This window comes from Bacteroides sp. AF29-11, from assembly GCF_003602895.1.
Classification (GTDB): domain Bacteria; phylum Bacteroidota; class Bacteroidia; order Bacteroidales; family Bacteroidaceae; genus Bacteroides; species Bacteroides uniformis.
On record NZ_QTLY01000010.1, the window covers coordinates 1 to 57,671 of the forward strand.

General features: G+C 46.6%; 41 protein-coding genes (1 of these 41 running past the window's edge). 17 read left to right on the forward strand and 24 right to left on the reverse strand.

Annotated elements, in window-relative coordinates; genetic code table 11:
* Window positions 1–182: 182 nt before the first annotated feature.
* From DWZ03_RS16880 to DWZ03_RS16920, 9 genes are all read right to left on the reverse strand, one after another.
* Entirely contained in the window at window positions 183–3,278 is a 3,096-nt protein-coding gene (locus tag DWZ03_RS16880) for a glycoside hydrolase family 2 TIM barrel-domain containing protein (protein ID WP_120130470.1), read from the reverse strand.
* Window positions 3,279–3,455: 177 nt separating this feature from the next.
* Window positions 3,456–5,405, reverse strand: a complete 1,950-nt coding sequence (locus tag DWZ03_RS16885) for an alpha-L-arabinofuranosidase C-terminal domain-containing protein (RefSeq protein WP_005833262.1) — start codon at window positions 5,403–5,405, stop codon at window positions 3,456–3,458.
* Window positions 5,406–5,459: 54 nt separating this feature from the next.
* On the reverse strand, window positions 5,460–7,451 hold the full coding sequence (locus tag DWZ03_RS16890) for a glycoside hydrolase family 127 protein (protein WP_005833263.1): 1,992 nt from the start codon (window positions 7,449–7,451) through the stop codon (window positions 5,460–5,462).
* Between the two features lie 49 nt (window positions 7,452–7,500).
* Entirely contained in the window at window positions 7,501–10,041 is a 2,541-nt protein-coding gene (locus DWZ03_RS16895; protein WP_120130428.1) for an alpha-L-arabinofuranosidase C-terminal domain-containing protein, read from the reverse strand.
* 203 nt (window positions 10,042–10,244) lie between these two features.
* Window positions 10,245–12,191, reverse strand: a complete 1,947-nt coding sequence (locus DWZ03_RS16900) for a glycoside hydrolase family 97 protein (protein WP_057281591.1) — start codon at window positions 12,189–12,191, stop codon at window positions 10,245–10,247.
* A 30-nt stretch (window positions 12,192–12,221) separates the two neighbouring features.
* Complete coding sequence (locus tag DWZ03_RS16905) at window positions 12,222–14,132, reverse strand: family 43 glycosylhydrolase (RefSeq protein WP_373151307.1); 1,911 nt, start codon at window positions 14,130–14,132, stop codon at window positions 12,222–12,224.
* Window positions 14,133–14,272: 140 nt separating this feature from the next.
* The gene (locus DWZ03_RS16910; protein WP_120130429.1) at window positions 14,273–15,400 is read right to left on the reverse strand and encodes a glycoside hydrolase family 88 protein; all 1,128 of its coding nucleotides are present in this window, start codon (window positions 15,398–15,400) and stop codon (window positions 14,273–14,275) included.
* 17 nt (window positions 15,401–15,417) lie between these two features.
* Window positions 15,418–16,749 carry a BNR repeat-containing protein gene (locus tag DWZ03_RS16915; RefSeq protein WP_120130471.1) on the reverse strand — a complete coding sequence of 444 codons (1,332 nt, stop codon included), beginning with the start codon at window positions 16,747–16,749 and terminating at the stop codon, window positions 15,418–15,420.
* Entirely contained in the window at window positions 16,742–17,995 is a 1,254-nt protein-coding gene (locus DWZ03_RS16920; RefSeq protein ID WP_005830116.1) for a DUF2264 domain-containing protein, read from the reverse strand. The genes DWZ03_RS16915 and DWZ03_RS16920 overlap by 8 nt, the downstream gene beginning before the upstream one ends.
* Window positions 17,996–18,500: 505 nt before the next feature.
* Here DWZ03_RS16920 and hemW point away from each other — a divergent pair.
* The 6 genes from hemW (at window position 18,501) to DWZ03_RS16950 (ending at window position 25,545) form a co-directional block, all read left to right on the forward strand.
* Window positions 18,501–19,631: a radical SAM family heme chaperone HemW gene (gene hemW / locus DWZ03_RS16925; RefSeq protein ID WP_120130430.1), complete on the forward strand. Its 1,131-nt coding sequence runs from the start codon at window positions 18,501–18,503 to the stop codon at window positions 19,629–19,631.
* A gap of 20 nt (window positions 19,632–19,651) precedes the next feature.
* Window positions 19,652–20,197 carry an RNA polymerase sigma-70 factor gene (locus tag DWZ03_RS16930; protein ID WP_057097576.1) on the forward strand — a complete coding sequence of 182 codons (546 nt, stop codon included), beginning with the start codon at window positions 19,652–19,654 and terminating at the stop codon, window positions 20,195–20,197.
* Window positions 20,198–20,483: 286 nt separating this feature from the next.
* A complete protein-coding gene (locus DWZ03_RS16935) occupies window positions 20,484–21,002 on the forward strand; it encodes a DUF4974 domain-containing protein (RefSeq protein ID WP_005830106.1) in 519 nt (172 codons plus the stop codon).
* Between the two features lie 2 nt (window positions 21,003–21,004).
* Window positions 21,005–23,743, forward strand: coding sequence for a TonB-dependent receptor domain-containing protein (locus DWZ03_RS16940; RefSeq protein ID WP_229122391.1), 2,739 nt, complete (start codon window positions 21,005–21,007; stop codon window positions 23,741–23,743).
* A 15-nt stretch (window positions 23,744–23,758) separates the two neighbouring features.
* Window positions 23,759–24,901, forward strand: coding sequence for a DUF4249 domain-containing protein (locus DWZ03_RS16945; RefSeq protein ID WP_120130431.1), 1,143 nt, complete (start codon window positions 23,759–23,761; stop codon window positions 24,899–24,901).
* A gap of 290 nt (window positions 24,902–25,191) precedes the next feature.
* Window positions 25,192–25,545 carry a hypothetical protein gene (locus DWZ03_RS16950; RefSeq protein WP_005830102.1) on the forward strand — a complete coding sequence of 118 codons (354 nt, stop codon included), beginning with the start codon at window positions 25,192–25,194 and terminating at the stop codon, window positions 25,543–25,545.
* Between the two features lie 138 nt (window positions 25,546–25,683).
* Here DWZ03_RS16950 and DWZ03_RS16955 read toward each other — a convergent pair whose 3' ends face one another.
* Window positions 25,684–26,436, reverse strand: coding sequence for a LytR/AlgR family response regulator transcription factor (locus tag DWZ03_RS16955; RefSeq protein ID WP_005833286.1), 753 nt, complete (start codon window positions 26,434–26,436; stop codon window positions 25,684–25,686).
* A 132-nt stretch (window positions 26,437–26,568) separates the two neighbouring features.
* A complete protein-coding gene (locus DWZ03_RS16960; RefSeq protein ID WP_119957951.1) occupies window positions 26,569–28,599 on the reverse strand; it encodes a histidine kinase in 2,031 nt (676 codons plus the stop codon).
* A 345-nt stretch (window positions 28,600–28,944) separates the two neighbouring features.
* Between DWZ03_RS16960 and DWZ03_RS16965 the strand changes: the two genes are divergently transcribed.
* The 7 genes from DWZ03_RS16965 (at window position 28,945) to DWZ03_RS16995 (ending at window position 37,652) form a co-directional block, all read left to right on the forward strand.
* On the forward strand, window positions 28,945–30,390 hold the full coding sequence (locus tag DWZ03_RS16965; protein ID WP_120130432.1) for a serine/threonine protein kinase: 1,446 nt from the start codon (window positions 28,945–28,947) through the stop codon (window positions 30,388–30,390).
* Window positions 30,377–31,147, forward strand: a complete 771-nt coding sequence (locus DWZ03_RS16970; RefSeq protein ID WP_005830094.1) for a BACON domain-containing protein — start codon at window positions 30,377–30,379, stop codon at window positions 31,145–31,147. Before DWZ03_RS16965 ends, DWZ03_RS16970 begins: the two co-directional genes overlap by 14 nt.
* A 72-nt stretch (window positions 31,148–31,219) precedes the next feature.
* A complete protein-coding gene (locus tag DWZ03_RS16975; RefSeq protein WP_016273066.1) occupies window positions 31,220–32,044 on the forward strand; it encodes a double zinc ribbon domain-containing protein in 825 nt (274 codons plus the stop codon).
* 12 nt (window positions 32,045–32,056) lie between these two features.
* Entirely contained in the window at window positions 32,057–33,331 is a 1,275-nt protein-coding gene (locus DWZ03_RS16980; RefSeq protein ID WP_005830090.1) for an FHA domain-containing serine/threonine-protein kinase, read from the forward strand.
* 16 nt (window positions 33,332–33,347) lie between these two features.
* Window positions 33,348–35,090, forward strand: a complete 1,743-nt coding sequence (locus tag DWZ03_RS16985; RefSeq protein ID WP_120130433.1) for an FHA domain-containing protein — start codon at window positions 33,348–33,350, stop codon at window positions 35,088–35,090.
* Between the two features lie 8 nt (window positions 35,091–35,098).
* On the forward strand, window positions 35,099–36,157 hold the full coding sequence (locus DWZ03_RS16990; RefSeq protein WP_044467752.1) for a PP2C family protein-serine/threonine phosphatase: 1,059 nt from the start codon (window positions 35,099–35,101) through the stop codon (window positions 36,155–36,157).
* A 16-nt stretch (window positions 36,158–36,173) separates the two neighbouring features.
* On the forward strand, window positions 36,174–37,652 hold the full coding sequence (locus DWZ03_RS16995) for a serine/threonine-protein kinase (RefSeq protein WP_005833302.1): 1,479 nt from the start codon (window positions 36,174–36,176) through the stop codon (window positions 37,650–37,652).
* 59 nt (window positions 37,653–37,711) lie between these two features.
* Here the strand turns inward: DWZ03_RS16995 and DWZ03_RS17000 are convergent, their stop codons facing one another.
* Window positions 37,712–38,842: a DUF2027 domain-containing protein gene (locus tag DWZ03_RS17000; protein ID WP_057087163.1), complete on the reverse strand. Its 1,131-nt coding sequence runs from the start codon at window positions 38,840–38,842 to the stop codon at window positions 37,712–37,714.
* A gap of 127 nt (window positions 38,843–38,969) precedes the next feature.
* Between DWZ03_RS17000 and DWZ03_RS17005 the strand changes: the two genes are divergently transcribed.
* Entirely contained in the window at window positions 38,970–40,199 is a 1,230-nt protein-coding gene (locus DWZ03_RS17005; protein ID WP_087331621.1) for an S-adenosylmethionine:tRNA ribosyltransferase-isomerase, read from the forward strand.
* Window positions 40,200–40,204: 5 nt separating this feature from the next.
* Window positions 40,205–40,708 (forward strand): NUDIX hydrolase, encoded by a 504-nt coding sequence (locus DWZ03_RS17010; protein ID WP_005830075.1) that lies wholly within the window; start codon window positions 40,205–40,207, stop codon window positions 40,706–40,708.
* A gap of 16 nt (window positions 40,709–40,724) precedes the next feature.
* On the opposite strand, the gene DWZ03_RS17015 is transcribed toward DWZ03_RS17010, so the two are convergent.
* The 9 genes from DWZ03_RS17015 to DWZ03_RS17055 form a co-directional block, all read right to left on the reverse strand.
* On the reverse strand, window positions 40,725–42,080 hold the full coding sequence (locus DWZ03_RS17015; protein WP_120130434.1) for an alanine/glycine:cation symporter family protein: 1,356 nt from the start codon (window positions 42,078–42,080) through the stop codon (window positions 40,725–40,727).
* A gap of 99 nt (window positions 42,081–42,179) precedes the next feature.
* Window positions 42,180–43,568: a phosphoglucosamine mutase gene (glmM, locus tag DWZ03_RS17020; protein ID WP_120130435.1), complete on the reverse strand. Its 1,389-nt coding sequence runs from the start codon at window positions 43,566–43,568 to the stop codon at window positions 42,180–42,182.
* 25 nt (window positions 43,569–43,593) lie between these two features.
* Window positions 43,594–44,205 carry a DUF4827 domain-containing protein gene (locus tag DWZ03_RS17025; RefSeq protein ID WP_005830068.1) on the reverse strand — a complete coding sequence of 204 codons (612 nt, stop codon included), beginning with the start codon at window positions 44,203–44,205 and terminating at the stop codon, window positions 43,594–43,596.
* A 103-nt stretch (window positions 44,206–44,308) separates the two neighbouring features.
* Window positions 44,309–45,346, reverse strand: a complete 1,038-nt coding sequence (locus DWZ03_RS17030; RefSeq protein ID WP_120130436.1) for a DHH family phosphoesterase — start codon at window positions 45,344–45,346, stop codon at window positions 44,309–44,311.
* 86 nt (window positions 45,347–45,432) lie between these two features.
* Window positions 45,433–47,469, reverse strand: coding sequence for a ComEC/Rec2 family competence protein (locus DWZ03_RS17035; RefSeq protein WP_120130437.1), 2,037 nt, complete (start codon window positions 47,467–47,469; stop codon window positions 45,433–45,435).
* A 58-nt stretch (window positions 47,470–47,527) separates the two neighbouring features.
* Window positions 47,528–48,178: a ribulose-phosphate 3-epimerase gene (gene rpe / locus DWZ03_RS17040; protein ID WP_117749098.1), complete on the reverse strand. Its 651-nt coding sequence runs from the start codon at window positions 48,176–48,178 to the stop codon at window positions 47,528–47,530.
* Window positions 48,179–48,443: 265 nt separating this feature from the next.
* Window positions 48,444–49,415, reverse strand: a complete 972-nt coding sequence (fmt, locus tag DWZ03_RS17045; protein ID WP_120130438.1) for a methionyl-tRNA formyltransferase — start codon at window positions 49,413–49,415, stop codon at window positions 48,444–48,446.
* A gap of 173 nt (window positions 49,416–49,588) precedes the next feature.
* Window positions 49,589–51,379, reverse strand: a complete 1,791-nt coding sequence (locus tag DWZ03_RS17050) for a chloride channel protein (RefSeq protein WP_016273078.1) — start codon at window positions 51,377–51,379, stop codon at window positions 49,589–49,591.
* Between the two features lie 8 nt (window positions 51,380–51,387).
* Window positions 51,388–51,951 (reverse strand): L-threonylcarbamoyladenylate synthase, encoded by a 564-nt coding sequence (locus DWZ03_RS17055; protein WP_005830050.1) that lies wholly within the window; start codon window positions 51,949–51,951, stop codon window positions 51,388–51,390.
* An 80-nt stretch (window positions 51,952–52,031) separates the two neighbouring features.
* Here DWZ03_RS17055 and DWZ03_RS17060 point away from each other — a divergent pair, with 80 nt between their 5' ends.
* Together DWZ03_RS17060 and DWZ03_RS17065 are read left to right on the forward strand one after the other, a co-directional pair.
* Complete coding sequence (locus tag DWZ03_RS17060) at window positions 52,032–52,466, forward strand: acyl-CoA thioesterase (protein WP_005830048.1); 435 nt, start codon at window positions 52,032–52,034, stop codon at window positions 52,464–52,466.
* Window positions 52,467–52,533: 67 nt separating this feature from the next.
* Entirely contained in the window at window positions 52,534–53,706 is a 1,173-nt protein-coding gene (locus tag DWZ03_RS17065) for a xylose operon transcription regulator XylR (protein ID WP_005830046.1), read from the forward strand.
* Between the two features lies 1 nt (window position 53,707).
* Here DWZ03_RS17065 and DWZ03_RS17070 read toward each other — a convergent pair whose 3' ends face one another.
* The 3 genes in view from DWZ03_RS17070 to DWZ03_RS17080 are tightly spaced (at most 12 nt apart) and all read right to left on the reverse strand, a layout consistent with a single transcriptional unit that may run on beyond the window.
* Window positions 53,708–55,156 (reverse strand): PA14 domain-containing protein, encoded by a 1,449-nt coding sequence (locus DWZ03_RS17070; RefSeq protein ID WP_005830044.1) that lies wholly within the window; start codon window positions 55,154–55,156, stop codon window positions 53,708–53,710.
* Window positions 55,157–55,168: 12 nt separating this feature from the next.
* Window positions 55,169–57,490 (reverse strand): glycoside hydrolase family 20 protein, encoded by a 2,322-nt coding sequence (locus DWZ03_RS17075; RefSeq protein ID WP_016273081.1) that lies wholly within the window; start codon window positions 57,488–57,490, stop codon window positions 55,169–55,171.
* Window positions 57,487–57,671 carry the 3' end of a glycoside hydrolase family 125 protein gene (locus DWZ03_RS17080; RefSeq protein WP_005833321.1) on the reverse strand. The gene runs 1,267 nt beyond the window's last position, so 185 of the gene's 1,452 nt are visible here — the last part of the coding sequence; its start codon lies beyond the right edge, outside the window; it ends in the stop codon at window positions 57,487–57,489. Before DWZ03_RS17080 ends, DWZ03_RS17075 begins: the two co-directional genes overlap by 4 nt.

Below are 57,671 nucleotides of genomic sequence, written 5' to 3' on the forward strand. Positions count from 1 at the left end.
TCGGGGTTTATCAACGACCATCTGACGGATTGCATTTGCCGAAATCAGAAACAATAAAACAAAGAAATATACAGAAGCAAGCAAAACATCAACACAAAGCGGTCACCCTCCCCCATCGGAAAGGCGACCGCTTCAGTGTTATAAAATCTGTTTCTCAGTATGTAATACACTGAGAAGAAATATTATTCTATTCCGATACTATGGCATACGGGAAAAAGGATGAACGTAAACTCATAATCAGCGTATGGCACCAGGTATTCCGGACGGGCTATACGTCCCCAACTGTCTTCGCAACCCAGACCAGCTTGCACCTTGTCGATACAGAGATTAGTCAAATCAGCTTCATCCACCTCTTGCGAGTGTCCTTGCTCTTTGCTCCAGCCTTCATCTAAAGACTCGATGGTATAGTGCAAGGCAGATGCGGAGAAGGGAGCGGCCGCCACAATCTTGATGCCATTACCAGACTGATCCAACATCTTCCACCAACGAATATCGGTCTTTGTTCCATTTTCCTGCGGACGGATGTAGGGATAGAACTGCTCAGCCACACTTTGGCGATAAATGCCTAAGTCGGCGCAATGATTACGGTCAATATAGTTTTCAACCGGACCGCGTCCATAGTATTCAACGGTTTCAAAGCTGCGCGGCATAGGCATCTGCAGACCGAAACGGAACATGTTCGATACTTTGGCATTCTTGTCGGCAGTCAGCTTCTGGGTCACCTTGACGGCACCGGCATTGTTGATGACATAAACAAGGTTCAGCTTAGCTGAAACACCCGGCATGTCGTAAGCAGATTCTACAATCACCTGATTGTTCTCCGTGCGCTGTTTGAAAGAGGTCAGTTTGATTTCCGGATTCTTCCAAGCGATATATTTGCGTTGCAGATTGGCACCGTAGTCGTTGTCAACAGGCGCACGCCAGAAGTTTGGTTTTAAAGCCTCGCCGTCTTTAATCATATCCCGGCCATTCACTTCGTACTTGGTCAGATAACCGTTGTGCTTGTTGATTTCTACGCGGAAAGCATCACCGGAGACGATGAGGTAGTTCCAATCGTTATCCTGTACTTGGGGAGCCGTCATCTCGATATTGCTCTGTTCGCAGTTCTTCAATTCCATGGAAGGAGCTTGGTAAGGATTGAGCGTCAACTGGTCTTTTGCCACTACATGTCCGGCGGAAAGCAATCCTTCACGGTTCTTCAGCTTATAGGAAACATTCAGCAACCACTCGGTGCATTGGCAAGTCTTGCCCAAGTCCAACTTGATTTTGGCTGTCTGTTGGGGAGCTACATTCAGATTATCCACACGACCGGTCCGTATCACCTTACCGCCTTTCAGTACCTCCCACTCCATATAATAGGCAGAAAGATCACGGAAGAAGTATTCATTGAACACATTGATTTCGCCGTTCTTCAAGTCGGCCGGAGTAGTCCAGATGTCCTGATAGATACGGCCTACCTCATACATGTGGGGATTGGGCACACGGTCGGGGCTGATAAGACCGTTATCGCAGAAGTTACCATCGCTGGCATCAAAACGGTTAAAGTCACCGCCGTAGGCATAAATCATCTTACCGTTTTTTCCTGTCCAACGTACAGACTGATCAACAAAATCCCAAATAAAGCCACCTTGGAATTTGGAATATTTACGCACCAAATCCCAATATTCTTTAAAACCTCCTTGCGAGTTTCCCATCGCGTGAGCATATTCGCACTGAATCAGGGGCTTTGTCATAGAATCATCCTCACTGTATTTCTTACATCCGTCATAGCCATAATACATCGGGCAATAGATGTCTGTCTTGCCAGTTTTACCGGCTTGTTCATATTGTACGGCACGGCTCGGGTCTTCAGCCTTTATCCAATCGTAGGCAGCTTCGAAATTAGCGCCATAGCCGGCTTCGTTGCCCAAAGACCAGAAAATGATGCTGGGATGATTGAAGCTACGCTGCACATTGCGCTGGTTACGCTCCATATGTGCTTTCCTATAGTCCTCACGTTTGGCAAGTGTCTCTTCCCCATAACCCATTCCGTGGGATTCGATATTGGCTTCGGCCACTACGTAAATACCATATTGGTCGCAGAGGTCGTACCAGAGATTATTGTCGGGATAGTGGCAGGTGCGCACGGCATTCAGGTTGAACTGCTTCATCACCTGAATATCCTGAATCATGCGTTCGCGAGAAATGACGTAACCACCGTCCGGATCCATCTCGTGGCGGTTGGCTCCCTTGAAGAGAACGGACTGGCCGTTGACAAGTATCTGACTTCCTTTCAGCTCTATCTTTCGGAAGCCCACCTTTACGGGAATCACTTCACTGCTGCCTTGCAAAGTGGCACGCAGGGTATACAAGTAGGGCGTTTCCGCCGTCCACTTATGAGGATTCTCCACATTTATCAAGGCAGTAGCGTTACCTTTGGCGACAGCTGTAGCCACCTGTTTTCCGGCAGCGTCCAGCAGTTCAAGACTGATATTGCCGCCACCCTTCACATCAAGCTGTACTTTCAGGGAACCGTTCTTATAAGCAGTATCCAAATCGGGAGTGACACGGATGTCCTGAATGCGCTTCTTGTCACGGGCATACAAGTAGCAATCGCGCCCTACACCGCTATAACGGAAGAAGTCCTGGTCTTCCAGATACGTCCCGTCACACCAGCGGAATACCTGAAAGGCTATCAGATTCTTTTGTCCCGGCTTCAAGTAGGGTGTCAGGTTGAATTCAGCCTCCAGTTTGCTGTCCTCACTATAACCTACGTACTTGCCGTTTACCCACAAATACATATTGGAAGTCACGGAACCGAAATGAGCAATGATGTCCTTACTCTTCCAGTCGGCAGGTATTACAATCTCACGACGGTAGGAACCTACATTGTTATTCTCCGTTGGCACCTGCGGTGGATTGTTCTTGAACTGATTGCGCCAGGCATATCCGGTATTCACGTAGATAGGGGCGCCGAAACCGTTCAGTTCCCACATACCGGGAACGGCCATATCGCTCCATCCCTTGTCGTTGAACCCCACTTTCCAGAAATCCGTGGGACGGGCATCGGCATTCTTCACCCAGAAGAATTTCCAGATACCGTTCAGAGTCATGTAATTGGAAGAATGTTCTTTTGCTCCACGAGCCGCAGCATCTGCCGACTCATAGGCAAAATAGTTGGTGTGCATCGGAGCACGGTTCACGGCATTCACTTCAGGGTTTTGCCATTCAGTGAAGGACTGTGCGCTTGCGGCAATGGCAAAAGTCGCAAGCAGTCCGGTAATGAAATGTTTCTTCATGGTAAATAGTTTATAAAAATTAGCAACGGCATACAAGCAGAACCGGTATGCCGTCACAAAGATACGCCTATCCTATAATTAAAAGGAAGAATAATCGTTCAAAAAAGGCTGAATTTAATTCTTTAAATAAGTGTTCATAACTAGTTCACATAATTAAATAGGTGACTAAATGGGAATTTATTTTGATTGAGTACTTATCCGCAAACGATAGACTCCGAACGAACGAGGCTGAAGCTCCAGGCTCAGAGAACGGGAAGCCACCTCCACCGGACGAATACGTGGAACAATAGCCTCCTGCTCCAGTGTATTCTTGGCTTTCCAGTCATCACTTTGCAAATAGGTGCAGGAACCCGAGACAAGCTGCCGCTTCTTCAATCCGCTGAACTCTATCTGTACCTTCTCCGATCTGCTGCCCGCATTGACAAGCTTCAGAATTACTTCTCCCGTAGGAGCATCCAGCACTGCCGATGCATAAAGGCTGTCCCGCCCCGTCACGGGTTTTCCGTCCATTTGCAGGTTCAGCACATCTGTTCCGGCATTCATACCGTACATCTGCTGTACGTAATAGTTGGGAGTCCGCATCATACGGAGATTGTCGAACCAAATCAAATCGGGATTCCACTGCCAGGCATCCACATGGGCAAACAACGGAGCATAGGTAGCCAGGCGCACCACATCGGCATTACGTTCCAGTCCCGTCATAAAAGCTGCTTCGGACAGTGCCGCCAAGAAATTATTGGCTTTCCCGGTGGGGTGGTCATGCGATGCATATTCACCGGCAAAGACTTTCGGTCCTTTACGGTCATAGTCATCATAGCGGGCAGCATTGGCAAAGAACCAGTCGGGAGCCATATAATAATGCTCGTCCACCAAATCCACCCCGATGCGTTTCATTTCGGGCCAGAGGTAATCGAACTTGTCCCCATCTGCACTCGGACCGGAAGAACCTACAATCTGCATATCGGGATATTCCGCACGGATGGCTTTCGTGAACACTTCCAGACGCTCGGGATAGACTTCCCCCCACTGTTCATTGCCGATGGCAATCATTTTCAGACCGAACGGTTCGGGATGTCCCATATCGGCACGCACCTTTCCCCACTTGGAGGTTGCAGCACCGTTGGCAAACTCGATGAGGTCGAGGGCATCCTGCACGTACGGGCCGAGTTCTCCAAGGGGAACCACTTCGTTGCTTTCGTATTGGCAGGACAGCCCGCAGCTCAGTACCGGCAGAGGCTCTGCACCGAGGTCTTCACTCAGCAGGAAATATTCGTAAAAGCCAAGTCCGTAACTCTGGAAATAATCCGGGAAAGCTTTATGCTTGAATGTATAGTTCCAGCGATTTTCGTTCAAAGGACGGTTCTCTACCGGACCCACGGAATTCTTCCATTGATAACGGGTGGCAAGGCTGTTGCCTTCGATGATACAACCGCCGGGAAAACGGAATACTCCGGGATTGAGGTCATAGAGGGCTTGTACCAAGTCGGCACGCAATCCATTCTCACGCTTCTTCCAAGTGTTCACCGGGAAGAGAGAGATGTGGTCCATATCTACCGTACCCTCCGTCTGCAACACAACACGCAGACGCGAGCGAACATCGGTAAAAGGAGCTTTCAGCACAGCCGTCAGCTTCTGCCATTCACTGCCTTTCACTTCCAGTTCCTTCTTCAGGAGATTCTCTCCGTTGGAATTCACCAGTTCGACGGAAAGCTTCATTGGTTTGGTATCCGGCGTACGGACATAGGCGGAGAAACGGTAATCTTCTCCTTTTTTCAGGCCGATGCCACGATAACCTTCATTATCCAGTCCGGCACGCAAAAGACAGCCGTCATTGGTAATGCGCACATAATGCGGATTGCGGTCGAAGCAGGGCCGCTCGTCCTGTACCGTCACCTCGCCAAAAGGTATCCACCCCACCAGCGGCTGCGGGAACTCAAAAGAGCGGTTCTTTACCAGTTCGGCATACAAACCACCGTCCGCACCGAAATTAATGTCTTCGAAGAAGATTCCATACATGGCAGGATTTATCCGAGCCGTCGGTTTTGATACATCAACAGTCATCACATGCTGTTGCGCCTGCATGCCAAGAACAACGAACAATGTCAATAGAAATAAAAGTCTTTTCATGGTTTTAATCTGTTTATAACGATAGCATAAGCTAAATTATGACGACATACTTACCTATTCTACATCAATCCTATTTACCGGCAACCATACATCCATCTTGCCCTCACCCCGGTGTGCCCATGCATAATAAGGTATCAGGGTCAGCGTCACATCTCTGGTTGCCAACTTTCCGGCAGCATCAAAACCAAGAGCCTGCACTTCTGTGGTAATTTCGTTGATGCCATACAGCAGTTCGGGCTTCTCCGTCACCTGGAATTTCGGATGACGGTTCAGGATGATATTCTGTATATTAAAATCATTATCGGCCCACTCGGCACAATAAACGATAGGACCACGCTCAACGGCCACCCGTCCACGGTCGGCAACCACTTTTTCATTGGCTTTCACCACACGGGGTTGCATGTCGAAATGCACCTCTACCACATCCCCTTTCTTCCACTTCCGGTCTATCCGGAGATAGCCTTTACGAAGTTCACCGGTCACCTCCTCGCCATTCACCAATACACGATAGCCCAACTTCAGGTCGTCGGCATACGAATAAAGGTCACTCGGAAGTACACTGCCGCGCACCCAACCCGGAATACGGATATTCATCGTAAACGGCAGGTTGCCCTGAGCCACCTTCACACGAATATCTCCGTTCCAGGGGTATCCGGTTTCCTGCTCCAGCACCACTTTCTTTTCATTCAACTTCAGCTCGGCACGGTTGGACAAGAAAAGGTTGACGTACACCTGATTGTCTTTCACGGCATACACATATCCCGGCAAAGAAGGAATGAACCGGCTGATGTTGCTGGGACAGCAGGCACAACCAAACCACGGCTGACGTGTAATCGTATGGTCGGCATTAAAGTGATACTTACCATCGCAAGACAACGGATTGGGATAGAAGAACTTACCTCCGTCCAATGAAACGCCGGAGATTAATCCGTTGTAAAGCGTACGTTCCAGCACGTCGAAATACTTGGAATCGCCATGCAGCAGAAAGAGGCGGTAATTCATGTAAACATTGCCGATGGCGGCACAGGTCTCATTGTAGGCAGTCAGATTCGGCAATTCATAGTTATCACCGAAAGCTTCGCCCGCATGACGCGCACCGATACCGCCGGTAATATATATCTTCTTGCCGACGATATTCTCCCATATCTTGTCGATAGCCTTGATGTAGGAGCTGTCACCCGTAATGGCAGCCACATCAGCCATACCGGAATACATGTAACCAGCACGTACGGCATGTCCCACTGCCTCTTCCTGCTCCAGTACAGGCTTGTGCGACTGCAAATAGATGTCCTTGCGTGCCGTAGTGCCGCGCGCGTCGAGGAAGAACTTGGCCTGGTCGAGATATTTCTTATCTCCTGTCACGGTATAGAGGCGTACCAATGCCATTTCGGCAATCTGATGTCCGGGAATCACACGCTTCTGTCCGGGGCCTTCACCGATATTCTTGCATACGCAGTCGGCATAACGGATAGCTATATCCAGGAAGTTCCGCTTGCCTGTAGCTTGATAATAAGCCACAGCCCCTTCCACCATGTGACCCAGATTATAGAACTCGTGGCTCAAATTCTCCACCTCCGACCAGCGTTCCGGCCCCGCCCAATCGTGCGGATGCTTGGGGTTCATGGTACGTGCGGTGTAAAGATACCCGTCCGGTTCTTGGGCGGCGGCCACTATGACCAATACGCTGTCGATATATTCTTCCAGTTTCTTGTCCGGGTAAGTCTGCAAGGAGTAACTTGCACCTTCAATCGTCTTATAGACATCCGTATCGTCAAAGGAGAAGCCTCCCACCTTATACTCATCACTGGGATGAGTAGCTTTCACAAAGTTTTCATAACGTCCCGTTTCCTCACACTTACTGAAAGCCAACGGGATGGTTACCTCGCGGCTTGCCTTCAAGCGTTGTCCCCAGAAACTGTCCGTCACCTTCACTGAAGTGAAAGGAACCGGGTCGATGGGATAACCGGAATGCAAAGTCTGTTGCTTTTGTGCCGACACACTGCCGGTCATGGCTGCAACAAGTGCCAAAGTCAATAATAGTTTCATATCTTTTAAGTTTTTAAGTTCCCACGCACGGAATTACACGGATTTATCCTTATTTCCCCTTATTCTCATGGATACGTATCACCGTAAACGAATAGGCAGGCAAGGTATAAGGAAACTCCGTACCGCCGATGTCGAAGGTGGAAGTCACGGAACGTGCCTGCTTGTCTTTCGGGTCACCCGTCAGGAGCGTCTTCACTGCCGAGGGATTCTGCAAGTCGATGCCCTTCAGCTTCACTGTAGAGGAAACCTCTACCGGAAGCAGGTTCACCAGCTTTACGATATGGTCACCCGTGGCCTCATCCTTTACCACCGAAATGCCGACGCGCTTGCGGACAGCCTCTTGCCCATTATTCAGTGTGACGTGCGAGGTGATGTACTGCGTACCCGCATTCTGTCCGTACATCTGCTGTGTGTAGTAGCCCACGGTAGGCTTCACCTCTGTGTTATTGAAATAAATCAAGTCGGGATTCCACTGCGTATGGCCTTCCTTCGCCAGCAACGGGGCGTACGAGGTCATCTCCACCACATCGGCATTACGTTCCACCGAAGTCAGATAGAGAGCTTCTGCCAACGCTGTCTCTATGTTGTTGGGACGTCCGGGCAGGTGGGCGGCATATTCGCCCAGATAGACCTTGGACTTGGTACGGTCATAACGGTCGTAGTAGTCCTGGTTGTGAATCATCCAGCCCGGATCCACGTAATAGTGTTCGTCCACCATGGGCACGCCCAGTTCCGTGGCAAGGCGCCAGCCCTCCGCATAGTCCGTGCCTTCGTAGAAGGGACCTACAGTGCCGACAACCGTAATTTCGGGATGCTTCTCCCTGACAGCCTTGTATATCATGGCAAAGCGCTCCTCAAACACTTCGGTAATCATATCCTCGTTGCCGATGCCGATATACTTCAGATTGAAAGGCTTGGGATGGCCTGCCTCGGCACGCTTTCTGCCCCACACGGTGCGGTGCGCATCGCCGTTGGCATACTCTATCAGGTCGAGCACATCCTGGATATAGGCAGGCATCTCTTCCATCGGGATGCCACCCTGCTGGCCGTAGCGCATCAGTTCCTTGTTGGCCCCTTGCGGACAATTGTCGGCATAGTGCGTGTGTGTACCCGAATTCTGGCACGGCACGCCCGCTGCCAATACCGGCAAAGGTTCGGCACCTATATCTTCGCAGAAGCGAAAGTACTCGAAGTAGCCCAGTCCGCGTGTCTGATGATACCCCCACAGATTGCGCAACGGCTTACGCGCTTCGAGCGGTCCGATAGAGCCTTTCCAGTCATAGATATTATCAATGCCGTCGCCATGAGCCACGCAGCCGCCGGGGAAGCGGACGAAGCGTGGATGCAGGTCGGCAAGCGTCTGCGCCAGGTCGGCACGCAAGCCGTTCTTATGGCCCTTGAATGTATTTTGCGGAAAAAGGGAAATCATATCGAGATGCAGTGTCCCCACCGTCTGCGGCTGGAGCGAGAGGACGGCGGCACGCACGTCGGCATTCGCCGTCAGCACCGTCTGCTGTTTCTTCCACTCTTTGGAGGACACATTGACGGAAGAGCGGGCAATCTCACGGCCCGTCTGGTCGAGCAGGCAAACAACCACCTTGCCTCCCTTGCTGCCCGGTGCCACGCGGGCGAAGAGAGAGAAATCGTACTTCTCCCCTTTCTTCAAGCTGATGCCGTCGAAACCGTCGTTCTGCAATGTCACTCCGGGACGCGCCTCCAATACGGCATAATGAGGGTTATTGGGATGAATGGGGTCGGCAGCGGCAATGGTAACGGCAGCCGAAGTATTCCCCTCTTTCACCGCCCAGGCATATGTGCCGTCCCAACCTTGGTGTGAACCGTCCTTAGACGAATATTCGAAGTCGCGGTTCTGTACCAGCTCGGCATACAGTCCTCCATCCGCAGCATAGTTGATGTCTTCGAAGAAAATACCTATCAGATGCTTGCTGATGGGTTTTGCACATTCCGTCTCCACTTCGATAGTCGCCTCCACCGGTTTCAGTCCGGCAAAACGTACGGGGTCTTGCTCGGTACGTTCGGCATGGAGTGCCTGGCGGTACTTCTTATGCTCTGCAAAGGAGATGACACGCTGCACCGTGGCATACGGTACACGCTGCATCCAACCCTGCTGTACGGTACCGTTCAGCAGAACCTCCTTCCGCACGTTAGGATAGACCTCCGCCGGCCGGTATTCGGCAAGGCGAGAACGGTCAAAGTATTTCTGCGCTTTCCATTGCAGCAAGTCGGGAGACTCGACGTATGCAAGGGAGTTTCCGCTTTCCGTCAGTTCCCAGATACAGTGCCAACGGTCGTCGGCACGGGTCTGCATCAAGTGCGGTTTCAGCATCCGCTTCATTTGCCCCCAGGGGCCGAAGTCCGAGTTGACAAAAGAGTTGCCGTCTGCCACGCTGAACCATCGGTTGCCATTGGGACTCCAGGCTAGTTTCAGACCGCCACTGCCGTCGGCATGGGAGTAGGAAAAGAGATAGACTGAATCGGGTTCATTCGCCACTCCATTCGTTATAGCCTGCAAAGGAACGGTCAGTGTCAAGAACAGACACAAGGACAATAATTTCAAGAATCCATTCATGGTATTAAGTCGGTATTAATCATTTACATTTAGTTCGATAGTCACAATCAGCCGTATTCTGAATGCCATTCAGTCGTATAGTGAATGCCATTCAGTATACGACTGAATCAGGACAATTATAGACCTCTGATAATCAAAGATTTGCAAAAGGAGTAATCCGTTATGATATATCATTACAAAACAAGGGTTGCTCCATGCCTTCTTTATTCCACGATTACCGCCCCTCCCTGCGGCTGAACCGTGAGTTGCAGAGAGCCGTCAGCCTTTATCCTCTGTAGCTTTAATTGAGGCTGCATCTTCTTGTCATCACTATACAGAGACACCTCTTGTCCTGCCAGCATAGGAAGGTCAAGTTTCAGTTTCAACGGTTCCACCGTTGCATTGGCAGCGGCTATGTACCACGTGTTTCCATGACGGCGGGCAAGAACAATATATCTCCCCGGATAGCCGTCAATGAAACGGGTCTCGTCCCAAGTAGTGGGCACTTGTTTCATAAAGTCGAGGCAGATTTGCGGAGCATCCGTCAGGTTATTAGGTGCCAAGGCGAAGTTCTGGATAGGATTTTGAAACAGCACTGCCGTTGCCAGCTGAAAGATGTCCGTGGTGCGGCGAATAGTTCCACCATCGTTGCTGCGGTTCAAACGCTTGTTCAGGAACACACCGCCAAACTCCATGCATCCCACAGCATTGCGGATGAAAGGGTGCAGCGTGGCATTGAACGCCTCGTTATCACAGAAATGCTGACTAAATACCAGATTCTCGGAAGCCAGCACCGCCTCGCTGCCTACGTAATTGGGATACATCCGTTCCCAGCCGCGAGGCAAGGTACAGCCGTGGAAGATAACCATCAGACCGTGGTCGTCGGCATCGCTCAGAATCTCCTCGTACAAACGCAGGGTCTCCTGCTTGTCACCGCCGAAGAAGTCTACTTTGATACCCTTCACACCCTGGCTTTGCAACCAGCGCATCTCTTGCTTGCGGGCAATGGAGTTATCCATCCGGTTGACGGGACTCTGCTCTATATCGTTCCAGTAACCACTGGAGCTATACCACAAAAATACCTCCACACCCTTGCTACGGGCATACTTGATAAACTGTTCCATGCGGTCGCGACCGATGTTGTTGTCCCACCAGTTGTCAATCAATACATATTCGTATCCCATGGCGGCTGCCAAGTCAACATAGCGCACCTGGTCGTCGTAGTTGATGCTGCCGTCCTGCCAGAGAATCCAGCTCCATGTGCCACGGCCCGGCTTGTAATCATGGGTGGTGGTATAGCGTGGTTCCACTACATCCCAGGGGACGGTGGTTTCCACAATCGGCTTCAAGGTTTCCCCCACCGTCACAGTACGCCACGGCGTGGAGCCCGGCAGGGAAAAGGCAGGTGCCACCGTTCCATTGCCGTTGTTCTCTTCCGGCATGGGGAAAGCAATGCGATACACGCCGTTATCCCAATCACTCAAACGCGAGCCACAATAACGGCTGTCCACTCCGGTTTCACTGAGCAGTACCCAGCCGTCATCCCCCACCTTGAACAAGCAGGGAAATGTATATCCATGTCCATAACCCGAACGTTCGTTCATCGGGGTATCTGCCTTATATTCTTCTTCGTAACTGGGTTTGGTACGCTTCCACCCTATCATGGCGTCGCTCTGCGGACAAAGGAAAGTGGTGGTCTGCGACGGGAAGCGGAAGCCGGTCCGTTCGCTGTTCACCGTGACGCTTCCTTTTCCCTGCTCCCTCGGCAGGGTGTAACGGAAAGCCACGTCATTGTTGCTGACGCGGAAAGTTATCTGCACATTCTTCCCCTCACCGTTGACGAATGAACAAAGCAATTCGTTTGCCCGGTAATGGATGTGCGAAGCTTTGATTCGGGATTGTTCATAAACCGTATCAAGAGCTGTGACTTTATGTTCCTTCAACTGCAATCCTCTATAGAAATCACCCACATTTGTCTCCATCCCCAAGGGAGAAGATTCCAGCATTTGCTTTCCATTGTAGGTGACGGCGTAAGACACTTCGCCGTTGGCTGACGGGCAGGATACCGTAAGCTGCAATTTTCCATCCGGACCATTGACAGATACACTCTGTGCTGCCAGCGGACCTGAGAGGGCAAACAACCAAACCAGTAATTTCAATCTATTCTTCATGGTATTAAATTATTATGTTATATCATTAAATTAAAAGGTAGGCACCACCGGCCTGATGGTTCCGTCTTCATTGAACTCCATCCGGTCTATGCAGACTTCACGATGAACGCCGGGGCCATCTTTCAAGTACCATTTATTAATACGGTGGTAAACGATTCTCCACTCATCTGTACCGGGAATCTGCAATACAGCGTTGTGTGCCGGACCGTAAATTTCCTTTTCCGGATTCTGAATCAGCACAACGGGTTGCTTGGCAACTTCGATAGGACCGAGCGGCGACTTGGATGTACCGTATGCCACATGGTAATTGGGCGAACCGGTATCGTCTACCGACCACATGAAATAGTAGAGCCCGTTGCGATAAAAGACATAAGCTGCTTCGCGGAAAGCATAGTCCTGCAAGGTGCCTCCCGCCGGTGTCATCACCGTAACGGTATTTTCCTTGATGGACACCATATCGTCGTTCAGCTCGGCACCTGCCATGTAGCCGTTGCCCCAGTAAAGATAGGATTTGCCCGAAACAGGGTCTGTAAACACATCCACATCAATCTGTTGCCCGCCACCGACGGGTGAGGCAGTAACGACAGGGCGTCCCAAATCGGTGAAAGGGCCGGCAGGAGAATCGCTCGTAGCCACTCCAATCTGCTTGCCGCCGCCATTCTTGGGGTTTCCACTGTAATAGAAGAAGTATTTATACTTACCGTCCACTTTTTTCTCTTCAATGCAAGGCGCCCAAGCATTGCCATCTGCCCAGGGCACTTGCTCCGACTTCAAGTCCAGCATGACGCCTTCATCCTGCCAGGTCTTCAAATCCGTGGAGGAGAATACGGTGAAATACCAGCCTCCCCAACCCGGCTGTCCGTCCGTAGTAGAATAGATGTAATACTTTTGGGTCTGATGGGAATAAAGGATTTCCGGGTCGGCATGGAAACCCGGCAATACGGGATTGTTGGGCAATGCGCCCAGTTCTGTCGGCTTGCCCCATTCATCGGTAATGCGCAACAGCTCATGCCGGGTAATGGGGATAATGGTCCCATGACGGGGATGGAAGTTCATCTTCACCTCGCTGTCTATCACCTTAAAATTCTTCAAGTCAGTGGTTTCCGTAAACTGATAGCTTCCTTTCATATAGACGTCGTACATCAGGATATACTTATCCTGCCCTATCAGTTTGAAAGTGCCCGCACCCTCTACGGCTTCCTTAGTCTGTTGCTTGTAATCGGGTTCTTCCGTCCATGCCCCGGAGGTCAAGGAACGGGTGGTGGCCACCTTTATGCCGTTTCCATGCCCTTCCGTCTTATAGAAAAGGTGGAAAACACCATCCTTATAGACAATGTCTCCATCGATGCACGATTTCCCGTTCTCCGGCAGAAACAATGGCTTGGGCTCTCCCTCCAAATCCGTAAACTCCGCATTGGCATAAGCATAATATATGACATCGGCTCCATCGCCATGCAGCATAGACCAATACACCATGTACTTTCCCACCTCCGGGTCGTAGATAGTCTGCGGAGCCCATACACGCTTCAAATCCTCCTGACCTGAATAGCGCTTCTGTATATTGATAACGGAGTGAGACCAGTTGACCAAGTCGGTAGATTTCAGCAAAACCATGGCACGGTTGGAACTCCATCCATTGGCTGAAACCATATCTGTCACTACCATATAGAAAGTCTTGCCATCCTCGCAACGAAGGATATGCGGGTCGCGGACTCCCCCGGTGGAGCTGATGACTTTCGAGTCGATTACCGGTTCATTATCATTCAATGCCCAGTAGGTATAACCGTCCATGCTTACAGCATAGCGCACAGCTTCTTCATCGCCACTATTCCCAGTGAAATAAGTGAACAAATAAGCTACATAATCTTTTTCGGGAAAGGATTTTTGCCAGGAATATCCCGGAAGTGCAAACAACGACAATAACATTGCCGCCAAAAGCATCCGGAAAGTGTTTTTCATCCGTACAATCATAATCTTTTTATATTAAACCTTTTAACGGGTGTAAAATTAACACTATATACATTATAATACAAAGAAAGTGTATATGTTGTGTAACATATACACTTATTTAATCTCTCCAATCAGTCGGCATTCAAAAAACGCACCATCTCACAAGCTGCCAGCAGAAATGCCCCTACCCCAAAGTTAGCAGTAGAGTTGGCATCAACCACTTGTCCGGGAATGGCTTTCTCGCCAATCGGCTGTACATACCCTATGCGGCCATCGGGCTGCAAGGCTACAGTAGTCAGATAATTCCACGCCTTCATCACTACGGGTTGATAAGCAGCCTTGTCCAGCAAGCCGTTGTTCATCCCCCATAATAGACCATAGGTAAAGAAAGCCGTACCGCTGGTTTCAGGACCGGGAGCATGCTCAGGGTCGAGCATACTGCGTGTCCAGTAGCCTTCCGGCTGCTGGCAGGCAGCCACGGATTTGGCCATCGTCTGGAAGCGGTCTATGTACTCTTGGCGGTATTGGTCTGTTTCGGGCAGGTCTTTCAGTACCTTTGCCAAGGCAGCCAGCACCCAACCGTCGCCACGCGCCCAGAAGTCTTTCTTACCATTCACACTTTTGTGTTTTGGATAAATATATTTGCCGTCGCGATAGTATAGGCCTTCCTCCGAATCGTACATGATACTGTTGGCATAGGTCCAGTATTCATGCAGTTTCTCCAGATATAACGGATTGCCGGTCAGCTTGTACATCTTTGTCATAACGGGCATTACCATGTAAAGTCCGTCCGCCCACCACCAATAATCGTTCTTGTCCGTACTCATCTGGTATTCCATCACTTCGCGCGCACGGGCTATCTTCCCGGAATCCGGCTTCACGGTATACAAATCCGCATAAGTCTGGAAACAAATCTGATAATCACCGAAAAGCACATAATCATCACTCTCCCCATAGCTGTACTTCCACTCTTCCTTGTTGTCACTCTTCGCGCCTTTCCATTCATTATGTTCTGCCCACGCCTCGGAATAGGCATAGCATTCCGGATTACCGGTCAGGAAGAACACCTCCATGTTTCCCGTATGATAGGCGGCGTTGTCCCAGAAAGAGCGCCCATGTTGCGGATGGGTCTCCTGCCAATAGTTGTTCACCCGATTGATAATCTCAATCACTTCTTCCGGTTTCGGCTGCTGAGCGGTGCATGAGGACACTCCCCAGCAAAAAGCCAAACCCAATAAAAATAAGCATGTCGTTTTCATATATTAATACTGTTCTTTTATCTTATCACTTCCAATACATATACCGGTTGCGGTGCAAACTCCACAACCCGCTCTCCGTCCCCTTGCTTGGCATGCTGCACAAACAGATGCAGCTGCTTCCTGCTCTTCCACAATTCCGTGTCATGAGACGGTTCCCAGGCATCGACAGCGAAGTCGGTCAAATCGCTGATGCTCCACTTACTATTTGCCACATCCGTAGCGTGCGCCAAAGAGACTTTGCTCCCCCGTTCTTCATCCCTAAATACATAAAATATCTCCCCGCCATCTACTACGATGCGCGGACGGGCCATCGGAATCATCTTCGTGCCTCCACCTTTCAGGGAAAACGGAGTGGTACGCCCGGAGACCTGGCGGCTGTGCCACATCTGCCCGTCATGCCAGACAATCCGGTATTGCGGGACGTCGCTGTCCGGGTCGCGCCAATAGGAAGCAATGTAGGGATGACCGCCTGCATCGGCACTCATGCTGGTCTGGTTTATCAGTTCCGAATTCTGAGGAATGCGGCAGGCATACTCTGCATTACCCAGACGGATGGGCAAATCATATTTCTTGCCATTTGCCTTATACCATGTTACGCCATTGTCAAAGGAACGGGCGTAGCATAGGTCATGGTTGGTTTCCACATGCCAAGTCTCGCGCCAGACCCACGACAGATGGATGGTTCCAAGCTCATCTACATATAGCTGCCAGTAAGCATTGCGCTTGTTCTCGCCATCAATCAGTACATCCTGCACACGGCTCCATTTCTTCTCCTTCAAGGAATAGCGGTTCATCACCAGGTTGCCCCGGCCGGAAGAACCGGAACGGTATGCAAACAGCAGGTCGCCTCCGGACAGCAGATAAAACTCCGGATAGGTTACATTGCCTTCATCCACGCCCGTCATGGGCTCCTTCTCACCCAATTCCAGCGAATGGGGTGCAATGCTGCGACAGTAGTTCAAGGGCTGTCCGTGATGGTCGAAGGCTACATGAATATACCCGTCACCGTCCAGCATCATGCTGATGACGTTATGGGCATCCTTCACATTCCCTTTATACTGTGTGCGGTGCAGTGTCCACTGTCCGGCATGGAGGTTCCGTTTTCCAAGAGTCAGAAACCCTTCCGCATCATAGTAACTGATGTATTGCTCGTCACCTTGCGTCACCAGCGAATTATTACGGAATACGGCAGTGTTGACGGAAGTCTGGCTGTATCCTTTCCCCACTTCCACCAGATGCGTTTCGGGAAGGACACCGGCAGCACCCTGTGCACAGAGTGCCACCGGAAATCCACCAATCCCCCAAACAATTAATATAAATACTATAAAAAATGAATCAGTCTTACTCATAATAGGCATGGTCTTTGGGGAATTCTTCACCACCCCACGCCTTTTTCGAGGTCCATGCCTGCGGAGCATCTGTCCAGAACGGATGGTCGGCGGGCAAGCCCAGGGGCAAGAATGCCAGGGAAGCCATGTAAAGGCTGCCGTTGTTAGTATACCAGTCGGAGATATGAGGCTGGGAACCATTGAATCCCAATGTCAGAAAACCTTTCTCGTTGAAGTTCCGGTTGTCACCGAACATACGGTTGATGACAGCTGTCATGGCAGCACGTACCTGTCCGTTCGACAATTCCTTGGGCAACCATCCACGCCATGCCAACAAAGCCAATGGTTGGAGGGTACCGGTGCGGTAGGTAATGGAACGCCCGAATACGGGGAAGGCCCCCTCGGGAGAGATGAAACGTTCCAGAATCATGCCGAAACGCTGCATGCGCTTCTGGGCACGCTGGAAATTGCAATCCGGCGCATTCCATATCTTATTTTTTCCACTGTTCGTAAAGACTTCCAGACACTCCACATACATGGGATGGAGTACGAAGCTGTTGTAATAGTCAAAGGCAAATCCCGGTCCGTCGCTATAGAAGCCGTCACCTACATACCACTCTTCCACCTTGCGCAGAGCGGAGACAATACGGTAAGCATCACTCTTGGCACCAGCCTTGCGCAGGAAACATTCTACCGTAGACGAGAACAGCAGCCAGTTGGTATAAGGAGGGTCCACACGGCGCAACTGGGTAAACTCTTCAATGTAACGCCGTTTAGTCAAACTATCCAGAGGCACCCACAAAGCATCGTATCCTCGCAGGAAGCTTTCAGCAACATAAGCGGCATCGACCAGCGGCTGTCCCTCTTTCCGCCAAAGTAGGTAATCCTGACTTTCCGGGTCTACCGCCTGCGCATAACTTTTCAATGCCCATTCGCGGAGCTGCCTGCGCTGCTTGCCTTCGGCAGTGTCATCGTCCGGCAAAGAGAGCCAGGGCGCCAACCCCGCCATCAGACGGCCGAAACATTCCATATAGGTCACCCGTTTGTCGCGTCCATCCCAAGTGGGACTAAGCTCCACCTGCATATTTTCCTGGAGCTTCCCTTCACTCATATTGCTCAGTACCGGAGCAGCCATTTGATACAACACCCCGGCCCAAAGTTCGCGGTCTGTCACTTCCTTCTCTTTTTTCTTCTTGGCAGCCATTTCCTGAGCGGGCAGCAATAAAACTGCCACTAGCAGCAGCCATAAGTAGTTACTTTTTCTCATGATATTATTTAAGTTTGTTTTTCAATACTGCAAAATTACCCCATTCCCGGTAATTTCGGGGGCACTATTGTTTCAAAAAGGGGTAAATATCGGTCATTAGTACCCCAAAAGCTCAGAAATCACGAGAAAAAGCCTAAGATTAAGCCGTGCTACGACGGAAGTGAATAAAGTATTTGCCGCTATATTTGTTTCTTCATGAACTGCACCAGTACAAGGGCAATGCAATAAGCTATAATCTGTTCAAACCAAAAGTCAAGTCCTTCAAACATATTACTCATTATTTTAATAGACACCCATTCCTTTTTCTGATAACAAAGGAAAGGAGTTTATTCGGAACAATGAATTTCCATACGACTCAAAAAATGTTCTATTTTTCCGGATTACAGATAAAACTGAGAATATCCACCAAGACACTGACTACTTCCATATTACATTAAATGTCCCGAAAACCGATATATTCTCCTGCCAAAAGACTATTTTTGCAACAAATATCCATAAGCATACCATGGCAGGCATCTATATTCATATACCTTTTTGCAAGACACGCTGCATCTATTGCGATTTCTATTCCACCACCCGCAGCGAATTGAAGCAGCAATACATCCGTGCCTTGTGCACTGAACTGAAAACCCGCAAGGGTTATCTGAAGGAAGAACCGATAGAGACCATCTACTTTGGCGGAGGAACTCCCTCACAACTCGCCCACGAAGATTTCGAGCAGATATTCCGGACTATCAAAGAGGTGTATGGAACAGAACATGCCGAAGAAATTACCCTCGAGGCCAATCCCGACGACCTGACGGAAGAATATGTGTCCATGATGCGCACCCTCCCCTTCAACCGCATAAGCATGGGGATACAGACATTCGACGCCCCCACCCTGAAACTGTTGAACCGCCGGCACAATGCCGCGCAAGCCATCGCAGCCATACACCGCCTCCGCCAAGCCGGCTTCCGGAATATCAGCATCGACCTCATCTATGGACTACCGGATGAAACAGACCAACGGTGGGAACGCGACCTGCAACAAGCCGTCGGCCTTGATGTGGAGCATATCTCCGCTTATCATCTGACTTACGAAAAAGGCACCCACATCTACGAAATGCTGCAGAGCCATCGTATCAGCGAAGTAGATGAAGAGAGTAGCGTGCGCTTCTTCTCGGCGCTCATGGACACCCTGGGAGCCGCGGGGTATGAGCATTACGAAATATCCAACTTCTGCAAGCCCGGCATGTACTCACGCCACAACACTGCTTACTGGAAAGGCATTCCGTATTTGGGCTGCGGCCCTTCAGCCCACTCCTTCAATGCGAAGACAAGGGAATGGAACACAGCTTCTCTGGAAGGATACATAAAGTCCATTGAAGAGGGACACCGTTCCTCCGAAACAGAAATTCTGGATAAAGTGACCCGTTACAATGAATACATTATGACTTCCCTGCGTACCATGTGGGGAATCTCCCTGACATATACGGAAGAATCCTTCGGCACAGAGTTGTGCCAATATTGCACGAAAATGGCAGCCCCCTACCTCCAAAGCCACAAACTGGAGATGCAGGCAGACCGCCTGCGCCTGACCCGGGAAGGCATCTTTGTTTCGGACGGCATAATAAGCGACCTGATGTTCATTGATTAACAACAAAACCGGGAGACTGCATGACCGAACAAGAAGTCAGACGCTATCTGCGCCAAATGAAGGAAGAAGACTCGGAACGGGCTTTTCACAGTTTCTACAATCTGTGCTACGACCGCTTGTTCCGTATTGCCTGCTATTTCGTGAAGCACGAAGAGTGGGCGCAAGAAATTGTGCTCGACGTCTTCATGAAGCTTTGGGAACAACGCGCCCGGTTGCCGGAAGTGAACAACATAGAGGATTACTGCTTTATCCTTACCAAAAACGCCTCCCTCAATTACCTGGAAAAAGAGAACCGACACCCTACACTCTCGTCCGAACAGCTTCCCGAACTTTCCGGCCAGGCCGATTCTCCCGAAGACACTCTTATCAGCGAAGAACTGTTTGCCCGATATGTCAAGGCGCTCGACCGCCTGCCGGAGCGTTGCCGTGAAGTATTCATCCGCCTGCGCGAAGAGAAACAAAGCTATGCACAAGTGGCGGAGGAGCTGAACATCAGCACAAAGACAGTAGACGCGCAACTGCAAAAAGCACTCACAAGACTCAAGGAAGCATTGCTGACGGAGTGAACTCTGCTTCATCTTCCTCGCAAGAAGCCCCGTATGCATGTATGAGATGCACATCTCAAGCTGCATGAGATGTACATTTCGCACAACATGAGATGCACATCTCATGCAGACTTTCCCTATTGATTGAAACAGAGAAGCAAGGAAGTCATACGTAGGCAGGACGGACTTTCACGGACAAAGAGCTTTAGATTAACATTATTTCAGGATATAGGCATAGGGAATTCCTGAAAAGGAGCTGTCTTTACATGCAGAAAAGGAGTCATAGGCTCTTAATAAATTGCCAAAAATGAAAGTGAATAACGAGAATTTCGACAAGGTACTGAACAAACTGGTTGCTTCTACCCGTTCCCCACGAGGACGCTTTACGGCAGAGAACAGCTGGAGGCTGCTGGAAAGCCGTTTGCTAAAGCGCCGCAGCATGAAGCGGTTCTGGATGCGTACAGCCAGTGCCGCAGCCGTAGTCCTGCTCTGTGTAACGAGCTGGGCAGCCTATCAGTTCTTATACGTAGCACCACAACGGGAAGCCATTCCCACAGAAGCCATACATACTACCGAGGAAACCCAAGTAATCCATAGCGTACTGACATTCGATCAGCAACCCTTGCAGGAAATCGTCCGTCAACTTTCCGAAACGTTCCGTACCGATATACGTATCGAAGGAGACAGCCTGAAGAACTATCATATGACAGCTACCTTCCGCGAAGGGGAGAGTCTTACAGAAATCCTCGACCTACTGAAGGACGCCGGCAACTTTACCTATAAAAAAGAAAACAACACTATTATCCTTACTACTAAACTTAACTGACAATGACCAGCTCTACTATCTGTTCGCACCACCGCATCAGAACCGTACTTCTGATGTGTGTGGTTCTTTTAAGCGTCTCACTCCATGCACAGGCACAAAACAAGGAAACACGTATAAACCTGAATATCCGTAACGCAACTTTAGAGAGTTTCGTGAAGCAACTGGAAAATGCAACCGGATTCTCCTTCATCTATGGGGAAGAAGTAAAGCTCACGCACCGCATCACACTGGAGATGAAACAAAAGAACATCAGTGAGATATTGCAACGTGCCTTTGAAAACGAACCCATCACGTTCGAAATATCCGGAAAGCACATTCTACTCCATAAGCGGCCCGTGCCGCAGAAACCCGTTAGCCGTAAGTTCACCATCAGCGGATACGTGACCGACGGAGCGTCTTCCGAGACGCTGATTGGTGCCAATATCCTTGAGAGTCGTCGTTCCACAGGTACTGCCACCAATCCTTTCGGTTTCTATTCCCTCACCCTGCCGGAAGGGGAAACGGAACTGGTTTTCTCCTACCTGGGCTACGAAAGCCGGCATAGCCGGTTCGAACTGACGAAAGACACCTTGCTCAACGTCAGGCTGGACAGCAATAACCAACTGGCAGAGGTCGTGGTGCTCTCGGACAAGCGGGAGGCCGGCATAGAAAGCACAGCCATGGGAGCGCATGAGATACCGATGACACAAATCAGGCATACCCCGTCCATATTGGGAGAAGCCGACCTGCTGAAGACCATTCAGCTGATGCCGGGTGTGCAAGCCGGTATGGAAGGTTTTGCAGGCATGTATGTGCGAGGGGGAGGTCCCGACCAAAACCTGGTTATGCTGGACGGGATTCCAGTTTACAACGCAGACCACCTGCTGGGAGTATTCTCCATCTTTACGCCCGAAGCGGTAAAGAACACCACATTCTTCAAAAGTTCTTTTCCTGCCCGCTACGGCGGGCGTCTTTCGTCTATAGTAGATGTACGGACCAACGACGGGGACATGCATAAATACCACGGCGCATTCAGTATAGGCCTGCTGACGGACAAACTGCATATCGAAGGTCCTATCTGGAAAGAACGGACCTCCTTCAGTTTCAGCGCACGAGCCATCCCCACCCTATTCTTCAAAAATCTCATTGTAGACAAAGACGACACCTATTCCGACAAATACAACTACTATTTTTACGACGTCAATGCAAAGGTCAACCATAAGTTCAGCGACCGTAGCCGCATCTTCCTCAGTTTCTACAAGGGGAAGGACCACTATCATTATGACAGTTACTACCACGGTGACAATTACGACAACAGCATTAAGAATTATTCCAAGGACAACAGCCATCTGAATTGGGGAAACACCATCGCCTACGGCCGCTGGAACTATGTATTCAACAGCAAGCTGTTTTGCAACACCACCGTCTCATACAACAAATATGAGATGGGGCTGGACGGAAACATGGAAGATACCTATACTGTCGCCAATAAAGTACAAGACAGATACTATTACTCCTCCAAGTTCAACTCCGGTATCCGTGACTGGAGTGCGCGTATGGACTTTGACTACACCCCCATGCCGCAGCACCACATCAAGTTCGGTGCAGAGTACATCCACCATACGTTCCGTCCGGGAATAGCTACCTCGAAAATACAAGATATAGATAATGGCGCCCTCCAGGAAGATACGGTTTACAATACCAGCAACAGCCATGCCATGCGCGGACAAGAAATCTCCCTTTACGCCGAAGACAATTTCAATGTAAACGCCAGGCTCAGTCTGAATGCAGGTGTACGCACATCGCTGTTCCACACACAAGGGAAAAGCTACTATTCGCTGCAGCCCCGCCTTTCCGCCCGCTATGACCTCGGACAAGGATATTCTGCCAAAGCATCCTATACGTGCATGGCACAGTATGTGCATCTGTTGTCCTCCACTCCGCTGTCTATGCCTACCGACCTCTGGGTACCCATTACCAAAGACATCAGTCCGATGTATGCCAACCAGTTCTCCATAGGAGGCTACTATTCCGGACTGCCGGGTTGGGAGTTCTCCGTCGAGGGATATTATAAACAGATGAAACACATACTTGAATATCAAGACGGTGTATCCTTCTTCGGCACCTCTACCAACTGGGAAGAAAAAGTGGAAATGGGCGAAGGCCGCTCCTTCGGTCTGGAACTGATGGCACAGAAAACATTGGGCAAGACTACCGGCTGGCTGGCATATACCCTATCCAAGACCGATCACCGTTTTAAGAGCGGAACCATCAACCAAGGCCGATGGTTCCCCTACAAATATGACCGCCGCCACAGCATCAGCCTCAATCTCAGCCATAAGTTCAGTGACCGCATTGATGCAGGAGCTTCCTGGATATTCAATACCGGTGGATGTATCACTATCCCCGAAAAGGCAACAATCATCATCCGGCCCGATGGCTCTATTGAGGAAACCGGTTACATCTCCCGGCGTAACAATTACCGCCTTCCCGCCAGCCATCGTTTGAATCTCGGCGTCAACTTCAACAAGAAGACCAAACATGGTATGCGTACCTGGAATATCAGTATCTACAATGCATACAATGCCATGAATCCGAACATCGTTTACAGCAAATACAAAAATGGATACAACGTATACTACGATGATTTCTACGAAAGTATTTATCATGGAAATACCGGGCAGAAGAAAGCTCAAACTGTCATCAAGAAAATAACAATACTGCCTTGTATTCCTTCTGTTACCTATACTTATAGATTTTAAAAACAAATCCGGCATATGAAAACAAAAATGAAATTACACCTTATTATATACATAACTATTGTAGGCTTCCTAACAGCCTGCGAAAACGAGATTCCTTACAATCCCGGACAACAAGATCCGCAAATCATCATGAACGCCTTGCTCGAAACCGGACAAGCTGAGAATGATGTCTATCTCCATTTAGGCGAGGGCTATAGTATTGAGCATTTGAACGAAGCAACTCTTTCCCTCTACATCAATGGCAAAATAGCAGAAACTCCGAAAGCGGTTTCCCCGGAAGAAATTTATGGGCATCTGGAAGGAGAACTTGATAAGGACATTTATGAATCATTACTGAAAAGTATACGTTTCAAGAAATATCGTCTGACCAGCACACTGCATCCCGGCGACAACATACGTCTGGAAGCCACTGCCGAAAACGGGAAATACCATGCCAGTGCCGAGGTCACCGTGCCACAACCGATAGAGAGCCTGCACGTGGACACTTGCCTGGCCTACCTGCGCGAGTACAGCGGACAAACCCTTTACCGCCAATACAAAATTACATTGCAAGACCGCCCCAACGAGAAGAACTACTACCGGCTGGACATTTGGAATGACCGTAGTTACTATTGCAAATGGAAAGAATACCTGGAAGATGAAAACGGCAGCCTCATCAAAGTGGAAGACGAGGACGGCTCTTGGCATTGGGCCTTCATACCCAGAGACACCACCATCCTTGCTCCCCGGCAGAACGAAATCATTAACCGGGAAGATGTTATACTGACTGACGGCCATCCCGGAAACTATGATGATGAAGAAAATGAATTGTTTCCCACCATCAATAACAAATACAATATATTCAATGATAACACTTTCCGTGATTCGTATGCCACATTAAAAGTATATACCCCTCTCTACCAAGAATATTATCCGGTAGAGGGACACTACTACGACCATATATCCCGCAAACAAACCATCACCGTACGGCTGCTTAGCATCACTGAAGCCGAATACCGCTACCTGAAAGCCTTAAACTGCCTGGATGATGGGGATTACGACGATGCTTTAATGGAACCTATCAGTCTGCCTTGCAACGTCATAGGTGGATTAGGCTTTGTGGGAGTCTGCTCTGAAAGCAGAGTAATCATAGAATTGCCCGAAACTGTTTGGCAATAACATTTTGACTAATAAAAATCCTTTTATCCATTACAATAAACTGAATTTTATTTAACCTACATTACATTCGTATTACAAAAAGCATCCAAATAAAGCATTTTCACACTACAAAATTGATTTAAGTCAAGAAATGAAGGTATAAACTACACTTTTTACGTATTCATTTTTGTGTTATAAAACATATACCTATATTTGCATAGGTAAAAAGAAAAAGCTAAGCGCTTAGAGAGTTTTCAATAGGTATTAGATTGAGATTAGTTTTTAGGAATAACAATTAAAAAGTAGGTATTATGAAACGTTTAGGATTAACATTAGTGGCAGCAGTCTGCCTGACTGCTACAACATTTGCAGCAGGAAACCAACCTACAACTGCAAAATGGGAAGGTAACATCAACATAACAAAGTTGAGCAAGTATTTGAATCTGGATTCCAACCAGCATGAAGAAGTGGCAAACATCTGCGAATATTTTACAGAACAGATGGAACGCGCTACAAATTCCAAGAAGAATCAGGAGAAGTTACTCCGTAATGCAGTTTATGGTAATCTGAAGTTGATGAAAAAGACTCTGAATGAAAAGCAGTATGCTGATTATGCCAGAGTATTGAACGTCACACTGCAGAACAAAGGTATCGAAGTGAAATAAACTTCGCTTCTGATAAATACGAAAATAGTATTTGATAAATAAAAAGGCATTGGACTTTAGAGGTTCAATGCCTTTTCTTTACGTCAACGCCACCAAAACCTGCGGCGTCAACTCCCTAACCAAATAATTCTTATCACTTTACAAGCAGAATCTGTCTTGCAGCTCTTTCTTATACTTTCTGGAAACCAGCAGTTCCGTCACTTTGTCAAATGGTGGATAAAGCATGCATTTGCTATCCTTTATAATCATCAGATAATCAATATTGATAATATACGATTGATGTATCTGCACGAAACTGGATGAATATTGAGTAATCTGCTCAGCAGTCATTCCGCGACGCAACACCAACGGCGGCTGGTTGTTTAGTATCACCTCCCATTGTTTGCGCTCGGAACAATAGCGAAAAAAGCCGATTTCAGCCGGACGCAACGCACGCATATCATTAGTTGGCGTAAATACGATAAATGTCTGTCCGGTATGCAACGGTGCACCAATGGGATATGACATTCTCTGCCCAGCCTCTGCCTGCTCTACAAAACGCGCAAGAATATCCCGCAACTCCTGCTCTTCAAAAGGTTTCAGCAGATAGTCGAACGCAGCCTCCCGGATAGCCTGAATCATGTACTTATCATAAGCCGTATAGAAAACAATCCGCATATTCCACGAAACACTGTCACGTATTTCCTGCAGTAATTCCATTCCAGTCATGTCCGGCAGTTCCACATCCAAGAACAACAAATCCGGCTGTACCTTGGCAATGAGTTTTTTCCCTTGTTTACCATTACGGGCAGTTCCTTTCAAAAAGAAGCGTGCATCCTTTCCCAATTCAAAACTCAGATTCTCAAGAGCCACCTCATCGTCGTCAACTATTGCAACCTTATATTTATCCATGTTCCTTTTATGTTTTTCTTCTCGCGAATATATACATAATCCTACTCCCATACAAAGCAATAGAAGGCCATTTACGGACTATTTATCCGTAAACATGCCTATCCTTGCAAAAAATAAGATTAAACGGTTCTTTTAAATTCCGTAATCGTAGTTGTCAGGCAACCAGAAAGTCACCTCACAGCCCATCTCACCACTCTGTAGAGAGACATTGTGTACTGAAACATCAATGGCCTCCTTGTTCTTATTGTTGAGAATCTGAATGGTCTGCATAATGACTTTCATTCCCGTCCCCGTGCCCCGGTTCCGACTGTCCGGACGATAACCGCCACCATTATCCGTTATCTTTATACAGATACCGTTTCCCCGGCGACAGACCGAAACCCAAAGATTACGTTCACCTTCCTTCTCGCGCAACGCATGCTTCACTGCATTTTCAACCGGAATTTGAATCATCATAGACGGAATCCTTATTTGCTCCGGCTGCACATCCTTTTCTATCTTCAGTTCCGAATGAAAATCCGGACCTAAAGAACGGCGTTCCAGATTAATATATGTTTTCACAAAATCCAGCTCCTCTGCCAAGGTTACACACAGTTGTTCCGCCAATTCCAGATTGCGACGCATCAGTTTTACCAGCGACGAAAGCTCTTGCTTTTCTTCCACATTCCGCTCCGCCATCTCCCGGTTCAGCACATTGAAGATGAAATGAGGGGACAAGCGGTTACGGATATTCTCCAGACGAAGTGTAGAGACTGTGCGATGATTCCGTGCAAGCAACAAAGCACGTTTCTTTTTGCTGTACAGATAAAGGAAAACCGCCGTCAATATAGATACAACAGCTACAGCAAACACGACAAACTGTGTCTGCCTCAGCACCAGCACCTCGTTTTTCTGCTCTTGAAGCAAAACCCGATGTGCCATCAAGGTAGAATCCTGCTGATAACGCAAAGTCAAGTCTGCCGTACGCATCCGGACACGCTCATTCCTGATAGAATCATCAAGCTGGTTGTTCCTCTGCAGATAGTGATAAGCCCTCTTGTAGTTGCCGGTTTCCTCGTAAAACTGCTGAAGGTATTTATTACGGATATGTACCATATCAGGGTCGATGCCCGGAGGGACTACACTCTCGGACAATAAACGACGTGCCTCTTGAAAGTCTTTCTGAAGCAGAGCCAATTCTATTTTCTGCGTATCGATATAATATAGTGCAGTACTTACCCCCATTTCCTCAAAAAAAAGTTGGCATTCATTTATATATTTAACAGCCAAATCAACCATATTCAGTTGAAGATAACAGTCTCCTAAATTCAACCTCCCCAGATTAAGTTCAAAACTCATATCAGCATATCCTTCGACTAAATCAATAACCTTTTGGAAATATTTTATCGCTGTCTGGTAATCCTCCCTATAATAGTAAGAAGTCCCTCTATTATTCAAATAAATATATTTTTCATAAGGTAGCATACTGTCATAGCTTTCTCCTGCTAGATTATAATAGTAATCACACTGTTCAAAATCACGCATGGTAACATATACTTGTGCCAAACCATAATAAATGGGAGGTTTCTTGGTAGAAGCTATATGCAAAGAGTCGCACATCAATAAAGCTCTCCTATACCAAGCTGCCCCTATATCCAATTTTCCTAAACGGTTATTCGCATCAGCAAGATTCATCAAAATATCCGGCACCACTTCAATCCTAGTCCCTCTCATCCGTAATTCATAAGCCTTCCGGAAACAAATTTCGGCAGAATCCATATTCCCAACACGTGCAAAGATATTTCCCTTCATATTGAAACATTCAGACTCCAAATCTGCCATTTGAGAAGAACTATGCTGCCTTTCTATAAAGTCATGTATCTGCTGGATTACGATTTGTGCCGAATCAAGCTGTGAAGTAATCAAATATGTTTTCAGTGTCATTGCCAGATAATTATACTTGACCAAGCTATCCTTTGCCTCTTCCATCTTTTGAAAAGCCTTCAACCTTACCTTTCGGGGCACAATGGCCACAGAATCTCCATTTATATGGGAAAAATCCTCAAAAGCTCTCATTTCTGTGTATACGTCCTCTTTATCTCCGGGCGCACAAGCTCCTAGAAGCACAAACCCTAATATCCAATAAATATAAAATCGAATTCGCTTATCCATCCTCTCTCCCATGTTTCTCGTAATTAGATTATTTATTCAATACATCTGCAAACTTAAAATATTTTTGCGAAATACCGTCAAGCATAAGGCGTATTTCTCAACCACAAAAGAGCATACGCTACCGCTTTATTAAAACGAAACAAAAAATCACATCATAGTACAATATTTAGCTACATAAGCCATTAAAACAACATTTTAGTACATTTCAAACTTTTTCTCATTTTCTTATTTACATTTTTATTAATTACTTTGTGGATAAAGAATTGCGAATATACTCAATCAAACAAAATAATACAATCACACAAAGAAAGGCTGTTTCCAAAAGAAAACAGTTCTTTTACATAATTTATAAGTTCTATGTTAGACAGTGGACAAATCATAGCAGATAGATACGAGCTACTCAAACAACTAGGAAGAGGAGGATTTTCTGAAGTTTGGCTGGCACAAGACAAACTTACGGATGTTAAGGTCGCCATAAAAATATATGCTCCGGGGATGGGGCTTGACGATGCGGGGATATCCCTTTTCACACAAGAGTTCTCCCTCGTATTTGATATGAATCATACCAATTTACTGCATCCTACTTATTATGACTGCTGGGAACGGATGCCATACCTGATTTTGCCTTTTTGCAAAAATGGTTCGGCCTTCCAATACCTTACTGACAACAACCGGATAACAGAAACGGAAAGCTGGCATTTGCTCCATGATGTTGCAGAGGGACTGGCTTATCTTCATGCAAAAACTCCCCCGGTTATCCATCAGGATATAAAACCCGATAATATTCTGATTAATGATGAGAATAGGTATATGATTACGGATTTCGGAATCAGCGCACGGATTAGAAGTACATTACGCAGGAACCAAGGCCAAGAATCCAGTGGAGGAACTTTGGCCTATATGGGACCAGAACGTTTTGGTCCATCTCCCGCCCCTATTATGGCCAGTGACATTTGGTCATTGGGAGCAACAATGTATGAGCTTCTAACCGGTATGCCGCCCTATGGTGATCATGGAGGCGTATTGCAAAAAAACGGTGCAGACATTCCACTTATCAACGAAGACTTTTCTCAAGAATTAAAGGATATCATTTACAAGTGCCTTGCCTTAAATCCATGGGACAGACCCACAGCCAGACAAATTGCAGACTACACTTCCCAACATATCAATGGAAGTCCCGTCCCCTTTAGTCTGTCAAACAACAGCCATGATACTTTGCAAGAGGAAGAGGACAAAACCCATGAGGATTCCATTAGCGCACACTCTTCTGACATAAATAAGATGTCACTCTATCAAGACAAAGGGAAACGCAAAAAAGTTATAGTCGTAGCAGCAATCACAGCTATATTCGCAACAATTGTCATCATCTTTTCGCTAATAAGCGGCAAAGAACCAATAGTGGAATCCATACCGGAACCGACTCCAACGATTGATTACGACAAAATGTGTCTGTCAATCATTCAAGAAGGCGAAAACTCTAAAATACAAGGAGATGTTTTCCGATTTGACATTGACACTTTAAAGCAAAACAATGATTCCGTATTTGAGGATTTTTACATAAATGCCATTGGCAAATACCGACAAATAAATTATTACAAAGATTCCATCTCCGCAAAAATATACTTAAATGCAACAGAACTGAAACAGCAAGTAGAGGCCATACTGGATTCTGCCTATCATGTTTTTAAAGAAAAGGCAAATATCATGAAAGACCTTGACCAAGCCGTAGCAGCCCAGACTTTTGAAGACCGTGCAAAAAAAATAGAACCATATATAAACATAGACAACAATGAAAATGAATAAACTTATCAGACTGATTGTTTTAGCGTTCGCTCTCTCTATGCCAATAAGTATATGGGGGCAATGCGCCTCCATCTATCAAAAGGGAGAGACATACATGAAAAGAGGAAGATACAGAGACGCTATTAAAAGTTTTAAAGCAGCCATGAAATGCGACAGCAATCTGGAGCAAGCATGCAAAAATAAAATCAAAGAGTGTGAGGAAAAAATAAATCCCGCTCCCAAGCCAGCGCCTCCTGCCGAAATCACCAGACTTACCATAGACAGAAAAAGCCTGGAATTTGGGTGTGAGACAAAGACTGCAGAAAGTATAAAAATAGAAAGTCTTCCAGAACAATGGACTGCAATATCAGATGCAGACTGGTGTCAAGTGACTCCCGGTGAGAAGAAACTCTCCATAAGCTGCCAGACCAATTGGCTGACTACCGAACGTAAAGCCACCATTACAATCAGTAATGAAAAGATGAAAGCTACGGTCAGTGTTACCCAAGGTGGCCAAGAAGAATTCATTAATATCGCATTAGATAAATTGGAATTCGGCTCCAAAGGAGAAATTAAGGAACTGCAAGTAGACTCCAATGCCGAATGGGAAGTTGCAGATATTCCTGAATGGTGTGAAGCTATAGCAAAAGACCGTGGCAAACTCATTCTAAAAGTGGGAAAAACCAAGAAGGCCAGAGAAGGAACTCTCATAGTTAAAAGCAAAGGAGGAAAAATATCTTCAATTATTCTCTCCCAGAAAAAGGGAGGTCTATTCTAAATTCATGGTAAACCGACAATGGTGAGAAACTCTGATTTATACAAAGTAATTCCATTATTAAAGTAAAATCTTATGAGATGTATGAATTGCGGTTGGGACAACCTTTCCAACACAACAGTATGCCTAAAATGCGGGCAACCTTTGCGAATGCCGGAGAATTATGCCAATAGTCAGGACATTTTTATTTCAAAAGAAGGCCATGGAGAAGCTATACCCAAACCGACAGTATTGAATGTCAGCTCCAATGAAGAAAAATGCAGAAAAACTGTGGTGTTTTCCACAACAAATGAAGAAGAGAATCATTCTACTGTTGTACAGCCAATTATAGAATGTCCCAATTGCAATTACCCGGTAGTAGGAGATTTCACAAGTTGCCCTTGCTGCGGAACTCCATTAAAAAGAGCAAACATATCAACAAACAATGAATACAAAACAATAAGAGTAGAAGAGGAAGTACCTTCCGTTTCTGAAGAGAAAATGCTCTGTCATGAATGTGGAAGTAAGATAGCAATAACCTGCTCTTTTTGCCCGAACTGCGGTGTCCGCGTACATCGGCCAACCATACGCCGACAAATAAAGAACATCACAGAGACAGAACCGGAAACCAAACCTCACTGTTCATTAACAATTATACCGGAAGAAGAAGAGAACATTCTTCCGGAAAGATTTGAATATGAAGGGAACTCCATCATCTTGAACCGGGAAAATACAGAAATGTCTAATCGTACAATCACCTCAAAGGAACAAGCTGAAATAGTTTTCGATGATGGTCATTGGTATCTGCTTGACCGAAGTATGCTTCAAACGACCTATATCCAGGTAAACAGAAAAATAGAAATCATACCGGATGATATCATTGTACTAGGTGACCGAAGATTCAAGTTTGAATGTGACTAAATATAACCTCTTGTGAATAACCGGACTGTCGACAGATGTGATTATAATGTAGGGGAATATATCAATAACCGTTATAGGGTTTCCCAAACATTAGGCGAAGGTTCATTCGGTAAAGTATATCGGGTTACGGACAGCGCAAGCAAAGATTATGCGCTTAAACTACTGAGATTATGGGAAGTTCCTCCTGAAATACGTAAACCATTAATGGAACGTTTCGAGATGGAATTCAAAACTGGGCAAATTGATTGTGACTATTTAGTGCGTTCATTGGACTACGGTACAGTTGGAGGCAACCCTTATATTGTAATGGAATACTGTTCCGGAGGAGATTTAACACCTTATTTAGGTTCTGGAAGCAGTAAGATTCCTCTAATTTGCCAACAAATTCTAATAGGTTTACATGCTTTGCATACCAGAGGCAAGGTTCACCGTGACCTAAAGCCGGAGAATGTCCTTTTCAAGAGTAACGGAATCGCTGCGTTGACAGATTTCGGTATAGCAGGGGATAGAAACAAACGTATGACTGAACGCAATATTTTTGGTAAACCCAACCAAATCTTCGGGACTTATGCATATATGCCGCCAGAACAAGTGAACCGCATGCGAGGTGAGGCCACTGTCCTACCCACTACGGACATTTTTTCTTTTGGAGTATTAGCCTTTCAATTATTAACTGGCAGTTTGCCCTTTGGCGAATTGAGCAGTCATAATGAATTGGCACTATACCAGAAACGTGGGAAAAATGGAGATTGGAACCGGCAGAAATTGACACAGTTGAAACATAGAGAGCAGTGGCAGCAACTCTTTGCAGGATGTCTTAATCCAGATTTCAAAAAACGTTTCCAGTCTGTGCAAGAGGTGTTGGAACACCTGCCAGCAATAAGCCAAGTCCCTATGGAAAGAGGATATTGTCCACCGCAAACAGTCAATGGTTTCTGTATACGTATTATGCAAGGTGAAGAGTACGGAAAAATATATCAATTAAGTGAACTTATAAAATATGGCAATAGAATCCTTACTATCGGGAGAGAACGCGACAATCTGCTACATATAACAGAACAGCAAAGTGCCTATATATCACGCCATCATTGCACAATAGAAACAAATCCCGCCACTGATAAATGGATTATTCGAGACGGGCAATGGCAGAAGGAGTTAAAGTTGTGGCAGGAGTCTAGTAATGGGACTTATGTCAATTCCACCCAAGTCACCAAACAAGGGCATATACTGAAAATTGGAGATATCATCTCCATTGGAGATGTAAAAATGAGATTTGAAAACTATTAATTATATATCAAGTAGTATGGATACACAAAATTACAAACGTACCTTAGCCGGCTCAGTAGGGGCTGGTATGGGGGCATTAATGGGTGCTTCTGGTAGAACTTACTTTATTTTGGAGCACAAGACCTCTTCAAAGTATCATCAAGCGGGAGAATCCCAAAAAATCATTGTCGACCAAGTAGAATTAGGTAGAGACGCTTCCTGCCAAGTACGCTTTGATGAAAGTTTCGAAACAGTTAGCCGCAAACATGCTGCAATTGTACGCGACGGTGAAAACTGGAAACTTATCCACCTTTCACACTCCAATCCGACATTGGTCAACGGACATCCTATAAATGGGTCCTACTATTTACAAACAGGAGATGAAATACAATTATCCGTTGGCGGACCACGCTTGGGATTCATTGTTCCACAAGGTCGCCAAGCATTAACTTCCAGCATTGGATTGACTGAGAGAATGAGCCTTTTCCGCAAACAAGCCTTACGCCCCTACAAGACCGCATTAACAATCATGGGAATTGTTTTCGTACTGGCGGTGGCAGGATTGGCTGCCTGGAACTACAGTTTAGGTGTAAAAAATGATTTGTTGGCACAGAAGACAGAAGAACAAGAACTTCAACTGAAAGGATACCAAAACCAATTGGATTCACTGGGAACCGAAAGGGCATCTCTAGAAGCACAGCAACGGGAGTTAGAGGCCAAATTACGAAACAGTGACGGTAACGCAGAGGCCTTAAAAGCACAGTTGGACAACGTTAATGGTCAATTAAAGAATGTCAATGCAAGTTTCTATAAGGTCAAATCAGACTTGGACAATCTCTCAAACAGCATAAGCACTAAAAGCATTGAGAATTCAAGCAATGCCATTAACGCAAATATACAAGAAGGCACCAGACTCTCCAAAGACCAATATTATGAAGACCCTGATATAGCAGATGAACAAGACAGTAATGCTTCAGGAGATTTGAAAGATTATTATGATTATATCTATACAATTAAAGTCGACCGTATTGAAATCGAATATAATGGAACAAAGTTTGATCCGGGCATACAAGTTTCAGATATAATCTGCGGAACTGGCTTCATGCTATCAAACGGAATGTTTGTAACAGACAGACAGAATGTCGAGCCATGGATATACTCCAACACAGAGTGGAAAGACCCATGGCGTAAACTATTGGCTGTATACAAAGGAGCAGGATGTAATATCATTATCCATTACCGCGCATACAGTACCAAAGGAACTGGAAAGCCTCTGACATTTACCAGTAGCGATTTTGCCAAAGACGGACGAAATGATGTACAAGTGACCGAAATAGAAGTAGATAAATCCATCAGGGTACAACTAAGGGAACATGGGATAAAATTGACCTATACACGTAGGAAATATATCAGTGTCAGCATTGTTACCCCTGCTGCCAACAGTTGGGCATACATTAGAGGAAAAGGCGTTTATGGTGAGGGATTGCCTTACGACATTACCGCCGCAGACAACATGAGTGGAGGTACAGAAGTTCAAATGGTGGGCTATGCAGGTTATGCTGATATTCATAATCTTACTCCGGCTCATTTCAATGACCATACCAATATAGCCGACACAAAATATGAGACTACCATATTACAGAATCGTGTGGCAGAGCCCGGTTATTATGGTTCTCCAGCATTCCTTCTAGAAAATGGTTCTTACAAAGTAGTGGGTTTCATGGTAGGAAGCATAGAGGGTAAGGATCGTTTAGTTCCAATCAGAAATTTAATACATTAAAATTAAACATGTCCGAGATAAGCATTAAATTAGCGGCAGGTACCAATGTTGGTTTAGTCAGGAAAAACAACGAAGACAATTTTGTTGTCAATCGTGATTTATGCCAATCAGAGTGGATTATCCCCCAATCGATAGAGCCCATTTCTTTAGGACGGTATGGCAGCATATTGGTAGTGGCCGACGGAATGGGCGGCACCAATGCCGGAGAAGTTGCTTCTGCCATAGCCATTGAGACGGTGCAAAATGCATTCACCCCCGAGAATTTAGGAGATATCGTTACGCAGGAAGGCATTGTTACCTCAGAAGAAGCCGTTGAAGAATTTCTGAGCAGAACTGTCAAAACCGCTGATTTAAATATTGTCAATGCAAGTAAAGAAGATAGTAGTACCCAGGGAATGGGTACTACTATTGTCATTGCTTGGATATTGAACGATAAAGCCTATATCTGTTGGTGTGGCGACAGTCGTTGTTATGTATTCAATGGCAATTCAGGTTTTTGCCGTTTATCTAAAGACCATTCCTATGTACAAGATTTAGTAGATCAGGGAAAACTAGATCCTGAAAATGCGTTTGACCATCCTTACAGTAATATCATTACCCGCTGTTTGGGAGACCCGACCAATCGTTCCAATCCCGATTTCCGTTCCTATAATTTAAAGGATGGCGATACTCTCCTACTGTGTAGTGATGGGTTATGTGGTTTATGCCACGACGAAGAGATAATGCAAATTATAGAAGAGAACCAGGATGATTTAATGACATGCAAGGATAGGTTGATAGAAGCTGCTCTTGAAGCAGGTGGATATGACAATATTACGATTGTGTTATGCCACATCATGCTACAGGATACCGAGCCCAAAGTAAAGTTGAATAATACAGTGTTCAGCAAACCCAACCACCACAAAATCCGGAAAATTCTTCTGTTACTCCTGGTACTGGCTTTAGCGGCAGGCTTCTATTTATATAGAAATCCACAGCAATATGCAAAATGGAAAACGATACTATATCAGGCAGATACGGTTCTAGTTACAGAGACAGACACTACTAACACTACCCTAACAGATTGATTACTATTGTGAAACTATGCAACTGAAAAATGGTGATATATTTGCTGAACACTATCAGCTGAAGAAACTATTAGGAGTCGGAAGCTTTGGTGAAGTCTGGCTTGCCCGAAATATATTGGCAGATGTAGACGTTGCCATAAAGTTGTACGGACTGTTGGATGACAACGGCATAAAAGATTTCCGGGAAGAATTCAAACTTGCCTACAAATTACACCATCCCAATCTACTGCACCTTAATCATTTTGATGTTTTTGGACAGTGCCCTTTTTTGGTAATGCCTTACTGTCCCAAAGGGTCCTCAGCGAGCTTGAAAGGCAAAATGTCTGAAAAGCAAATCTGGCGCTTCATACGCGATGTATCATGCGGATTGATGTTTCTTCATAATCAGAATCCTCCTATCATTCATCAAGATATAAAACCCGATAATATTTTGATAGGGGATGATGACAAATTCATCATCTCAGATTTTGGCATCAGCCGTAAACTGGAGCATACTTTTCGTAAAAGTATCAACAAAGTAGAAAGTTCCGGAACACTTGCCTATATGGGACCAGAACGTTTTGCAGAGAAACCACTGATTGTGGCTACCAGCGATATATGGTCTTTAGGGATGAGTGTTTATGAATTATCCACTGGTCTTGTATTATGGGAAGGTATGGGAGGTTGTGTCCAACTGAATGGTGCACATATTCCAGCATTAGATGAGAAATATTCTTCCCAACTGTCCCAGTTTGTTCACGCATGCCTTGCCCTCAACACTTGGGACCGCCCCACAGCCCAACAAGCCTATGAGTTTGCTTGCTCCATACTAAAACAAACAAAGACAGACTCTCCTTCAGTACAGCTGAAGCCTATTGCTCCACTTTTTCCTAAAACAACATCACCACGCCTTAAAGAAAAGTTCTGTCCTTCGAACATGCATAAACGCATAGCAGGATGGACCGGCCTTGGTATAGTATTGATTCTATTGCTTGTCAAAGGAGGTTCCATATACTTTAGACACCTTGAAGAAGAGCGCAAGTACGCTGCATGCCGTACAGAAGAAGACTACAGAGATTTTCTAAAAGAATACCCCTCCTCATCTCATGCAAACTTTATAAAACAATTTTTGGGAAACAAGGTAAATCCAATCTCCCCAATAAATAGAGAAGAAAACATCGTTATGGACTCGGTAAAAACGGATACTGCAAAACTTGAACAGTTCCAAGAGGAACCTAAAAAACAGATTGTCCACCCGCATCCACAACCTTCTTCACAGCCAGTTCTTCCCATTACTGATATAAGAGAAGTCAGAAGAGAAAATGAAGAACGCCTCTTCTATAGTTGCCAGTCGGTAGCAGATTACGAAGAATATTTGCGAAAATATCCCAAAGGCAGGTTTGTACACAAAGCCAAAAGAGCAATCCAGCAAATAGAATCAGAAATGATGCAGTCCAATCCTTCCACTCAAGAAATACACATAAGGAAAAATACAAGAGTCAATGTCAGACTATAAATAATGAATAGGGCATTCCAATGTTTGAACTGCCCTATTCACTATTCAAATACTTGATTTTATTTAATCGTCACCATCGTCGCCCCAAATCCATACTCCTGGAACGAAGCATCCTGATGGCGGCAGTCAGGATATTTACGTTTCAGCTCGTCCAGCAAGGCTTTACGCAGCACTCCATCTCCCTTGCCGTGAATAAAGACGATGCGTTGTTCGCGCTTTTTTTTGTATTGTTCCATCACTTCACGAAACTTATCCAGCTGGTAATTCAATATTTCGCTGTTGCTCATACCGCAGGTGTCATCCAGCAACTCGCCGATATGCAGGTCAATCTCGACAATCCCATTCTTGCCACCACGCTTGATGACCGTCTGCGGTTTGGACGGAGTATCTGCCGTTTTTTTCTGTATCAAAGCCTCCTTCAGTTCCTCTGCCGAAACATACACCTGCTTGACAGGCTGGTCATTCCGGACAATATCATACACCAAGGCCGGTGTTTCAAAGAAAACCGTCTGCTGGAATGTATGCAGTTTATAGAACTTTACCATATCTATGCGGACTTCCACACTGACAGCCGGTTTCATTGTGAACGCACGGTTATCTTTGAATGCCACCAGCTGTACCATCACACGTTCACGGTCGTTCAACTCGGACTTTTCGAACTCCTCCAGCAGAAGTTTCGTATTCGGCTCTATCAAACCATGCGAACGGGCTGTCCAGGACTTTCCTTCGGCACTCGAATAGGTATAATACATATAATAATTACTATCGTTCACCAAATATGTCTCGAAAGGTGTAGTGCTGACAGCCTTGATATCCTCCGGAACAAAAGCCAGAAAAACATTCAAGATATCTCCACCTTTCATCTCGGGCTGACGATAAACAGATATCTGCGGTTTCTCCAAACGGACCGATTGAGGCTCTGAAACCTGAGACTCCATAGCAGACGGCCTTGCCGCAGTAGCGGCCGTGCGCAATTGTTGCTCTTCTTCCCGCTTCTTCTTGGCAGCCGCTTTGGCTGCCGGAGTGGGGATATTATAATCATCGGTCTCTATCACCACACATTCGTTTATGGGCATCGGTATGTCAAAACCGTCGGCATCTTCCACCAACACGATGTTTTTCCCTTGAAATCCTGTCACAACACCGCCCCCAACTTCGCTGAGGAAACGAACTTTATCTCCTATCTTCATAGTAACTTATCTTTTAGTTTGTCTTTTCCTACTTTCTTCCTGCAAAGTTAGGAATTATTTCCCTTATTCTTCAAATCTTCCCAAATATCCGTACCTTTGCAGCCGATATTATAAAGAGAAAGCCATCATGAAAGAAGACCCCAGACATATCAGAATCAGCGAATTCAACTACCCGTTGCCGGACGAACGCATTGCAAAGTTCCCATTGTCCGTACGTGACCAGTCCAAACTGTTATTGTATCGCCACGGAGAAGTTTCAGAAGACAGATTCACTTCACTGCCGGAGTATCTGCCATCGGGAAGCCTGATGATATTCAACAATACCAAAGTCATCCAAGCACGCCTGCATTTCCGGAAAGAAACGGGCGCACTGATTGAAGTATTCTGCCTGGAACCCATACAGCCGAACGACTACGCCCTCAACTTCCAGCAAACCGAGCATGCCGCCTGGCTCTGCATGGTCGGCAACCTGAAAAAATGGAAGGAAGGCATGCTGAGACGTGAGATGACCGTGAAAGGCAAGCCACTCACCCTAACCGCCGAACGGGGCGAATGCCACGGAACCAGCCATTGGATAAATTTCCGCTGGAATAATCCGGAAGTGACTTTTGCCGACATTCTCGAGGTCTTCGGTGAATTGCCCATCCCCCCCTACTTGAACCGGGAGACCCAGGAAAGTGACAAGGAGACTTACCAGACTGTCTACTCCAAAATCAAAGGTTCGGTGGCTGCCCCTACAGCGGGACTGCATTTCACCCCACGCGTATTGGACGCATTGCGCAATAAAGGAGTAGAATTGGAAGAGCTGACACTCCATGTGGGAGCCGGAACCTTCAAACCGGTGAAAAGTGAAGAAATAGAAGGGCACGAAATGCATACGGAATACATCTCTGTCTCGCGCAACACATTGGAAAAACTCATAGTACACGGCGGCAAGGCAGTGGCCGTAGGAACAACTTCAGTGCGCACATTGGAAAGCCTTTATCACATCGGAGTCACTTTACTGAATAATCCAGAAGCCACAGAGGAAGACTTGCACGTCCACCAATGGCAACCTTATGAAATGTCTGCCAAGGCCACCGCCACCTCTGCAGTAGAAGCCCTGCAAGCCATTGCTGCCTATCTGGACAGACATAGCATGGAGGCTATGCATACCAGCACTCAAATCATTATCGCTCCGGGATATGAATACAAAATCGTGAAGGCTATGGTGACTAATTTCCACCAACCGCAAAGTACCTTGCTGCTGCTCGTATCAGCTTTCGTACACGGTGATTGGCCGAAGATTTACAACTATGCACTGGCACATGATTTCCGCTTCCTGAGCTATGGAGATTCATCATTATTAATACCCTAAGCACAATGAACCACGATAACAATCAAGAGATGTTCCCCCTTGTCGACGAACAAGGCAACATCACAGGTGCCGCCACCCGTGGCGAATGCCATAACGGTAGCAAACTGCTTCATCCGGTAATCCATCTTCATGTATTCAATTCCAAAGGTGAGTTGTATCTACAGAAACGTCCCGAATGGAAAGACATACAACCGGGGAAGTGGGACACCTCCGTAGGCGGACACGTCGATTTAGGTGAAAGTGTAGAGATGGCGCTAAAACGCGAAGTACGCGAAGAGCTCGGCATTACCGACTTTATTCCCGAAACCGTCATGCATTACGTCTTCGAGTCTGCCCGCGAAAAGGAACTGGTCTTCGTACACAAAACTGTCTACGACGGTGAAATACATCCCAGTGACGAGCTGGACGGAGGACGTTTTTGGAGCCCCGATGAAATCAAGGCAAATATCGGCAAAGGTGTATTCACCCCGAATTTTGAAGGAGAGATAGGAAAGGTCATCAACTTGTAGTGGAAGCTGCTTTCTATCAGTTCGCAAAATATTCCTTCATCTTTCTCCTGACCCGTGGAGCAAGTAACAGCAGTGACGTCATCGTAGGCAATGCCATCAAGGCAAAAGCCAAATCCATGATGGCAACCACTGCTCCCAACGGAATCATGGCAGCCACAACAATCATCACCAAATAGAAGTAGTTATAATACTTGGCATTCTCCGCACCAAACAAGAAGTTGGTGCACTTCAGTCCATAATACGAATAAGAGAACATGGTAGAAAAGGCAAAGAAAAAGACCATCACCATCAACAGATAATGCCCATAGCCGGGAAGGAGCTGCTCAAAAGAATTCAAAGCAATATAAAGGCCTTTTATGCCTCCTTCCGACGCATAGTTTCCAGCTATAAGAATAGGGAAGGCCGTCAATGTACAAACAAGCCCCGAGTCGATGGCCGGTCCAATCATGGCTACCAGCCCCTCACGAATGGGATTGTCATTACGGGAGGCGCCATGCATCATAGAGGCCGTACCTACGCCTGCTTCATTGACGTAGGCAGCACGGCGGGCACCAGTCAGTGCAGTTCCCAAAATTCCACCGATACCGGCTTCCAGGCTGAAGGCAGACTGGAAAATGGAAGCCAACACTCCCGGCAACTTATCAAAATTCAAACAAAGAACAACGAAGACAAGCAGCATATAGCAAGTAACCATCACCGGCACTATTTTAGCCGAGATAACCGAAATGCGCCGGATGCCACCGATAATGACCGCCCCTACCACCAGGCTGATGACAACACCCATCACAAAACGCAGGCCGAGTGTATTCTCTATTCCTGCCGGAGTAGTAAATACCGTAGTGACAGACTCGACCAACTGATTGGCTTGCATTACACACAACGTACCTATCAACCCCACCACCGCAAAGAAATAAGCAAACGGTTTCCAGCGTTCGCCCAACCCATGAAGAATGATATACATCGTCCCCCCTTGCGGTTCTCCGGCAGAATCGTGCCCTTTGTACATAATGGCAAGAGCCCCTTCAAAGAATTTGGTGGACATACCCACAACGGCACTTACCCACATCCAAAAAATGGCTCCAGGACCTCCTACCGTAATAGCGATAGCCACCCCCGCAATATTCCCCATACCCACTGTTGACGCTATGGCGCTCATCAAGGCCTGGAAAGAACTGATTTGTCCTTCGCCCGCCACTTCCGATTTATAGCGCAAGGCCTTTATCGAATATCCGATGCGGCAGAGGGACACAGCTCCGGAATAAAAGAACAAGAAAAGTCCTCCCCCTATCAGAAGGATAAATAAGGGATACCCGCAGACAAAGTCACTGACAGTGGTTATTGCTGAGCCTATAGAATCTAAAATACCATTCATAGTAGTAGTTTGATGGAGGAGTTCATGGGAAGGTTTAAAAAAAGTCCCACTTCTCTTTCACGGGAAAGTGGGACATTCATTATAACATTTCGTTCGGCCTTATTTAGCCAGGTCTTCAATCACCTTCATAATCTGCTGGCCGATTTCCTCGGCAGCCTCCGGTGTGGCAGCCTCACTATAGACACGGATAATCGGTTCCGTATTGCTCTTACGCAGATGAACCCATTTGTCGGGGAAGTCAATCTTCACACCGTCTATATCATTGATTTCTTCATTCTTATACAGCTCCTTCACCTTGGCAAGAATAGCATCTACATCTGTTTCAGGAGTCAAGTCTACACGATTCTTTGCCATGAAGTATGCAGGATAGGATGCACGGAGTTCGCTCACCTTCTTACCTTCGTGTGCCAGATGGCTCAAGAACAAGGCAATACCTACCAAGGCATCACGTCCATAGTGGCTGGCCGGATAAATTACCCCACCGTTTCCTTCGCCACCGATAACGGCACCTACTTCCTTCATTTTGGTAGTTACATTCACTTCACCTACGGCAGAAGCGTAATATTCTTGCCCATACTTGCGAGTTACATCGCGCAAGGCACGGGTCGAACTCAAATTGGATACCGTATTGCCCGGAGTATGTTTCAATACGTAGTCGGCAACAGTAACCAGTGTATATTCTTCACCGTACATCTTGCCGTCTTCGCAAATCATTGCCAGGCGGTCTACATCAGGGTCTACAACAAATGCAACATCTGCCTTCCCCCCTTTCATCAGGTTCATGATGTCACCCAAGTTCTTTTCCAAAGGCTCGGGATTATGCTGGAAGTTACCGGTCGGTTCGCAATAGAGCTTCTCTACGTGCTGAACGCCAAGTTGTTCAAGTAGTTGCGGCAGAATAATACCACCTACAGAGTTTACACAATCGATGGCTACACGGAAGTTTGCCTTTCGGATAGCTTCCACATCTACGAGGTCAAGTGCCAATACGCTGTCGATGTGTTTCTGGTTGTAGCTTAAATCCTGACGGTACGAGCCAAGTTGGTCCACTTCGGCATAGTCGAATTCTTCGGCGGCGGCAATGTGGAGTACTTCCTGGCCTTCGGCAGCGTTCAGAAATTCGCCCTTTTCATTCAGCAGTTTCAACGCATTCCACTGCTTGGGATTGTGTGAGGCAGTCAGAATAATACCTCCACTGGCACCTTCCATGGTTACAGCCAGCTCGGTAGTCGGAGTAGAAGCCAAATCAATATCCACTACATCCCAGCCCATACCCATCAAGGTACCGACTACTACGTTCTTGACCATCTCGCCAGAGATGCGGGCATCACGCCCTACCACGATTTTGTTACTTTTTACAGTACACGTCTTACGAATCAGGGTAGCATAAGCTGAAGTGAACTTCACAATGTCGAGCGGATTCAATCCCTCGCCAGCACCACCGCCAATTGTTCCGCGGATTCCAGAAATAGATTTGATTAGAGTCATAGGTTAATGATTTAAAATTTATCGGTTAGTTCCAAATTTGGAGTTTATGTAAATCGTAATAATAAGGATGAACGTCCCGCATAGCATCCGACTGTCCCATCTTGGAAGGAACAATCAGCTTCACATGTGCTCCGTTACGAATATAATTCAACGCAACCAGCCAGCCAGCAGGTACAGACGAACCATGATATATAAGCATATAGCCTTGAGTGAAAAGTCCGGCAATAGACGAAGAAGTAACAGAATATCTAAACTCATCCACAACAGTCGGACTATTCATATTGGTTATATACGATTTCACCCCTCCAACAGCTATCAACCCTTGTTCTTCAAAGCGCACCAAAATCAAATCATTCGGTTTAACTGTATCTGCAGGATTCGTCGAACCTTTATCCACAATCTGCATATACACCCCGCTTGCCAGCTGCACATACTCATTCCTGCTTACATCCGTTGTCGAATCTTGCGCATAGAATTCACTTTGAGAAATAACGACAATGCTACTGTCTTTGATAAATGCTTTGATGGCATCTTTTTCTTCCTCAAGCATTTCGGCATAAGTTTTAGAATTATCGCATGCCTGGAAGGCTAAACAAACTGCAAGTAAGGCAAAAAAGAATAAAGTAAGTTTCTTCATTTCTGTTATTTAGTAATTTCGTACAAAAGTATCTGATTTCCTTGAAAGTTGAAAGCTGCGGATAGAAAGTTCGTAACTTTTAACCTTTACAACTGAACTTTTTTTATCCTTTGGCATTCAGCAGCAGTTTGTATTTCTCCAAAGCCTGCTCAAAGACCTTGCGGGCCTCATCCATCGTTCCATAAAATTCACCGCCGGAAGCATTCAAATGACCGCCGCCGCCAAAGAACTCGGCAGCCAGCTGATTGCAAGGGAATGTACCGACCGAACGTAAAGAAATCTTTATCATCGGCTTCTCCGTATCTTCACGCAGGAAGCAAGAGAAAATTACCCCTTTGATGCTTAAAGGAATGTTCACAAACCCCTCACTATCTCCACGTACATAGTCAAATTGGCCTTGTTCGGCTTTAGTCAGGGAAATTAAGGCTGCATGATAGTTTGGATAAACCTTCATTTGTGACAGCACATACCCCATTAGGCGCAAACGGCTTTCTGAATAAGTATTGAACACCTTGCGGTAAATCTCGTCCTTGTCAATACCTTTCGACAACAGTTCGCTGATGATGAAATAGATTTCCCGATTATTGGAATTATAAGTGAACCCGCCGGTATCCGTCATCATACCCGTATAGATGCACTCTGCTCCTTCCCTTGAAATGTCACTGAAATAGCCCATACGGCAAATCAGGCGGAAAACCAGTTCCGAAGTGGAAGATATCTCCGGATGGGAAATGATAATCTTGCAGAAATCCTCCGGATGGAGATGATGGTCTATCAGTATTTTTCTTGCCGGGGATGCAAGAACAGCGTCACCCATGGCATCTATACGATGGATAGCATTAAAGTCCAGACAACAAATGACATCCGCCTCGGCAAGCAGCTTGTCGGCAAACTCCTTGTAGCGGTCGTACAGAAGGATGTCCTTGCTCCCGGGCATCCATTTCAAGAAGTCGGGAAAGGCGTTCGGCACAATAACATTCGCCGTCTTTCCCTGCGAGCTGAAGAAGTGCCACAAGCCCAGAGAAGAGCCGATGGCGTCCCCGTCGGGACCCACATGCGAAACTATTACTATCTTGTCTGCACGGTCAAACCATTTGGTGAAATGGTCTATCTTGGATTGTTCTATTACTTTGGTCAACATATTTTTATTTACTATTTGACGATTGACTATTTACTATTTGGCGTTTATAACAAATTGAAGGGGCAAAAGTACGAAAAGTTTGTGATTTATAACAATATGCGGTAAGAACCTTTTTGAGAAAGAAGAAGATAGGGAATACCTAAGCGAACGCAATCATTGGCAATCTTATTCTGATAATAGTCTGAAAGAGAAGCGTCAAGCACCACCATGCCCATGGAAAAGAGCGAAGTAAGTTCCTCTATCCCACCTTGATACCCCTTGGAGACATACAGATAATCAACTGAAAGGGGACGGGAAGAGTTCTTGTTTCTCCAACGGTTGTCGGAAAGAAGACAGATGCGCTTACCGGCGTAAGAGACAATCTGGTTGCGCATGGATAAGCCGGAAGTGGTATAATCTCCGGCAACCAGTCGGGGAGTCTCCAGACGCAGGCGGTTCCAATGCGGAGAAAGGGCACGGCACAAACGCGGCATATCCGGCAAGCTATCGGTACATGCCAACCAAGAATGACGGTTGTCTGCCATACAATGGACAACGGGACAGCCTCTCACGCTATAAAAAGCAATCCCCTGCCGGGGAGCATTGGACATGATGGAAAGGGAATGCCAGGAAACCACTGCCAACAATGCCAGCAACGCAAAGCAGACTCTACGTACCGTAAGGCGTAGAAAGCCATAATATGCCATCCCCAAGAACAGATAGACGAGCAAAACACCCCATATATCCAGCCAAATATCATCGACAGCAGCGCCGGGAAGATGCTCTATCCAGCGGAGCACTTCATTCTGGACATGTACCAATGCCTCTACTACCCTTGCAAACAGATGTTGTACAAAAGGCAGCGGCGTAAGCATCAACAGAAAGACAGCAGAATACAGAACGAGTGACACCATGGGAATTACCCAAAGATTAGTCAACAGAAAATGAGTGGAAAAACGGGAGAAATAGAAAATGACCAAAGGGGCCGTACCCAGCTGAGCCGCCATGGACACTGTCATAAGTCCCCACAAATATCGCAGGAAACGATTGTCAACCTTCCAAAGGGCATATAACTTAGGCTGTACAAGTACAATAGCTGCAACCGCCGAGAATGACAACTGAAAACCGACATCAAACAACCAGACCGGCTTGCACAGCAGCATCAGGAAAGCAGTTGCCGCCAGCGTATTCAGAGTCAGCGGCTTTTCCGGCTGCAAACCGGCAAACGCCAACAAAGAGAACATGACGACCGACCGCACCACCGAGGAAGACAATCCCGTGAAAAAAGCAAAACTCACCAAGAAAAGGACCAGAAGCAAAAGCAACAAAGGTTTTAACCGCCGCCATCGCCTCCACAAAGGACGAAGCACAAACAAGAGCAAAGCATACAGAAAACCTATGTGCAACCCCGAAAGTGCCAGTACATGGCTGGCTCCCGAAACGGAGTAGGTCTCCACAATATCATCACTCAGTTCCTCTTTATCCCCCACTGTCAACGCAGCAAGTACCGCCAATTCATCAGTTTCAAAACCCAAACTCCGGTATAAGCCAACCACTTTCTCCCTATAATCCAGTGCCACCTGGCTGACAGTGCGAGAGGCATCATGCCCCGTCTTCCGCCAATGTCCGTCAGCCACGTAAGCCGTGCCGCTATAGCCTTTCCGCCTCAGGTAGCGGGCATAGTCAAACTCGTCGGGATTACCATTGTTTGCCGGAGGAACAAGCCGGGTAGATACCAGCAACTCATCACCACGGCGCAAAGTGGCCGTAGCAGAATCTTTCGGAAAATAAGCCAGAAAAAGATGATTTCGGGGGCAACCCGTAACTGTATCCTTCTCTACCTCTCCCAGCAGGGCAACCCTGCACAATATGCTGCGCTCCCTCTCTTCGGGATGCTCGCGGATACAAACCCTATAAACAGCAGTTTTGCCCGAAAAGGGAAATACCGTCTTTCCCTGCTGCCAACTCATCAAGCAGCCCCCCGTACCACCCAAGAAAAGGTATACCGCCGCTCCATACACCCATCCGGTATGCTTGTATCTACCTATAATAAAAAGAAAAAGCAGAAAACCTGCCACATACTCCCATGCAGAAAGCACGTGTGGAAACGCATCTCCACACAAAATACCAACTACCAACGGCATCAACAGTCGAAGGAAAGGATGCCGTTGCCAGCTGTCGATTATCAATCCAGAAGACGGATTACAGATTCCTTAATGCACGGATGGCCTCCTTCGGATCGGGAGCCGAGAAAACGGCATTGCCTGCTACCAGTACATCTGCTCCAGCTTCTACCAGACGCGAACCGGTATCCAAGTTTACGCCACCGTCCACTTCTATCAAGGCCTGCGAACCGGTAACCGTAATCAATTCACGCAACTCGCGCACTTTATCAAGAGAATGCTCTATGAACTTTTGTCCGCCGAAGCCAGGATTTACGCTCATTATCAGCACCATGTATACATCATTAATAATATCCTTCAACAAGGACACGGGAGTTGCCGGATTAATCGTTACCGCCGGCTGCATCCCTGCTTCGCGGATTTGCTGCACCACGCGGTGCAGATGCGGACAAGCCTCGTAATGCACATTCATGACATGTGCTCCCAGAGCCTTCACCTCCGGAATAAACTTCTCCGGCTGTACAATCATCAGATGCACATCCAAAGGCTTCTGCGACAGTTTTGCCACATACTTCAGTACCGGGAATCCGAAAGAAATATTAGGGACAAACACACCGTCCATGATGTCGATATGTACCCACTCCGCCTCACTTTCGTTAATCATTTCAATGTCTCGTGCCAGATAACCAAAATCGGCAGAGAGAATAGAAGGGGATATGATTGGTTTCATAATGTTATGTTCTAAAGTTTACGAACTTTGTTATGTACAAATATAAAGAAAAGATTTAATTCAGCCTAACATTGGAAGTCAAAACTCTCACTGCAAACTTACTGCATACCTTTTGCAGCGTCACTGCAAACGTGTTGCAGTGCTACTGCAAAGCAGTTGCAGTCACACTGCATATTAGTTGCAGCAACACTGCAAAGCGGTTTGCAGTGACGCTGCAAAACGAGTGCAGTAGTTTTGCAGTAGGAAGTTATTGAATGACAATCAGTTATTTCATCACGTATCCTTCCGTCAACCGGAAGCCGCGTAGCAGTTCATCCGTTTTCAGTTTCTTCTTGCCCGGAAGCTGGAGGGAGCGGATGCCGACAAAGCCATCTTCGGCAGCAACGCGGATATAGGTCTTCCCGTCTGTCTGCAAGGTTCCGGGAGCCAGCTGATGGGATTCCCCTATTTTCTCCGTCTCGAAGATTTTTACCACAACAGATTCTCCACCGGGTTGGACCAGCTCCGTCCAAGCGGCAGGATAGGGAGAAAGGCCGCGTACAAAATCGTAAATACGCTTCACCGGGCGGTTCCAGTCAATACGACAAGTATCTTTGAAGATTTTCGGTGCCGGACGCAGTTCACCCACGACGGCCATTTCTTCTTGAGGAATACTTTTCACTGTACCGGCAAGAATGGCATCTACGGTTTCTACCACCAGGCGACCACCCAACAGCATCAGTTTGTCGTGAACGATACCCACGTCGTCCGTATCGGCAATGGGTACCCGTACCTGCTGAATAACCTCACCGGTATCAATCTCATGTTTCAGAAAGAAAGTGGTGATGCCCGTTTCCGTATCACCATTAATCACTGCCCAGTTGATGGGGGCTGCGCCGCGATACTGCGGAAGCAGGGAAGCATGCAGGTTGAAGGTGCCCAATCGCGGCATGTTCCATACCACCTCCGGCAACATACGGAAGGCAACGACTATCTGCAAATCGGCCTTCCATGCACGCAACACCTCCACAAAAGCCTCATCCTTCAGCTTCTCCGGCTGAAGAAGCGGAAGATTATGTTCCAGTGCATACTGTTTCACCGGAGAGAATTGGAGCTTATGCCCCCGTCCGGCAGGCTTGTCCGGCATCGTAATGACACCCACCACATTGTAACCTCCTTCTACCAGGCAACGAAGAGCCTCCACCGCGAAGTCGGGAGTACCCATATATACAATCCTCAAATTCTTCTTTTCCACCATTTCATTTACAATTTACCATTTACAATGTACCATTTGCGAGGCAGCTCATTTGCCCATTTACAATTTACCATTTACAATGTACGAAGCATCTTCTTTGCGATTTACAATGCCCCATCACCCCGAACGGCAAATAGTAACTTGTAAATAGTAAAATAGTAAATACCAAAAAGTCCTCAGTCTTCTGAAAAATGTACCAATACTTCACGGTACGAGTTGAATATCTTCGACTTGGACACGAAGCCCAAGTATTTGTTTTCCGCATCCACCACCGGCAGATTCCACGCCTTCGTATCATCAAAGGTGCGCATCACCTGCTCCATACTGTCCGTATCATACAGACGTGCCGGAGCCGAAGTCATCAGTTTTCCCACCGTGAAGCGATGATATAACTCCTGGCGGAACATAATGTTCCGGATATCGTCCAACAAGACAATGCCAATCAACACCCCTTCCTTATCCGTCACGGGAAAAACATTGCGATGCGAGGCGGAAATAGCCTTTACCAGTTCACCCAAATCCATTTCGGGATGCACGGTCACAAAATCCTTTTCCACCACATTCTCCATTTTCATCAGGGTAAGGATAGCCTTGTCCTTATGGTGCGTCAACAGTTCTCCTTTCTTGGCCAAACGCATGGAGTAGATACTATGAGGCTCGAACATGATGATGGTAAGATAGGAACTGACGGAAACAATCATCAGTGGCAGGAACAAGTCGTATCCTCCCGTAAGCTCGGCTATGAGGAACACGCCGGTCAGCGGAGCGTGCATGACCCCACTCATGACCCCCGCCATTCCCATCAAGGCAAAGTTCTTCTCGGGCAGATAAGCCGTCATCTCTATTTCATTGCTGAAATGTGAAAAGACAAAACCGGCAATACAACCCAGATACAACGAAGGTGCGAAGATACCGCCGCAACCGCCACCGCCATTCGTGGCACTCGAAGCAAAGACCTTAAACAGAATAATCAGTATGAGGTATATCAGCAACAGGTTGCCGTGCCCGTAGAAGAAGGAATTATTCATCACCGTGTCCCATTCGGCATTGCTCATCCCATTCAGCAACAACTCTATCGTATCGTAACCTTCGCCATACAACGGAGGAAAAAGGAATATCAAGATACTCAGCATGGCACCACCCATTATCAGTTTCTTATATGGAGTTCTCAACCTTCCGAACACGCCTTCCACAGAGTTCATGGCCCGGGTAAAATAAAGGGAAACCAATCCACAGAAGATACCCAGCATAATGACATACGGAATACGCTCCAATTCGAAAGCTTGGTCCAGATGGAATTTGAACATGGCATCCGTACCCGTCACGATATAGGAAACAGTTGCAGCCGTCACCGCAGATATCAGCAACGGCAACAAGGAGGACATTGTCAAATCTATCATCAGTACCTCCAGCGTAAATACCAGACCGGCAATCGGCGCCTTGAAAATGCCTGCAACCGCACCGGCAGCACCACATCCCACCAATAGCATCAGCGTACGATGCTCCATCTTGAAGATGGTTCCCAGATTGGAACCGATAGCCGAACCCGTCAGCACAATAGGCGCCTCCGCCCCGACCGAACCACCGAAACCGATGGTAATGGAACTGGCTATGATGGACGACCAAGTGTTATGCCGTTTGATGCGTCCCTGCCGCCGCGAGATGGCGTATAGGATTTTGGTAACACCATGACTGATGTCGTCCTTCACCACGTAGCGGACAAACAATCCGGTCAGGAAGATACCCACTACCGGATAGACCAGATAAAGGTAGTTGGCTTCCGTCGCATTGAAATTATCCGTCAGGAAGTTCTGTATCCAGTGTATGATGACTTTCAGTATCAGTGCGGCGAATGCCGTAAAGATACCTACAAGAAAACTGAGAATCAGTATGAACCGCTTTTCCTTGATATTCTTTTCGCGCCATATGATGAAGCGCTGCAACAAACTCCTCTTGTCCTCTGCCATTTTTCCTTTTATTCGCGAATAATCTTAATGACTCCGCCCTTGCCCAACTTGATGATACTGGACGGTTTCGGGCGTCCCGTTTCCTCCTGGCGGTATCCTACTATATAATCCACCGCAGACTTGATGTCTTCACTTATTTCACTGAAGTTACCGGGAGACGGTTGCCCGCTGACATTGGCAGAAGTAGAGACTATCGCCTTGCGGAACTGCTGACAAAGCCGTTTTGAAAATGCCTCACTGGTGACACGGATACCTACACTACCATCTTCGGCAAGCAAGTTAGGAGCCAGATTACGCGCTCCGGAATAAATTATGGTAAGGGGCTTGTCAGCCAGTTCTATCAAATCCCAGGCAACCTCCGGAACATCCTGCACATAGAAATCCACCTTTACCGGAGAATCTACCAATACCAGCATCGCCTTACTGTCAGAGCGTTGCTTGATTTCATATACACGGCGCACCGCTTCTTCATTGGTAGCGTCACAACCTATACCCCAAATCGTATCTGTCGGATACAGAATTACCCCGCCCTCGCTCATTACCTGGCAGGCTTTTTTGATGTCTTCTATCATTTCTTGATATATAAGTTCACGGATTAACACGCAAAAATAGTATTTTTGCAGCGATTATAAACAAAGTTTAAGAGAAAACAATGGAAGAAATTCAATTTAACCACACCCTGCCCATACAACTACGCTTCAATGACGTCGACAAATTCGGCCATGTAAACAACACTGTTTACTTCTCTTTTTATGATTTAGGAAAAACGGAATATTTCGCTTCCGTATGCCCGGATGTAGATTGGGAAAAGGATGGTATCGTTGTCGTCCATATTGAAGCAAACTTCCTCGCACAGATTTATGGTTCGGACCATATCGCCGTGCAAACTGCCGTCACTGAGATAGGAACCAAAAGCTTCCACCTCGCCCAACGGGTCATTGATACGGAAACCCAAGAAGTAAAATGCGTATGTACCTCCGTCATGGTAGCCTTCGACCTCGCCAAACACGAGTCCAAGCCACTGGAAGAAAAATGGATTGAAGCAATCTGCAAATATGAGGGAAAAGATTTGAAGAAAAAGAAATAAAATCCTATATTTGTCAATTAAGCTAACATTTGTATAAGTAACAATCAGTTACATTTAGTCAACTGCTATGATTCGATTGATATTATTGACCGATTTTACAGAGTCCTTTTCGTACAATCTGCTAAAGGGGGTATTGGCCTATTCCAAAAGCCATGAGCCATGGGTAGTATGCCGTATGCCACCCTCCTACAAAAACAGTCATGGTATAGAAGGAGTCTTGAAATGGGCAAAGACATGGCATGCAGATGCAATCATCGGCAGATTTGACAATGATGACAACGTGGAGCTATTCCGTGAAAACGGAATTATCGCATTGGCCCAGGATTATAAATCAAGGTTCAGCAATATTCCAAACATCACCGGCGATTACCGCAAGACCGGCAGAATGGCAGCAGAGTTTTTTCTGAGTAAAGGCTTTCAGAACTTCGCATTCTATGGTTATCGCGATACGGTATGGTCACAAGAACGTTGCGAGGGTTTCTATGAATGTATAGCAGCCCAAGGGTTTGGAAACAATTTCTATTCTTATCAGGACCAATCCCTTGATGACTTATGGTTTTATGAAGCACCGCCCCTGCTCAACTGGTTAAAGTCATTGCCACAACCTACGGCACTCATGGCTTGCGATGACAATCAAGGTAACCGCATTACGGAAATCTGTAAAGTCAACAACATCAGAGTGCCCGACAAGATAGCAATATTAGGAGTCGACAATGATGAGATTATATGCAATCTTTCAGACCCTCCCCTATCCAGTATCAGCCAAAACATTGTAAGAGGCGGATTTGAGGCAGCTGCCCTCATAGAACATCTATTGAATGATGAGGAGGCCACTTATCAGGACGTAGTGCTCCAACCAGTTAATATAATCAACCGGCTTTCGACCGACTTCTATTCTACCACCGATGCCCATATCCAAACCGCTCTGAAATATATCCATCAGAATATAGCAGCTGATATCACTGTATCGGATATAGTGAAACAAGTACCATTATCACGCCGTTTATTGGAGATTCGCTTCAAGCAAGTCACCCAGCAATCCATCCACAAATACATCTTCAACCTTAGGATGGAACGCTTTGCCCAATTGCTGTTGGCCAGTGATGCTCCGATTGCAGATGTGGCGGAACAAGTCGGAATAAACAATCTGAAGAACTTGTCCCGCCAATTCAAAGCTTTGAAGAAAGTCTCTCCCAATGAATATCGGAAAGAGTACCAGACAAAGAGTTACCAGCGCTGATTTAATCCGGTACAAACAACATGGTATCAGGTAACACGGTTTCCAGAACATTCCGTCCCGAATACCCGACTTCCAATTCCTGGCCCATGTAATCTTCGAAATACAGCAGATGCAACTCGTGGTACCCTGCTTCGAGAGCGACTTTCCCTTCGGCACGGCGTCCGCTGTGTCCACCGTCGTTATCAACAATCAATTTACCGTCTATGTATAGTTTAGAACCATCATCGGAAAAAGTATAGAAACGGTATACTCCCCTTTCTGGAATTTTCACCAACGTACGGAAATCATAAGCAAAATGATCAGGGACGGCTACTTCTTCAATCGAGAAGTTCTTCATCACCCCTTCCTTCACTTTATTGCAGGCGGCAATATCGGCAACACGTTTACATTTGCCTTCATAATAGGTATATGCCACGCCCTGCTTCTTGGGAGAAGTTCCCGTAGCCGGCAAATAAGCCATACTCTGCTCCTCATCCGAATTCAGACCTGAAGGGTAATAGTAGGCAGCCTCCCTTCCCGAAGGAGTGGAAATCCATGTGTCAAATTTGAATTGGTCTTCGTACAGTTCAATGATACGGGCTCCTCTCGTCAACTCTCCATACGCATCCGCACCGGTCACCCGTCCGTATCCCAATGCAATACCTTTATCTATTCCTATAAAATCGTTATCATGGTCATGTCCTACAAATACTCCCATTACATCCCTCATGTCAAGGAAGGAAGCAAACATACCAGAATTGATATTAGCAGAGGCAACTCCACCTTCTTTGTCATTGCCATAAGTTTTCCCGTCACCTCTGATTTCGTTGTATTCAATCAGCGGAATATGGAAAAAGGCCAAAGCAGGAACGGGATTACCACCGTTCTTCTCTGCAAAGTGTTTACTTTGCTTTCTGTACCATTCTATTTGGTCGAAATGAATCCAGTCGTAAGCACCATAGATTTTATTAGGCTGATAGTCGTTGGAATCCATGCAATAGAGCAATGCCTCTACCTGGTCCTTCTTCTCCGGACTATAAATAGAAATCACACAATTACCACATCCCATAATATCTTCAGGGCCTTTTGCCCCCACATAGTAGGGAGACTTCAAGAGGAAATCATAGATTTCATTGCGCGTCAAGTATTCTGCATCATGGTTTCCCATCATCACCACAAAAGGCATCTTGGCTTCATTGAAAATATCCACTACACTTTTCCATCCATCCATAGCAGGGTCATCGGTCACCACATCCCCACTCAGTATAGCAATGTCCGGATGTTCGGCTGCCAGGACAGCACGGATAGTAGCTGCCGTTTCGGCACACTTTGCAGAACCCGGCATCCAGTGCAAATCTGTAAACTGTGCTACTACAAACCTGCCATCCTTAAAAAAGAATTGCTTCTGCGCAAAAGCCGTTACCGGCATACAGCCCAACAGTACAACTAAAAGAACAACTATTTTCTTCATAATTTCTTGAGATTAATATATTTCTATTTCATCTATTGCCAACTCACTCTGCAACCCTTCATGAAAATATCCTTTCGGGCACAAGCCACCACTCAATAATTCCAAGCGGACAAATGTAGCTTCCGTTTCGGCAAATGAAAGAGATGCCGGAAAACGGGTGCCTTCCGTCAAGCTAAAATCATAAGTCAGCCGTTTAGTGCCCACCGGAATAAAAGTCTGACCATCCATTGAAACAGAGACACCCATCGCTCTTGCCGGCCATATCTCATTTACCGGCCGCCATAAAGAAGAAAAGGCCACTTCCTTGACTTTTTGAGGTTTCTTCAGTTCCACTACAATCTGTACAGTATCCTGGTAGAAGCTAATCCAGCGACGCATGTCGCGGGCATAGCCACGTCGTCCATCAGTCAGCCCGAAGCCTTTATTCAAGTGTTCCCATCCTGCTTTAGGATTACAAGTATAGTCACATCCGGTTGCCTTGTTTACAGCAAAACTCTTGCGGGTCACTTTCCCTAGCGGCTTACCGCTTCTGTAAACTGCCGAATAAATAGTTGCATCCTCGTCCAACGGTATCGGAGTCTCATAAAGGGAAGATGAAGTGTTGACCGTTGAATCATTTACCGCATAGTAAATATCGGCATCCGGACAGAAGGTGTTCAAAGTCACCTCATAAGTCTGCTGCGACTTGTTCCACGCACCAGCCTGATTGACTTCATAGAAGTTACGGCAAGCATTCACTCCGCAATAATCCAATCGTTCAAACTCCTTATCCAGCCTACGGGCAAACGACTCGAAGTCCTTATGTTCCGGCTGTGTCCATTGCACCTCTGACATAGCCAGCAAACGAGGGAAAGCCATATATTCAAAATATTCGGGAGTCTGTATGTACTCTCCCCAGATATTGGCTTGTACACCTATTATATAAGCTTGTTCTTCCGGAGTCAGTTCAGCAGGAAGCGGGTTATAATTGTACACCGTATCCAACGGAAGAAAACCGCCGATAGCCAACGGGGCAAATTCCGGACTTTCCTGGTAGTAATCCAAATAACACTTTTTGCCGGGTGTCATAATGACTTTATGCCGTTGGCGAGCCGCTTCGATACCTCCTTTCTCGCCACGCCATGACATGACGGTAGCATTAGGGGCAAGCCCTCCTTCCAGAATCTCATCCCACCCGATGATGTCACGCCCTTTACTGTTCACAAATTGCTCAATCCGATGGATAAACCAACTTTGCAGAGCTTCTTCGTTGGGCAGACCTTCCCACTTCATCAAATGCTGGCAATGGGCACACTTCTTCCATGCTTTCTTGGGACACTCATCTCCACCAATGTGGATATAATGGCTGGGGAAGAGTTCCATAACTTCGGTCAGCACATTTTGTAAGAATTCAAATGTATGCTCTTTGGGACAATAGACCTCATCAAAAACATCAAAATAATCACGCACCACATAAGTCTTTCCCAGTCCGCAAGAAAGTTCCGGATAGGAAGCCAGTGCTGCGGATGCATGTCCCGGCATTTCAATTTCGGGAATGACCGTAATGAAACGGTCGGATGCATACTTCACAATTTCCTTTATTTCTTCCTGCGTATAATAGCCTCTCTTTTCTTTTCCATCGTAACGCCGTGGAAAATAATAATCAGAGTGTCCTATCTGAGTCTGTTTACGATAAGAACCTATTTCAGTCAGTTTCGGGTATTTCTTTATTTCTATTCTCCATCCTTGGTCATCTGTCAGATGAAAATGGAATTTATTCAATTTATAGAATGCCATCAAATCAAGAAACTTCAGCACTTCCTCTTTTGGCAGAAAATTACGCCCTACATCCATCATAGCCCCACGATGAGGGAAACGGGGAGCATCCGTAATGCTGACAGCAGGAATCCTAATCTTTCCTTCGTATTTCCGGTCACCATCATAAATGGCTGCCGGCATGAGCTGCAGCAAAGACTGGACACCATAAAAAAATCCGGCGGCAGTTTCATTGGAAGATATATTTATCCTATCGGAAGAAACCTCCAATGTATAGGCCTCATTGGGCAAGGAATTATCTATAGATAAGCAAATATCGGCCTTTCCCGTTTCCGAAATATCCTTCAGCGTTACAGAAGTGTTTTTCAACGCATCCTCCAAATAATGAAAAACTTTCATCGCGGCTTCCCCGGAAGGGACAGCCACTGTTTTTTTCCCTTGCAAGACATACACTCCCTGCATTGGAGCAAGTTCATTCGGCATGGGTATAATACCATAGTTTGCCTCTACATCATCAGCCACTCTCCCACAAGAGAGAAAAATGAATGACATAGCCAGTAACCAATATCTTATCTTCATAGTATTTGGGATAATAAGTTGGGATATTCCTTGATTGTATTCAGTATCAGTTCACCGAACAAAGTATTTGTCCAGGCAAACCAGGAACGAGTAAAGTCCGCGGCATCCTCCGAATGGAAAGACTCATGCATAAAGCCCGTCCCTCCATCCGTATCACGAAGTTGCTTCAGACAAGCACGTA

Excerpts from the sequence above, each read along its gene's own strand:
- DWZ03_RS16880 (WP_120130470.1), bottom strand. The coding sequence starts at position 3,278 with ATGAAGAAACATTTCATTACCGGACTGCTTGCGACTTTTGCCATTGCC.
- DWZ03_RS16885 (WP_005833262.1), bottom strand. The coding sequence starts at position 5,405 with ATGAAAAGACTTTTATTTCTATTGACATTGTTCGTTGTTCTTGGCATG.
- DWZ03_RS16890 (WP_005833263.1), bottom strand. The coding sequence starts at position 7,451 with ATGAAACTATTATTGACTTTGGCACTTGTTGCAGCCATGACCGGCAGT.
- DWZ03_RS16895 (WP_120130428.1), bottom strand. The coding sequence starts at position 10,041 with ATGAATGGATTCTTGAAATTATTGTCCTTGTGTCTGTTCTTGACACTG.
- DWZ03_RS16900 (WP_057281591.1), bottom strand. The coding sequence starts at position 12,191 with ATGAAGAATAGATTGAAATTACTGGTTTGGTTGTTTGCCCTCTCAGGT.
- DWZ03_RS16905 (WP_373151307.1), bottom strand. The coding sequence starts at position 14,132 with ATGCTTTTGGCGGCAATGTTATTGTCGTTGTTTGCACTTCCGGGATAT.
- DWZ03_RS16910 (WP_120130429.1), bottom strand. The coding sequence starts at position 15,400 with ATGAAAACGACATGCTTATTTTTATTGGGTTTGGCTTTTTGCTGGGGA.
- DWZ03_RS16915 (WP_120130471.1), bottom strand. The coding sequence starts at position 16,749 with ATGAGTAAGACTGATTCATTTTTTATAGTATTTATATTAATTGTTTGG.
- DWZ03_RS16920 (WP_005830116.1), bottom strand. The coding sequence starts at position 17,995 with ATGAGAAAAAGTAACTACTTATGGCTGCTGCTAGTGGCAGTTTTATTG.
- hemW (WP_120130430.1), top strand. The coding sequence starts at position 18,501 with ATGGCAGGCATCTATATTCATATACCTTTTTGCAAGACACGCTGCATC.
- DWZ03_RS16930 (WP_057097576.1), top strand. The coding sequence starts at position 19,652 with ATGACCGAACAAGAAGTCAGACGCTATCTGCGCCAAATGAAGGAAGAA.
- DWZ03_RS16935 (WP_005830106.1), top strand. The coding sequence starts at position 20,484 with ATGAAAGTGAATAACGAGAATTTCGACAAGGTACTGAACAAACTGGTT.
- DWZ03_RS16940 (WP_229122391.1), top strand. The coding sequence starts at position 21,005 with ATGACCAGCTCTACTATCTGTTCGCACCACCGCATCAGAACCGTACTT.
- DWZ03_RS16945 (WP_120130431.1), top strand. The coding sequence starts at position 23,759 with ATGAAAACAAAAATGAAATTACACCTTATTATATACATAACTATTGTA.
- DWZ03_RS16950 (WP_005830102.1), top strand. The coding sequence starts at position 25,192 with ATGAAACGTTTAGGATTAACATTAGTGGCAGCAGTCTGCCTGACTGCT.
- DWZ03_RS16955 (WP_005833286.1), bottom strand. The coding sequence starts at position 26,436 with ATGGATAAATATAAGGTTGCAATAGTTGACGACGATGAGGTGGCTCTT.
- DWZ03_RS16960 (WP_119957951.1), bottom strand. The coding sequence starts at position 28,599 with ATGGGAGAGAGGATGGATAAGCGAATTCGATTTTATATTTATTGGATA.
- DWZ03_RS16965 (WP_120130432.1), top strand. The coding sequence starts at position 28,945 with ATGTTAGACAGTGGACAAATCATAGCAGATAGATACGAGCTACTCAAA.
- DWZ03_RS16970 (WP_005830094.1), top strand. The coding sequence starts at position 30,377 with ATGAAAATGAATAAACTTATCAGACTGATTGTTTTAGCGTTCGCTCTC.
- DWZ03_RS16975 (WP_016273066.1), top strand. The coding sequence starts at position 31,220 with ATGAGATGTATGAATTGCGGTTGGGACAACCTTTCCAACACAACAGTA.
- DWZ03_RS16985 (WP_120130433.1), top strand. The coding sequence starts at position 33,348 with ATGGATACACAAAATTACAAACGTACCTTAGCCGGCTCAGTAGGGGCT.
- DWZ03_RS16990 (WP_044467752.1), top strand. The coding sequence starts at position 35,099 with ATGTCCGAGATAAGCATTAAATTAGCGGCAGGTACCAATGTTGGTTTA.
- DWZ03_RS16995 (WP_005833302.1), top strand. The coding sequence starts at position 36,174 with ATGCAACTGAAAAATGGTGATATATTTGCTGAACACTATCAGCTGAAG.
- DWZ03_RS17000 (WP_057087163.1), bottom strand. The coding sequence starts at position 38,842 with ATGAAGATAGGAGATAAAGTTCGTTTCCTCAGCGAAGTTGGGGGCGGT.
- DWZ03_RS17005 (WP_087331621.1), top strand. The coding sequence starts at position 38,970 with ATGAAAGAAGACCCCAGACATATCAGAATCAGCGAATTCAACTACCCG.
- DWZ03_RS17010 (WP_005830075.1), top strand. The coding sequence starts at position 40,205 with ATGAACCACGATAACAATCAAGAGATGTTCCCCCTTGTCGACGAACAA.
- DWZ03_RS17015 (WP_120130434.1), bottom strand. The coding sequence starts at position 42,080 with ATGAATGGTATTTTAGATTCTATAGGCTCAGCAATAACCACTGTCAGT.
- glmM (WP_120130435.1), bottom strand. The coding sequence starts at position 43,568 with ATGACTCTAATCAAATCTATTTCTGGAATCCGCGGAACAATTGGCGGT.
- DWZ03_RS17025 (WP_005830068.1), bottom strand. The coding sequence starts at position 44,205 with ATGAAGAAACTTACTTTATTCTTTTTTGCCTTACTTGCAGTTTGTTTA.
- DWZ03_RS17030 (WP_120130436.1), bottom strand. The coding sequence starts at position 45,346 with ATGTTGACCAAAGTAATAGAACAATCCAAGATAGACCATTTCACCAAA.
- DWZ03_RS17035 (WP_120130437.1), bottom strand. The coding sequence starts at position 47,469 with ATGCCGTTGGTAGTTGGTATTTTGTGTGGAGATGCGTTTCCACACGTG.
- rpe (WP_117749098.1), bottom strand. The coding sequence starts at position 48,178 with ATGAAACCAATCATATCCCCTTCTATTCTCTCTGCCGATTTTGGTTAT.
- fmt (WP_120130438.1), bottom strand. The coding sequence starts at position 49,415 with ATGGTGGAAAAGAAGAATTTGAGGATTGTATATATGGGTACTCCCGAC.
- DWZ03_RS17050 (WP_016273078.1), bottom strand. The coding sequence starts at position 51,379 with ATGGCAGAGGACAAGAGGAGTTTGTTGCAGCGCTTCATCATATGGCGC.
- DWZ03_RS17055 (WP_005830050.1), bottom strand. The coding sequence starts at position 51,951 with ATGATAGAAGACATCAAAAAAGCCTGCCAGGTAATGAGCGAGGGCGGG.
- DWZ03_RS17060 (WP_005830048.1), top strand. The coding sequence starts at position 52,032 with ATGGAAGAAATTCAATTTAACCACACCCTGCCCATACAACTACGCTTC.
- DWZ03_RS17065 (WP_005830046.1), top strand. The coding sequence starts at position 52,534 with ATGATTCGATTGATATTATTGACCGATTTTACAGAGTCCTTTTCGTAC.
- DWZ03_RS17070 (WP_005830044.1), bottom strand. The coding sequence starts at position 55,156 with ATGAAGAAAATAGTTGTTCTTTTAGTTGTACTGTTGGGCTGTATGCCG.
- DWZ03_RS17075 (WP_016273081.1), bottom strand. The coding sequence starts at position 57,490 with ATGAAGATAAGATATTGGTTACTGGCTATGTCATTCATTTTTCTCTCT.